The 57,228-nt window shown below is 72.8% G+C and carries 47 protein-coding genes (1 of these 47 running past the window's edge); 22 read left to right on the forward strand and 25 right to left on the reverse strand.

Translation table 11 applies throughout. The features are described from left to right. Positions 1–160: 160 nt before the first annotated feature. Positions 161–736: a DinB family protein gene (locus ACZ4VF_RS03330; RefSeq protein ID WP_467922843.1), complete on the forward strand. Its 576-nt coding sequence runs from the start codon at positions 161–163 to the stop codon at positions 734–736. Here ACZ4VF_RS03330 and ACZ4VF_RS03335 read toward each other — a convergent pair. Then, on the reverse strand, positions 733–2,373 hold the full coding sequence (locus ACZ4VF_RS03335; RefSeq protein ID WP_467922844.1) for an ABC-F family ATP-binding cassette domain-containing protein: 1,641 nt from the start codon (positions 2,371–2,373) through the stop codon (positions 733–735). The two genes, ACZ4VF_RS03330 and ACZ4VF_RS03335, sit on opposite strands and share 4 nt — an antisense overlap. An 89-nt stretch (positions 2,374–2,462) precedes the next feature. On the opposite strand from ACZ4VF_RS03335, the gene ACZ4VF_RS03340 reads away from it, so the two are divergent. Continuing rightward, the gene (locus ACZ4VF_RS03340; protein WP_467923761.1) at positions 2,463–3,377 is read left to right on the forward strand and encodes an FAD-dependent oxidoreductase; all 915 of its coding nucleotides are present in this window, start codon (positions 2,463–2,465) and stop codon (positions 3,375–3,377) included. Positions 3,378–3,528: 151 nt separating this feature from the next. On the opposite strand, the gene ACZ4VF_RS03345 is transcribed toward ACZ4VF_RS03340, so the two are convergent. Then, positions 3,529–5,544: a Xaa-Pro dipeptidyl-peptidase gene (locus ACZ4VF_RS03345; RefSeq protein WP_467922846.1), complete on the reverse strand. Its 2,016-nt coding sequence runs from the start codon at positions 5,542–5,544 to the stop codon at positions 3,529–3,531. Positions 5,545–5,721: 177 nt separating this feature from the next. Here ACZ4VF_RS03345 and ACZ4VF_RS03350 point away from each other — a divergent pair, with 177 nt between their 5' ends. Next, positions 5,722–7,209 carry a M1 family metallopeptidase gene (locus ACZ4VF_RS03350; protein ID WP_467922847.1) on the forward strand — a complete coding sequence of 496 codons (1,488 nt, stop codon included), beginning with the start codon at positions 5,722–5,724 and terminating at the stop codon, positions 7,207–7,209. Positions 7,210–7,279: 70 nt separating this feature from the next. On the opposite strand, the gene ACZ4VF_RS03355 is transcribed toward ACZ4VF_RS03350, so the two are convergent. Both ACZ4VF_RS03355 and ACZ4VF_RS03360 read right to left on the reverse strand, forming a co-directional pair. Continuing rightward, positions 7,280–8,197 (reverse strand): adenosine kinase, encoded by a 918-nt coding sequence (locus ACZ4VF_RS03355; RefSeq protein WP_467922848.1) that lies wholly within the window; start codon positions 8,195–8,197, stop codon positions 7,280–7,282. Positions 8,198–8,487: 290 nt separating this feature from the next. Then, entirely contained in the window at positions 8,488–9,954 is a 1,467-nt protein-coding gene (locus ACZ4VF_RS03360) for an amino acid permease (RefSeq protein ID WP_467922849.1), read from the reverse strand. A 220-nt stretch (positions 9,955–10,174) separates the two neighbouring features. Here ACZ4VF_RS03360 and ACZ4VF_RS03365 point away from each other — a divergent pair, with 220 nt between their 5' ends. Continuing rightward, positions 10,175–10,882 (forward strand): MerR family transcriptional regulator, encoded by a 708-nt coding sequence (locus ACZ4VF_RS03365; RefSeq protein WP_467922850.1) that lies wholly within the window; start codon positions 10,175–10,177, stop codon positions 10,880–10,882. Here ACZ4VF_RS03365 and ACZ4VF_RS03370 read toward each other — a convergent pair. Genes ACZ4VF_RS03370 through ACZ4VF_RS03380 form a run of 3 tightly spaced genes read right to left on the reverse strand, consistent with a single transcriptional unit; the run spans position 10,868 to position 15,543 of the window. After that, positions 10,868–13,069 carry a 3-hydroxyacyl-CoA dehydrogenase NAD-binding domain-containing protein gene (locus tag ACZ4VF_RS03370; RefSeq protein ID WP_467922851.1) on the reverse strand — a complete coding sequence of 734 codons (2,202 nt, stop codon included), beginning with the start codon at positions 13,067–13,069 and terminating at the stop codon, positions 10,868–10,870. The two genes, ACZ4VF_RS03365 and ACZ4VF_RS03370, sit on opposite strands and share 15 nt — an antisense overlap. 47 nt (positions 13,070–13,116) lie before the next feature. After that, on the reverse strand, positions 13,117–14,331 hold the full coding sequence (locus ACZ4VF_RS03375; protein WP_467922852.1) for an acetyl-CoA C-acetyltransferase: 1,215 nt from the start codon (positions 14,329–14,331) through the stop codon (positions 13,117–13,119). A 42-nt stretch (positions 14,332–14,373) separates the two neighbouring features. Beyond that, the gene (locus ACZ4VF_RS03380; protein WP_467922853.1) at positions 14,374–15,543 is read right to left on the reverse strand and encodes a CaiB/BaiF CoA transferase family protein; all 1,170 of its coding nucleotides are present in this window, start codon (positions 15,541–15,543) and stop codon (positions 14,374–14,376) included. 329 nt (positions 15,544–15,872) lie between these two features. Between ACZ4VF_RS03380 and ACZ4VF_RS03385 the strand changes: the two genes are divergently transcribed. Both ACZ4VF_RS03385 and ACZ4VF_RS03390 read left to right on the forward strand, forming a co-directional pair. Continuing rightward, a complete protein-coding gene (locus ACZ4VF_RS03385; RefSeq protein ID WP_467922854.1) occupies positions 15,873–17,051 on the forward strand; it encodes a saccharopine dehydrogenase family protein in 1,179 nt (392 codons plus the stop codon). 88 nt (positions 17,052–17,139) lie between these two features. After that, entirely contained in the window at positions 17,140–17,328 is a 189-nt protein-coding gene (locus ACZ4VF_RS03390; RefSeq protein WP_467922855.1) for a hypothetical protein, read from the forward strand. Here ACZ4VF_RS03390 and ACZ4VF_RS03395 read toward each other — a convergent pair. Further along, entirely contained in the window at positions 17,292–18,035 is a 744-nt protein-coding gene (locus ACZ4VF_RS03395) for an endonuclease V (RefSeq protein ID WP_467922856.1), read from the reverse strand. The genes ACZ4VF_RS03390 and ACZ4VF_RS03395 overlap by 37 nt on opposite strands. A 60-nt stretch (positions 18,036–18,095) precedes the next feature. Between ACZ4VF_RS03395 and ACZ4VF_RS03400 the strand changes: the two genes are divergently transcribed. Continuing rightward, positions 18,096–18,392, forward strand: coding sequence for a YciI family protein (locus tag ACZ4VF_RS03400; RefSeq protein WP_467922858.1), 297 nt, complete (start codon positions 18,096–18,098; stop codon positions 18,390–18,392). Between the two features lie 41 nt (positions 18,393–18,433). On the opposite strand, the gene ACZ4VF_RS03405 is transcribed toward ACZ4VF_RS03400, so the two are convergent. Next, on the reverse strand, positions 18,434–18,772 hold the full coding sequence (locus tag ACZ4VF_RS03405; RefSeq protein ID WP_467922859.1) for a plasmid stabilization protein: 339 nt from the start codon (positions 18,770–18,772) through the stop codon (positions 18,434–18,436). Between the two features lie 55 nt (positions 18,773–18,827). Next, entirely contained in the window at positions 18,828–19,964 is a 1,137-nt protein-coding gene (locus tag ACZ4VF_RS03410) for a WD40/YVTN/BNR-like repeat-containing protein (protein WP_467922860.1), read from the reverse strand. A 223-nt stretch (positions 19,965–20,187) separates the two neighbouring features. Here ACZ4VF_RS03410 and ssgD point away from each other — a divergent pair, with 223 nt between their 5' ends. From ssgD to ACZ4VF_RS03430, 4 genes are all read left to right on the forward strand, one after another. After that, complete coding sequence (ssgD, locus tag ACZ4VF_RS03415) at positions 20,188–20,604, forward strand: spore wall synthesis regulator SsgD (protein ID WP_467922862.1); 417 nt, start codon at positions 20,188–20,190, stop codon at positions 20,602–20,604. 320 nt (positions 20,605–20,924) lie between these two features. Beyond that, a complete protein-coding gene (locus ACZ4VF_RS03420; RefSeq protein WP_467922864.1) occupies positions 20,925–22,550 on the forward strand; it encodes an ABC-F family ATP-binding cassette domain-containing protein in 1,626 nt (541 codons plus the stop codon). 360 nt (positions 22,551–22,910) lie between these two features. Continuing rightward, entirely contained in the window at positions 22,911–23,687 is a 777-nt protein-coding gene (gene ddaH, locus ACZ4VF_RS03425; protein ID WP_467922865.1) for a dimethylargininase, read from the forward strand. A gap of 226 nt (positions 23,688–23,913) precedes the next feature. Next, positions 23,914–24,888 carry an acyl-ACP desaturase gene (locus ACZ4VF_RS03430; protein WP_467922866.1) on the forward strand — a complete coding sequence of 325 codons (975 nt, stop codon included), beginning with the start codon at positions 23,914–23,916 and terminating at the stop codon, positions 24,886–24,888. A gap of 31 nt (positions 24,889–24,919) precedes the next feature. Here ACZ4VF_RS03430 and ACZ4VF_RS03435 read toward each other — a convergent pair whose 3' ends face one another. Continuing rightward, positions 24,920–25,165, reverse strand: coding sequence for a WhiB family transcriptional regulator (locus ACZ4VF_RS03435; RefSeq protein WP_189303117.1), 246 nt, complete (start codon positions 25,163–25,165; stop codon positions 24,920–24,922). Positions 25,166–25,493: 328 nt separating this feature from the next. On the opposite strand from ACZ4VF_RS03435, the gene ACZ4VF_RS03440 reads away from it, so the two are divergent. From ACZ4VF_RS03440 to ACZ4VF_RS03450, 3 genes are read left to right on the forward strand one after another with little or no spacing between them, the layout of a single operon-like run. Then, the gene (locus tag ACZ4VF_RS03440) at positions 25,494–26,318 is read left to right on the forward strand and encodes a VOC family protein (RefSeq protein ID WP_467922867.1); all 825 of its coding nucleotides are present in this window, start codon (positions 25,494–25,496) and stop codon (positions 26,316–26,318) included. Beyond that, the gene (locus tag ACZ4VF_RS03445; protein WP_467922869.1) at positions 26,245–27,045 is read left to right on the forward strand and encodes a phosphatase PAP2 family protein; all 801 of its coding nucleotides are present in this window, start codon (positions 26,245–26,247) and stop codon (positions 27,043–27,045) included. Before ACZ4VF_RS03440 ends, ACZ4VF_RS03445 begins: the two co-directional genes overlap by 74 nt. Beyond that, positions 27,042–28,025, forward strand: coding sequence for a hypothetical protein (locus tag ACZ4VF_RS03450; protein ID WP_467922870.1), 984 nt, complete (start codon positions 27,042–27,044; stop codon positions 28,023–28,025). Before ACZ4VF_RS03445 ends, ACZ4VF_RS03450 begins: the two co-directional genes overlap by 4 nt. An 88-nt stretch (positions 28,026–28,113) precedes the next feature. On the opposite strand, the gene ACZ4VF_RS03455 is transcribed toward ACZ4VF_RS03450, so the two are convergent. Then, positions 28,114–28,959: an LURP-one-related family protein gene (locus ACZ4VF_RS03455; protein WP_467922871.1), complete on the reverse strand. Its 846-nt coding sequence runs from the start codon at positions 28,957–28,959 to the stop codon at positions 28,114–28,116. 66 nt (positions 28,960–29,025) lie between these two features. Beyond that, positions 29,026–31,074 (reverse strand): phosphocholine-specific phospholipase C, encoded by a 2,049-nt coding sequence (locus ACZ4VF_RS03460; protein WP_467922873.1) that lies wholly within the window; start codon positions 31,072–31,074, stop codon positions 29,026–29,028. 273 nt (positions 31,075–31,347) lie between these two features. Here ACZ4VF_RS03460 and ACZ4VF_RS03465 point away from each other — a divergent pair, with 273 nt between their 5' ends. The 4 genes from ACZ4VF_RS03465 to ACZ4VF_RS03480 are packed head-to-tail and all read left to right on the forward strand — an operon-like array spanning position 31,348 to position 38,671. Beyond that, entirely contained in the window at positions 31,348–32,667 is a 1,320-nt protein-coding gene (locus ACZ4VF_RS03465; protein ID WP_467922875.1) for a toll/interleukin-1 receptor domain-containing protein, read from the forward strand. Positions 32,668–32,709: 42 nt separating this feature from the next. Next, positions 32,710–33,732 (forward strand): AAA family ATPase, encoded by a 1,023-nt coding sequence (locus ACZ4VF_RS03470; protein WP_467922876.1) that lies wholly within the window; start codon positions 32,710–32,712, stop codon positions 33,730–33,732. Between the two features lie 2 nt (positions 33,733–33,734). After that, positions 33,735–34,724 (forward strand): hypothetical protein, encoded by a 990-nt coding sequence (locus ACZ4VF_RS03475; protein WP_467922878.1) that lies wholly within the window; start codon positions 33,735–33,737, stop codon positions 34,722–34,724. Positions 34,725–34,753: 29 nt separating this feature from the next. Next, on the forward strand, positions 34,754–38,671 hold the full coding sequence (locus ACZ4VF_RS03480; RefSeq protein WP_467922879.1) for a tetratricopeptide repeat protein: 3,918 nt from the start codon (positions 34,754–34,756) through the stop codon (positions 38,669–38,671). Here ACZ4VF_RS03480 and ACZ4VF_RS03485 read toward each other — a convergent pair. The 9 genes from ACZ4VF_RS03485 to ACZ4VF_RS03525 form a co-directional block, all read right to left on the reverse strand. After that, the gene (locus tag ACZ4VF_RS03485; RefSeq protein ID WP_467922881.1) at positions 38,663–39,103 is read right to left on the reverse strand and encodes a hypothetical protein; all 441 of its coding nucleotides are present in this window, start codon (positions 39,101–39,103) and stop codon (positions 38,663–38,665) included. The genes ACZ4VF_RS03480 and ACZ4VF_RS03485 overlap by 9 nt on opposite strands. Positions 39,104–39,205: 102 nt before the next feature. Next, positions 39,206–40,321 (reverse strand): hypothetical protein, encoded by a 1,116-nt coding sequence (locus tag ACZ4VF_RS03490; RefSeq protein WP_467922882.1) that lies wholly within the window; start codon positions 40,319–40,321, stop codon positions 39,206–39,208. 124 nt (positions 40,322–40,445) lie between these two features. After that, positions 40,446–42,623, reverse strand: coding sequence for a galactose-binding domain-containing protein (locus ACZ4VF_RS03495; protein WP_467922883.1), 2,178 nt, complete (start codon positions 42,621–42,623; stop codon positions 40,446–40,448). A gap of 57 nt (positions 42,624–42,680) precedes the next feature. Next, the gene (locus ACZ4VF_RS03500; RefSeq protein WP_467922884.1) at positions 42,681–44,288 is read right to left on the reverse strand and encodes a glycoside hydrolase family 13 protein; all 1,608 of its coding nucleotides are present in this window, start codon (positions 44,286–44,288) and stop codon (positions 42,681–42,683) included. A 51-nt stretch (positions 44,289–44,339) separates the two neighbouring features. Then, positions 44,340–45,215, reverse strand: coding sequence for a carbohydrate ABC transporter permease (locus ACZ4VF_RS03505; protein WP_467922886.1), 876 nt, complete (start codon positions 45,213–45,215; stop codon positions 44,340–44,342). Further along, the gene (locus tag ACZ4VF_RS03510) at positions 45,212–46,168 is read right to left on the reverse strand and encodes a carbohydrate ABC transporter permease (RefSeq protein WP_467922887.1); all 957 of its coding nucleotides are present in this window, start codon (positions 46,166–46,168) and stop codon (positions 45,212–45,214) included. Before ACZ4VF_RS03510 ends, ACZ4VF_RS03505 begins: the two co-directional genes overlap by 4 nt. A gap of 5 nt (positions 46,169–46,173) precedes the next feature. After that, positions 46,174–47,526: an ABC transporter substrate-binding protein gene (locus tag ACZ4VF_RS03515; protein ID WP_467922888.1), complete on the reverse strand. Its 1,353-nt coding sequence runs from the start codon at positions 47,524–47,526 to the stop codon at positions 46,174–46,176. Between the two features lie 129 nt (positions 47,527–47,655). Then, positions 47,656–48,654, reverse strand: a complete 999-nt coding sequence (locus ACZ4VF_RS03520) for a LacI family DNA-binding transcriptional regulator (RefSeq protein ID WP_467922890.1) — start codon at positions 48,652–48,654, stop codon at positions 47,656–47,658. 663 nt (positions 48,655–49,317) lie between these two features. Then, complete coding sequence (locus ACZ4VF_RS03525) at positions 49,318–49,989, reverse strand: MmyB family transcriptional regulator (RefSeq protein ID WP_467922891.1); 672 nt, start codon at positions 49,987–49,989, stop codon at positions 49,318–49,320. Positions 49,990–50,230: 241 nt separating this feature from the next. Between ACZ4VF_RS03525 and ACZ4VF_RS03530 the strand changes: the two genes are divergently transcribed. Further along, entirely contained in the window at positions 50,231–50,887 is a 657-nt protein-coding gene (locus ACZ4VF_RS03530; RefSeq protein WP_356153646.1) for a helix-turn-helix domain-containing protein, read from the forward strand. 178 nt (positions 50,888–51,065) lie between these two features. Then, positions 51,066–51,296, forward strand: coding sequence for a hypothetical protein (locus tag ACZ4VF_RS03535; protein ID WP_467922893.1), 231 nt, complete (start codon positions 51,066–51,068; stop codon positions 51,294–51,296). A 343-nt stretch (positions 51,297–51,639) separates the two neighbouring features. On the opposite strand, the gene ACZ4VF_RS03540 is transcribed toward ACZ4VF_RS03535, so the two are convergent. After that, a complete protein-coding gene (locus ACZ4VF_RS03540) occupies positions 51,640–52,320 on the reverse strand; it encodes a 4'-phosphopantetheinyl transferase family protein (RefSeq protein ID WP_467922895.1) in 681 nt (226 codons plus the stop codon). Continuing rightward, positions 52,268–53,173: a metallophosphoesterase family protein gene (locus ACZ4VF_RS03545; RefSeq protein WP_467923762.1), complete on the reverse strand. Its 906-nt coding sequence runs from the start codon at positions 53,171–53,173 to the stop codon at positions 52,268–52,270. Before ACZ4VF_RS03545 ends, ACZ4VF_RS03540 begins: the two co-directional genes overlap by 53 nt. A gap of 401 nt (positions 53,174–53,574) precedes the next feature. Between ACZ4VF_RS03545 and ACZ4VF_RS03550 the strand changes: the two genes are divergently transcribed. Continuing rightward, positions 53,575–54,687, forward strand: coding sequence for an ATP-grasp domain-containing protein (locus tag ACZ4VF_RS03550; RefSeq protein ID WP_467922896.1), 1,113 nt, complete (start codon positions 53,575–53,577; stop codon positions 54,685–54,687). A gap of 187 nt (positions 54,688–54,874) precedes the next feature. Here ACZ4VF_RS03550 and ACZ4VF_RS03555 read toward each other — a convergent pair whose 3' ends face one another. Continuing rightward, on the reverse strand, positions 54,875–56,212 hold the full coding sequence (locus ACZ4VF_RS03555; protein WP_467922897.1) for a 6-phospho-beta-glucosidase: 1,338 nt from the start codon (positions 56,210–56,212) through the stop codon (positions 54,875–54,877). A 389-nt stretch (positions 56,213–56,601) separates the two neighbouring features. Between ACZ4VF_RS03555 and ACZ4VF_RS03560 the strand changes: the two genes are divergently transcribed. Beyond that, positions 56,602–57,228, forward strand: partial view of a glycoside hydrolase family 16 protein gene (locus tag ACZ4VF_RS03560; protein WP_467922898.1) — the 5' portion only. Its footprint extends 780 nt past the window's final position; only the first 627 of its 1,407 coding nucleotides appear in the window; its start codon is at positions 56,602–56,604; its stop codon lies beyond the right edge, outside the window.

A 57,228-nucleotide genomic window follows, 5' to 3' on the forward strand; every position in this document is an offset into this window, starting at 1 on the left:
AGGGTGGGGGGGGGGGGGGGGGGGGGGGGGGGGTTGGGTGGGAGGGGGGAGGGGGGGGGGGGGGGGGGGGGGGGGGGGGGGGGGGGGCCCCCCCCCCCCCCCCCCCGCCGCCCCCGGAAAAACCGGTGGACACGCGCCGGTTGCCCGTCAGACTCGTCGCATGACCGGACCGGATCCCAGAGCCGACCTCCTGGTGTACCTCCAGGACGCCCGTGACGTGCTGCTGTGGAAGCTCGACGGCCTGCCGGAGTACGACATCCGGCGGCCCCTCACCCCCACGGGCACCAACCTGCTGGGCCTCGTGAAGCACCTCACCGGCGCCGAGGCGCTGTACTTCGGCCTGACGTTCGGCCGGCCGTTCCCCGGCACACCCCTGTGGATCACGGGCGACGCCGAACCGGACACGGACCTGTGGGCACGGGCCGACGAGACCCGCGAGGACATCGTCGGCCGGTACCGGCGGGCGTGCGCCCACGCGGACGAGACCATCGCCGCGCTCCCCCTCGACGCGGTCGGCCGGACACCCGGTGCGCCGGGTGACACGACGCTGCACCGGGTGCTGGTCCACATGGTCGCCGAGACCCAGCGGCACGCCGGGCACGCGGACATCGTGCGGGAACTCGTCGACGGTGCGGTGGGGCAGCGTCCCGACGGCCTCAACGTGGCGCCCCACGACCCGGAACACCTCGCCCGGGTCGAACGGGCGGCGAAGGAGGCCGCCGCGCGCCTCGGCTAACGCTCCGTCACCTTGCCGTCCGCCACCTCCAGGCGCCGGGTCACCCGGACCGCGTCCAGCATGCGCCGGTCGTGGGTGACCAGCAGCAGGGTGCCCGTGTAGGCGTCGAGGGCCGACTCCAGCTGTTCGATGGCCGGCAGGTCGAGGTGGTTCGTCGGCTCGTCCAGGACGAGGAGGTTGACGCCCCGGCCCTGGAGCAGGGCGAGCGCGGCGCGGGTGCGCTCGCCCGGGGAGAGGGTCGCCGCCGGCCGCAGCACATGGCCGGCCTTCAGACCGAACTTGGCCAGCAGCGTGCGGACCTCGGCCGGTTCGGTGTCCGGGACGGCCGCGCAGAAGGCGTCGAGCAGGGTCTCGGGGCCGTGGAACAGCCCGCGGGCCTGGTCGACCTCGCCGACGAGCACCCCGGAGCCGAGGGCCGCGTGACCGGAGTCCGGCGGGACCCGGCCCAGGAGCACGCCGAGCAGCGTGGACTTCCCGGCGCCGTTGGCCCCGGTGACGGCGATCCGGTCCGCCCAGTCGACCTGGAGCGACACCGGTCCGAGCCGGAAGCCGCCGCGCCGCACCTCGGCGTCCCGCAGCGTCGCCACGACCGCGCCGGACCGCGGGGCGGACGCGATCTCCATCCGCAGCTCCCACTCCTTGCGCGGCTCCTCGACCACGTCCAGGCGCTCGATCATGCGCTGGGTCTGCCGGGCCTTCGCGGCCTGCTTCTCGCTGGCCTCGCTGCGGAACTTGCGGCCGATCTTGTCGTTGTCGTTGCCGGCCTTGCGCCGGGCGTTCTTCACGCCCTTGTCCATCCAGGACCGCTGCATCTGGGCGCGGTCCTGGAGCGCGGCCCTCTTGTCGGCGTACTCCTCGTACTCCTCGCGGGCGTGCCGGCGGGCCACGTCCCGCTCCTCCAGGTAGCCCTCGTAGCCGCCGCCGTAGAGGTTGACCTGCCGCTGGGCGAGGTCGAGCTCGAGCACCTTGGTGACCGTGCGGGTGAGGAACTCGCGGTCGTGGCTGACGACGACCGTGCCGGCGCGCAGGCCGGTGACGAACCGCTCCAGCCGCTCCAGGCCGTCGAGGTCCAGGTCGTTGGTGGGCTCGTCCAGGAGGAAGACGTCGTAGCGGGACAGCAGCAGGGAGGCGAGGCCGGCCCGGGCCGCCTGGCCGCCGGACAGGGCGGTCATCGGGTGGTCCAGGCCGACGGCCAGGCCGAGGGAGTCGGCGACCTCCTCGGCCCGCTCGTCCAGGTCGGCGCCGCCCAGGCCGAGCCACCGCTCCAGGGCGGCGGCGTAGGCGTCGTCGGCGCCGGGCGCGCCGTCGACCAGCGCCTGGGTGGCCTCGTCCATGACCCGTTGGGCCTCGGCGACCCCGGTGCGGCGGGCCAGGAACTCCCGTACGGTCTCGCCCGGCCGGCGCTCCGGTTCCTGCGGGAGGTGGCCGACGGTCGCGGCCGGCGGGGAGAGGCGGAGCTCGCCCTGCTCGGGCGGGGTGAGGCCGGCGAGCATCCGCAGCAGGGTCGACTTGCCCGCGCCGTTGGCGCCGACCAGCCCGATCACGTCGCCGGGCGCGACGACCAGGTCGAGCCCGGAGAACAGGGCGCGGTCGCCGTGTCCGGCGGCGAGGTTCTTGGCAACGAGGGTGGCAGTCATCAGGACGTCGATCCTAGTGGCGACGGGCACGCGCCCGCGGACCGCGCAGGGCCTATCGTCCTGACGTGGACAGTGAGCCGAGAGACGAAGTGATCGTGGTCGGAGGCGGGATCGCGGGGCTGACGACGGCCGTACTGCTGGCCGAGTCGGGGCGGCGGGTGCGGGTGTGGGCGCGGGAACCGGCCGAGCGGACGACCTCGGCGGTCGCCGGCGGCCTGTGGTGGCCGTACCGCATCGAGCCGGAGCCCCTGGCGGGTGCGTGGGCGCTGGCCTCCCTCGGTGTCTACGCGGAGCTGGCGGACCGCCCGGAGGAGACGGGGGTGCGCCTGGTCGACGGCGTGCACCACGGGACCCGGCTGGACGGGCTGGGCGCGTGGGCGGGCCGGGTGCCGGGGCTGCGGGCGGTGGCCGAGGGGCTGGCGGCGCGGCTCCCGGTGATCGACATGCCGGTGCATCTGGCCTGGCTGCGGGAGCGGCTCGGCAAGGCGGGAGGCGCGGTGGAGGTCCGCGAGGTGGCCGACCTGGCCGCCGTGCCCGCCGCCGTGGTGGTCAACTGCACGGGCCTCGGTGCCCGCTCCCTGGTGCCGGACCCGGCGGTACGCCCGGTGCGCGGGCAGCTGGTCGTGGTGGAGAACCCCGGCGTCACCGCCTGGTACACCTCCGTCGACCACTCCTCGGCCGCCTCGACGTACTTCATCCCGCAGCCGGACCGGCTGCTGCTGGGCGGCACGGCCGAGGAGGACGACTGGTCCCTGGAGCCGGACCCGGCCACCGCCGCGGCGATCATCGCCCGCTGCGCGTCCGTCCGCCCCGAGATCGCCGGCGCGCGGGTGCTGGCCCACCGGGTGGGCCTGCGGCCCGCCCGCCAGGCGGTGCGCCTGGACCGGCAGCCGCTGCCGGACGGCCGCGTACTGGTCCACAACTACGGCCACGGCGGCGCCGGCATCACGGTGGCCTGGGGCTGCGCCGGAGAGGCGTCCGCCCTGGCGTTCCCCGCCTCCTGACCGTCCGCCCGGGGGTTCGGCGCCACGAGGAACCGGGCGCGGCCCCGCACCCCCCAGGGGGCGCGGGGCCGCGCCGGCAAGCGGCTCCGTCACGGGGACGCGGCCAGCCTCGCCGGGACGCCGTCGCCGGCTCCGTGAGGCACGCGGTGCTTCAGTCCGCCGGCACGTGCCGCAGCCGTGGAGCGGCGACGCCCTTCAGGACCGTCGGCTCGGGGGGCGCCGCGTGCCCGGCCGTGGCGCGGGTGAACGCCGCGGCGCCGCCCACCAGCGGGAGCCTCGCCGTCGTACGGGAGAGGTCGACGGTGAGCGTCGGCCGGGTGGACGGAGGGTCGATGAGGTCCTTGTCCGTGCCGGCGAGGATCAGTGCCAGTCGGTGCCCCGCGGGGACGACGTGGTCGGTGGCCGCGAGGTCCAGGGTGAGGGTGTACGCGCGGCCCGGGGTGAGCGGGCCACCGGCTGCCGGCCAGGCGTGGTGGCCGAGGTCGGCCCAGCCGCGGCTGACGACGGTGTAGCCGACGGCGGCCGTCTTCGCCCGGGTCTCCTTGAAGCAGGCGCTGTCCCCGGCCGTGCTCTCGCCCCAGCAGGTGCGGTCGGTGAGGGTGGTGATGCCCTCGGCCCGGTCGGCGTAGTCGCGGATGGTGTCCGGGCCGACGTCGACCAGGACGGCGGACAGGTGGGCGGAGGCGGTCGTCGGGGTCGCGGTGACCGTCACCGTGGAGGAGCCGGCCAGGCGCAGGCCGTGGGTGAGCGGGGCGGTCAGGAAGCCGGCCTTCTCCGGTGTGGACGTGGTGAGGCGCGCGGCCCAGTCGGTCTCGCTCAGCGCCGGGTCGTCCGTGAAGCTCTCGGTGCCCGCCGCCGGCCGCAGGCCGAGCGTGCCGACGCCGGCCCGGCTGCCGGAGGCCGGGTGCAGGACGGCGGTGCCGGTGCCGTGCGGGGGCCAGGCGGCCGAGGTGACCCACTGGTCGGGGTGGCGTTCGACGTCGGCCATCGGTTCGCGGTCGATCCCGTTGTCGTAGCCGAGGAGTTCGTGGTCGAACCAGCGGTGCAGCGTGTCGACCCAGGCGCCGCGCCGGTAGTCGAACGGGTCGACGTGACCGGTCTGGGACAGCCAGATCTTGCGCTCCACGCCGTTGCGGGCGAGCGCGTTCCACCACTGCCCGACGTGCCGGGTGCGGACGTTGAGGTCCTGCATGCCGTGCACCAGGAACACGCTGGCGCGTACCTTCGCCGCGTCCTTGACGTAGTCCCGTTCGGTCCACAGCGGTGTCCAGTCGCCGCTGCGCGGACTGCCCTCGGCGAGCCTGCGCTGGACGGCCGCGCAGTGGGCCTGCGCGTCGGTGCTCTCGACGTAGCCGGCCAGTTCGTCGGGGCCGCCCTCGTAGAGCGGGGCACCCTTGGCGAAGTAGTAGTCGTACCAGGAGGAGATGGCGCTGATCGGGACGATCGTCCGCAGTCCCCGGACGCCGGTGGCGGCGACGCCGTTGGCGATGGTGCCGTCCCAGCTCTTGCCGATCATGCCGGTGCGGCCGTTGGTCCAGCCGGCCTTCACCGCGGTGCCGCCGGTCCGGCTGGTGTACGCCCTGCCGCGGCCGTTCAGCCAGTCGACGACGGCTTTGGCGGACTGGACGTCGGAGCGGCCGCCGACGTCGACGCAGCCGTCGGAGCGGTTGGTGCCGGCGAGGTCGACGCCGACGAAGGCGTAGCCGCGGGGCACGAAGTAGTTGTCGTAGAAGAGCGGCATCTGGACGACACGGCCCTGCGCGTCGTACGTCTTGCGCTGGCTCTCGTTGCCGCGTCCGCAGCAGGAGTAGTAGGGGCTGGCGTCCATGATGACCGGCACCTTGCGGCCCTGCCGGGCCGGTTCAAAGGGGCGGACGATGTCGGCGGCGACGCGGTCGGTCCTGCCGTCGCCGTCCTCGTCGAGGCCGGTGTCCACCCATACGGACTCGCGGACGGCGTCGGCGTACGAGTAGACGGGTCTGCTCTCCCGCGGCGCGGCCCGGGTGGTGGATCCGGTCGCGGACCGGGTCGTGGAGGGGGGCGCGGCCTGGGCGGTGGCCCGGGGCGCGGCCTGGGTCGCGGCCGGGGTCATGAAGACGGCCGTCAGGGCGGCCGCGGCGGCGGTCACGAGCGTTCTCCGGATCGTGGAGCGCATGCGTTTCGGCATGCGCGGACGCTACAGCTGTCAAGTCCCCGACAGAAGAGGGCCTCGCGGGGCGCGTGTCGGCTGAATGGCGATCGTGTGACAGCAGTGGCCATGGACAGGTCAGGAGCCACAGGGACTGAATAGGCTCCGGACAGTGTTCTCCGAACGGACTTGCAGTCCTGACGACTTGGAGCTGACGTGCACCGCAGAATGATCGCGCCGGGCGCACTGGCGGCGGCCTCCGTCCTGCTGGCGATCCCGGCATCGGCCGCGAGCTACTCCCCCGGCACACCGGGCATCGGCGACCCCTACTACCCGTCCTACGGCAATGGCGGCTACGACGTCTCCCACTACGACCTGAGGCTGCAGTACCAGCCGAAGACGGACGAGTTGCAGGGCACCGCGACGATCCTGGCGACGACCACCCAGGACCTGTCCCGCTTCGACCTGGACTTCCTGCTGGACGTGAGCGAGGTCCGGGTCAACGGCGCCAAGGCGTCCTTCACCACGTCCGGCGAGCACGAACTGGTCATCACCCCGAAGACCCCGCTGGCCAAGGGCACCCGGATCACGGTGGTGGTCCGCTACAGCGGGGTGCCGTCGGCCAAGAGCGCCTACGGGTTCACCTCCTGGCACCGCACGCCCGACGGGGGCGTGGCGGCCAACGAGCCCGAGGCCGCCTGGTGGTGGTTCCCGAGCAACGACCACCCGACCGACAAGGCCACCTACGACGTGTCGGTGGCCGTGCCGGACGGCACCCAGGCCCTCTCCAACGGCACGCTCCAGTCGGCCACTTCGAAGCTGGGCTGGACCCGCTACAACTGGCGGCAGAACAAGCCGCAGGCCACCTACCTGGCCACGCTGGCGCTCGGCAGGTTCGACATCACCACCGGCACCTCCGAGGGCGGGGTGCCCGTCGTCAACGCCTACAGCAAGGACCTCGGTGACACCGACGGGGCCGCGCGGGCCAGCGTGGAGCGCACCGGGGAGATCGTGGACTGGCTGAGCGGCTACTTCGGGCCCTATCCGTTCAGCACCGCGGGCGGCTACGTGCCCAACACCAAGACCGGGTACGCCCTGGAGACGCAGACCCGGATCTACTACAGCCCGAGGCAGTTCGCGAACGGCTCCAACACCTCCGTGGTCGTGCACGAGCTGGCCCACCAGTGGTACGGCGACTACGTGTCGCTGAAGGGCTGGAAGGACATCTGGATCAACGAGGGTTTCGCCCGGTACGCGCAGTGGCTGTGGTCCGAGCACGAGGGCGAGGGCACCGCGCAGGAACTCGCCGACTACGTGTACGCCTCGCACCCGGCCGACGACGCCTTCTGGACCGTGAAGCCGGGTGACCCGGGTCCGGACGAGCAGTTCGGCAGCGCGGTCTACGACCGGGGTGCCCTCGCCATCCAGGCACTGCGCAACGAGATCGGCGACGACGCGTTCTTCGCGGTCCTGAAGGGCTGGCCGAAGGAGCACGCGTACGGCAACGCCTCGGTGGCCGACTTCCAGAAGTACGCCGAGCAGGTGTCCGGCAAGCCGCTGTCCGCGCTGTTCGACACCTGGCTGTTCCAGCCGGAGAAGCCGGCCGCGCCGTCGGTCCGCGCGCTGGTGAAGACGGGTACGGCGGTGGCACGGCCGAAGTCGTGGAAGAAGATCGAGGCGACGAACGGGGTGCACGGGCACTGACCGGCGAAGGCCGCTGACCTTCCGGGGGCACCGGCGTCGGGACGCCTCGGTGTCCCGGCGCCCCGGTGCCTCAGCGGTCGGCCACGGCCGCCCGTCGCAGCAGCTCGTCCCGGCCTATCGCGTCCGCGCGGGCGGCCGGGACGGTGCACGCGTACGCGCCCGCGACCGCGCCGTACCGGGCGCACCGCTCGGGCGGTTCGCCGCTGAGCCGGCCGTAGAGGAACGCGGCGGCGAAGGCGTCGCCCGCGCCGTTGGAGTCGACCACCGGCGCGGGCGGTTCCGCCGCCGGTATCCGGGTCAGCTCCCCGTCCGCGAGCAGATGGGCGCCCTCGGCCCCCGCGGTGGCGACGACGGTCCGCGCCCGGCCCCGCTCGGCGATGCGCCGCATGGTCCGCTCGGGGTCGGCGAGGGCGGCGGCCGACAGGAAGACGACGTCGGCCGCGTACGCGAACGGCTCGTGGTACGGGTTCTCGCCGTCCCAGTCGTGCAGGTCCGTGGAGAGCGGCACGCCGGTCTCCCGCAGGACGGGCAGGGCGTGGGCGCACGGCTGGGTGATCGTCACGTGCACGTGCCGGCTGGTGGCGGCCAGCGCGCGCAGCGTGGCCTCCGGGAAGCGGTCGCCGGGGTGGGCGCGGCTGGTGTCGTAGAGCGACAGGCGGCGGCCGTCCGGGCCGACGAGGTTGACCGCCCGCTTGGTCCCGGCGGGCTGCGGGAGCGCGGTGAGGGCGATGCCGTGCTCGTGGTGCAGGGCGCGGACGAGGTCGCCCTCGGGGTCGTCGCCGAGCAGGTCGAGGTGGTGGGTGCGCAGGCCGAGCGCGGCCAGCCCCAGGGCGACGAAGTCGCCGGTCTGCCCGGCGCGCGTGCGGATCCCGGAGTCGATCATGTAGCTGTCGGCGTAGGGCAGGGGCAGCTCGGGGACGTGGATGATCGTGTCCACGCCGGCCCCGCCCAGCACCAGCACCTCGGCCGCGTCCGCCCGCCCGCTCATCCGCCGTCCCCCTCGTGGTCGTACCGTCACGGCGATCCCCCGCCCGACGAGCCTCCCGGTGACGAACGGCTCCAGGCGGGACCACCTGCCACCCGCAAGACCGCAGCCTATGCGGGGCATGAGCACGGACGCGCCGAGTCCGGTCACTTCGCCGTCGAGGTCCCCGAGCCGCTCGTCACCGGCGGCCTACCGCGCCCGGCACCGCGACGCGCGGTGGCGTCATCCCGGAGATGTGTGATCTCCGGCATGACGCCACCGTGGGCGATGCCACCGACAGTGGCGCCGAGCCGCTACTTCGACAGCTCGGTCAGCTCCTGATCGGTGTTCTGCGACACCCGGCGGCGCACGCCGAACCAGCCGGCGACCAGCATGACGGCGATCACCGGGATCAGCAGGATGGTCCTCCGGCCGACCTCCGGGTCGTTCCACATCATGCCGAGGCAGACGAACAGGAACACGATCGTGGCGATCTCCGTGACCGGGCTGAACTTCAGCTGGAAGTGCGGCCGGGTCGCGAGGCCCGCGCGGGCCCGGCGGACGAAGATCATGTGGCAGATCATGATGATCACCCAGGTGCTGATGATGCCGAGGGAGGCGACGTTCAGCACGATCTCGAAGGCCTGGCTGGGCACCAGGTAGTTCAGGCCGACACCGAGCACGCAGACCGCGCAGGTCAGCAGTATGCCGCCGTAGGGCACCTGGCTGCGGTTCATGCGGGCGGTGAACTTCGGCGCCGAACCGGCCGTGGCCATCGAGCGCAGGATGCGGCCGGTGGAGTACAGGCCGGAGTTGAGCGAGGACATGGCGGCGGTCAGCACGACCAGGTTCATCACGTCGCCGGCCGCCGGCACACCGATCTTGGACAGCACGGTCACGAACGGGCTCTGGTCGGCGGAGTACACCGAGCCGGGCAGCAGCAGGGCGAGCAGCACGACCGAGCCGACGTAGAACAGGCCGACACGCCACATGATCGAGTTCACCGCGCGCGGGACGACCTTCTCCGGCTCGGCGGTCTCGCCGGCCGCGACACCGACCAGCTCCAGGGCGGCGTAGGCGAAGATCACGCCCTGCATGACCAGGACGACCGGCATGGCGCCGTGCGGGAAGAGTCCGCCGTGGTCGCTGATGACGCCGAGACCGGGGGTGTGGCCGCCGACCTTGTGCTGGGTGGCGAGCAGGAAGATGCTGATCAGCATGAAGCCGACGATGGTGGCGACCTTGATGATCGCGAACCAGAACTCCATCTCGCCGAAGAACTTCACCGAGACCAGGTTCACGGCCAGGACCACCGCCAGGGCGATCAGGGCGAGCACCCACTGGGGAATGCTGGTGAACATCGACCAGTAGTGCGTGTAGAGCGCGATCGCGGTGATGTCGGCGATGCCGGTGGTCGACCAGTTCAGGAAGTACATCCAGCCGGCGACGTAGGCGCCCTTCTCGCCGAGGAACTCGCGCGCGTACGACACGAAGGAGCCGGAGGACGGCCGGTACAGGACCAGCTCGCCCAGGGCCCGGACGACGAAGAAAGCGAAGACGCCGCAGACCAGGTAGGCCAGGGCGAGCGCCGGTCCGGCGTTGTGCAGGCGGCCGCCGGCGCCCAGGAGGAGTCCGGTGCCGATGGCGCCACCGATGGCGATCATGTTGACGTGGCGGGCCTTGAGGTCCTTGCTGTAACCGGCGTCGCCCGCGTCCGCGGGCGTCTGGGCCACCTGGGGGTGGGTGGTGGCCGGTGCCGATTCCACGGCTTCCTTGCTCACGGGTGGTTCCATTCCTGGTGCGCCCGGACCTCATGGGTCCGGGGTTCGTGCAGGTCTTGGCCCGCACCACCCTCGTGTTGCGGCACAGACCAAGGCAGCAGCTTCCCAGAGGGATCAGCCGGTACGCGGTGGTCCACGTCACAGAGCGGTTCTTCTCACATGGTCGCCGCGGCCTCCCGGCGGGTTTCACACTTTTGGTGAGACAGCGATACTGCTGCACATGAGCACCGGTACCGAGGAGACGCCCCTCACCATCGACGAGCTGGCCGCGCGGGCGGGCGTCACCGTCCGCACCGTCCGTTTCTACGGCAGCAAGGGGCTGCTCCCGCCGCCGGTGCTCGGTCCGCGCCGGGTGGGGCACTACGGCCCCGGGCACGTCGCCCGCCTGGCGCTCATCGAGGAGCTGCGGCAGCAGGGCATGACGCTGGCCGGGATCGAACGGTACCTGTGTCGGCTGCCGGCGGACCTCACCCCGCACGACCTGGCCATCCACCGCGCGGTGGTCGCCTCCTGGGCGCCGGACGCGGTGGAGACGGTGTCGCGCCGGGAGCTGGAGCGGCGGGCGGGCCGGCCGCTCGGCGAGGAGGACGTGGAGCGGCTCGCCGCGATGAACGTCGTCGTGCCCGCCGGCGGGGACGGCTTCCGGGTGGACGCCGGGCTGCTGCGGCTCGGCGTCCGGCTCCTGGACGTACCGCTGTCGCAGGAGGCGATCCTCGCGGCGCGCAAGGTGCTCGTGGAGCACTCGCGCGCCGCGGCCCACGAACTTTCCCGGCTCTTCCGCGGCGAGGTGGAGGAGCGGGACGCCAGGGACGTCAGGTCCCTGTCGGCGCACATGCACCCCCTGGTGGTGCAGGCGCTGCTGACCACCTTCCAGCGCTCGCTGCGGGAGGAGCTGGGCGAGTGGCTCGGCGGTTCAGGAGCGGACTGAGTCGCTGAACGGCTCTCCCCTCTCCCCCTTCTCCGTCTTCTCCGCCTTCGCCACGAGCAGGGCGGGCGGGGCGAACCGCTCGCCGTACCGCTCGGCCAGCTCGCGCGCGCGGGCCACGAATCCGGGCAGGCCCCCTTCGTAGCCGTTGATGTACTGGAGCACACCGCCGGTCCAGCCGGGGAAGCCGATGCCGAGGATCGAGCCGATGTTGGCGTCGGCGACGGAGGTGAGGACGCCCTCCTCCAGCAGGCGCACGGTGTCGAGCGCCTCGGCGAAGAGCATGCGCTCCTGCATGTCCCGGAACGGGATCTCGTACCCGGGCTTCGTGAAGTGCTCGCGCAGTCCCGGCCAGAGCCCGGCCCGCTTCCCGTCCTCGGTGTAGTCGTAGAAGCCGGCGCCGCCGCTGCGGCCGGTGCGGCCGAACTCGTCCACCATGCGGTCGATGACCGCCTCCGCCGGGTGCGCCGTCCAGGTGCCGCCGGACTCCTCCACGGCCCGCCTGGTCTCGTTCCGGATCTTGCGGGGCAGGGTGAGGGTCAGCTCGTCCATGAGGGAGAGCACCTTCGCCGGGTAGCCGGCCTGCGCGGCGGCCTGCTCGACGGAGGCGGGCTCGACGCCCTCGCCGACCATGGCGACGCCCTCGTTGATGAAGTGGCCGATCACCCGGGAGGTGAAGAAGCCGCGCGAGTCGTTGACGACGATCGGCGTCTTGTTGATCTGCCGGACCAGGTCGAAGGCGCGCGCGAGCGCCTCGTCTCCGGTGCGCTCGCCCCTGATGATCTCGACCAGCGGCATCTTGTCGACCGGCGAGAAGAAGTGCAGCCCGATGAAGTCGGTCTGGCGCTGCACGCCCTCGGCGAGCGTGGTGATGGGCAGCGTGGAGGTGTTGGAGCACAGCAGCGCGTCGGGGGCGACGACCTGCTCGATCTCCTGGAACACCTTGTGCTTGAGGGCGGTGTCCTCGAAGACGGCCTCGATGACCGCGTCACAGCCCGCGAGGTCGGCGGCCTCGGCCGTGGGGGTGATCCGGGCCAGCAGCGCGTCCGCCTTCTCCTGGCTGGTGCGGCCCCTGGCGACGGCCTTGGCGCACAGCTTCTCCGAGTAGCCCTTGCCCTTGACGGCCGCCTCCAGGGAGACGTCCTTGAGGACGACGTCGATGCCCGCGCGGGCGCACGCGTAGGCGATGCCGGCGCCCATCATCCCGGCGCCGAGGACGGCGACCCTGCGGACCTGGCGGGGCTCGACGCCCTTCGGGCGGTTGGCGCCGGAGTTGACCGCCTGGAGGTCGAAGAAGAACGCCTGGATCATGTTCTTCGAGGTCTGTCCGGCGGCCAGCTCCACGAAGTAGCGGGCCTCGATGACCTGGGCGGTCTCGAAGTCGACCTGGGAGCCCTCGACGGCGGCGGCGAGGATGTTGCGCGGCGCCGGGTAGGGGGCGCCGTTGGTCTGCTTGCGCAGGCTGGCCGGGAAGGCGGGCAGGTTCGCGGCGAACTTCGGGTTGGCCGGGGTGCCGCCGGGGATCCGGTAGCCCGGCTTGTCCCAGGGCTGCTGGGACTCGGGGTGGGCGTCGATGAACGCGCGGGCCTTGGCGAGGAGTTCCTCGGAGGTGGCGGCGACCTCGTGGACGAGGCCGTTCTCCCGGGCGCGCCGCGCGTTGTACTGCTGGCCCTGGAGAAGCACCTTCAGCAGGGCGTCCGCGATGCCCAGCAGCCGGACGGTGCGGACGACACCGCCGCCGCCGGGGAGCAGACCGAGGGTGACCTCGGGGCATCCGATCTTGGTGCCGGGGGTGTCCAGGGCGACCCGGTGGTGGCAGGCGAGGGCCAGTTCGAAACCGCCGCCGAGGGCCGCGCCGTTGATGGCGGCGACGACCGGCTTGCCGAGGGTCTCGATGCGGCGCAGGTTCCGCTTGATGGCGAGTCCGCCGTCGAGCAGCTCCTGTGCGGTCTCGGGCGTGACCCGGATCAGGTCGCGCAGGTCACCGCCGGCGAAGAAGGTCTTCTTCGCCGAGGTGAGGATGACACCGCGGATCGAGTCCCGCTCGGCCTCCAGCCGGTCGGTGATCACGGCGAGGGAGTCGCGGAACGCCTGGTTCATGGTGTTCGCGGACTGGTTCGGGTCGTCCAGGACGAGGGTGACGACACCGGTGTCGTCCTGCTCCCAGCGGATGGTGGTGCTCTCGGTCATGACAGTCGTCTCCGTTGAGGTCGGCGGTCGCTTGGTCCGCGGGGAGTTCAGATGCGCTCGACGATGGTGGCGATGCCCATGCCGCCGCCGACGCACAGCGTGGCGAGGCCGTAGCGCTTGTCCTGGCGCTCCAGCTCGTCGATGAGCGAGCCGAGGATCATGGCGCCGGTGGCGCCGAGCGGGTGGCCGAGGGCGATGGCGCCGCCGTTGACGTTGACCTTGTCCAGGCTGAGGCCCATGTCCTTCACGAAGCGCAGCACGACCGCCGCGAACGCCTCGTTGATCTCGACCAGGTCGATGTCGTCGATGGTGAGGCCGGCCTTCGCCAGGGCCTTGCGGGTGGCGGGGGCGGGGCCGGTCAGCATGATGGTCGGCTCGGAGCCGGAGACGGCCGCGGAGACGATCCGCGCGCGCGGGGTGAGTCCGTGGCGCTCGCCGACCTCCCTGGAGCCGATCGCGACGAGCGAGGCGCCGTCCACGATGCCGGAGGAGTTGCCCGCGTGGTGGACGTGGTCGATCTTCTCCACCCAGTGGTACTTCTGCAGCGCGACCGCGTCGAAGCCGCCCAGGTCGCCGATGTCCGCGAAGGACGGCTTCAGCTTGGCGAGGGAGTCGGCGGTGGTGCCGGGGCGCAGGTGCTCGTCGTGGTCGAGGACGACCAGGCCGTTGCGGTCCCTGACGGGGACCACCGAGCGGTCGAAGCGGCCCTCCTTCCAGGCGGTGGCGGCACGCTCCTGGGACAGGGCCGCGTACTCGTCCACGTCCCGGCGGGAGAATCCCTCGATGGTGGCGATCAGGTCGGCGCCGATGCCCTGCGGCACGAAGTTGACGGCGAGGTTGGTCATCGGGTCGTTGAACCAGGCGCCGCCGTCCGAGGCCATGGGGACGCGGGACATGGACTCGACACCGCCCGCGAGGACCAGGTCCTCCCAGCCCGAGCGCACCTTGGCGGCGGCCAGGTTGACGGCCTCCAGGCCGGAGGCACAGAAGCGGTTCTCCTGCACGCCCGCGACCGTGTCCGGCAGTCCGGCGGCGATGGCGGCGATCCGGGCGATGTCGGAGCCCTGGTCGCCGACGGGGCCGACGACACCGAGCACGATGTCGTCGATCGCGGCCGGGTCGAGGCCGGGAAAGCGGTCGCGGATCTCGTGGATGAGGCCGACGACCAGGTCGATGGGCTTCGTGCCGTGCAGGGCGCCGTTCGCCTTGCCGCGGCCGCGCGGGGTGCGGATCGCGTCGTACACGTACGCTTCGGTGCTCACTGGGGTGCCTTTCGGGAGGGTGGGCCGAGCGGGTGGGCGGGGTCAGCCGCCGTCGGTGACCAGGTCGTCGGGGTCGTCGGTCGGGTGCGCCGGTGTCCCCCAGTCCCGGGCGACCGCCGCCGTGTCCGCGCCGGGCAGGGCGGGGCCGGTGCGGATGGCGGTGGGGGTGACGGAGAAGCGGGGGGCGGGGGCGGGCTGGGTGATGCCGCCGTGGTCGGTGAAGGTGCCGCGGGCGGCCAGGTGCGGGTGGGCGGGGGCCTCCCGCAGGCTCAGCACGGGGGCCACGCAGGCGTCGGAGCCCTCGAAGACGGCCGTCCACTCGTCGCGGGTGCGGGACTTGAAGGCGGCGGCGATCCGGTCGCGCAGCTCGTCCCAGCGGGTCCAGTCCTTGCGGGCGGAGGCGAGGTCGTCCAGGCCGAGCAGGTGCAGGAACTCCGTGTAGAACTTGCCTTCCAGGGCGCCCACCGCCATGTGCCGGCCGTCGGCGGTCTCGTAGGTGCCGTAGTAGGGGCAGCCGCCGTCCAGGAGGTTGGCGGCGCGGCGGTCCTGCCAGCCGCCGGCGGCGAGCATGCCGTGGATCATCGTGGACAGGTGGGCGGTGCCGTCCACGATGGCCGCGTCGACCACCTGGCCGGTGCCGGTCGCGCGCGCGTGGTGCAGGGCGGCGAGGACGCCGACGACCAGGTAGAGGGAGCCGCCCGCGTAGTCCCCCAGGAGGTTGGCGGGGACCGCCGGGGGCTCGTCGGGGCGGCCGATCATGCCGAGGGTGCCGGTGAGCGCGATGTAGGCGACGTCGTGGCCGGCGCGCTGGGCGAGCGGGCCGTCCTGCCCCCAGCCGGTCATCCGGCCGTAGACCAGGCGGGGGTTGCGGGCGTGGCAGTCGGCGGGGCCGATGCCGAGCCGCTCGGCGACGCCCGGGCGGTAGCCCTCGACGAGGATGTCGGCGCGCTCGGCGAGGTCCAGGACGCGGGCGGGGCCGTCCGGTGCCTTCAGGTCGACCACGACCGAGCGTTTGTTGCGGTTGGTCACGTCCTGGGCCGGGGGGACGGCGAGGTCCGTGCCGCCCGGGCGGTCCACCCGGACCACGTCGGCCCCCAGGTCGGCCAGGAGCATGGCGGCGAACGGGCCCGGCCCGATGCCGGCCAGCTCGACCACGCGCACGCCCGAGAGCGGGCCGTCGCCCGGCGTCGGCGGTGTCCCTGCCGTTGTCATCGTCCAGCCCCCAGGCCTGTGTGACAGCACTGATGTAACACCGGTGATGCTAAGAACGCGTTCCACCGGACACAAGACCTGAACGAGCAAGCGCTTAGCCAAGTGCCCGGAGCGCCGAGTATCACCCGACCGAGTGATCCCCGGCCGCCGGCGCGGCGCGGACCGTGCGCCCCGCGTGTGCTTTCTCCCGCTTCCTCACGGCATTCCTGCCTACGGCCACCGCTGCCTCCGGGCTGGTCGTCGGGCCCCGCTCTCCTCACGCTAGCCTCGGCCACCCACAGCGGCGCGGCTGCGCGACGGGCCGCGCACCGCACGTACCAAGGGGTGTCATGAGCAGGATGAGCAGGACGGACCGTCCCTACGACCTCGTTCTCTTCGGGGCCACCGGCTTCGTCGGCACGCTCACGGCCCGTTATCTCGCCGCGCACGCGCCGCGGGACCTGCGCTGGGCGGTGGCCGGACGCGACCCCGGGCGGCTGGAACGGCTGCGCGAGAGCCTGCCCGGCGGCGCGGACGTCGGTGTGCTGCGCGCGGACGTGGCCGAACCGGCCACCCTGCGCGCCCTCGCCGAGCACGCGCGCGTGGTCGCCACGACCGTGGGGCCGTACGTGCGGTACGGCGAGGAACTCGTCGCCGCCTGCGCCGACACCGGGGCCGACTATCTGGACCTCACCGGCGAGCCGGAGTTCGTGGACCTGATGTACGTCCGGCACGACGCACGCGCGCGTGAGACGGGCGCCCGCCTGGTGCACGCCTGCGGTTTCGACTCCGTCCCGCACGACCTGGGCGTGTACTTCACGGTCGGGCAGCTCCCCGAGGGCGTGCCGCTGACCGTGGACGGCTACGTGACCGTCGACGCGGCGTTCTCCGGCGGCACCCTCGCCTCCGCGCTGACCCAGGTGGCCCGCGGACGGCGGATGCTGGCCGCCGCGCGCGAGCGGGCCCGGTACGAGCCGCGGCTGCCGGGCCGCCGCGTGCGGGCCGTGGCGGGCGGGCCGCGGTTCGCCGGGGAGGTCGGCGCGTGGGCGCTGCCGCTGCCCACCCTGGATCCGCAGATCGTGCGCCGTTCGGCGCGGGCGCTGGAGCGGTACGGCCCGGACTTCCGGTACCGGCACCACGCCGCCGTGCGCCGCCTGCCGGTCGCCCTCGGCGGGATCGCGGCGGTCGGCGCGGCGGCGGCCGCGGCCCAGCTGCCGCCCGCGCGGCGCTGGCTGTCGGACCGGCTCAAGCCGGGCGACGGACCGAGCGCGGAGAAGCGGGCGAGGAGCTGGTTCACCGTGCGTTTCGTCGGCGAGGGCGGCGGACGGCGGGTGTGCACCGAGGTCGCGGGCGGCGACCCGGGCTACGACGAGACGGCGAAGATGTTCGCCGAGGCGGCCCTGTGCCTGGCCTTCGACGACCTTCCGCCGACGGCCGGGCAGGTCACCACGGCGCAGGCGATGGGCGACGCCCTGACCGACCGGCTGCGCGCCGCGGGGATCACCTTCCGGGTGGCGGCGCGCCGCTGACCGGCGCCCGCCCGCTCCACGGCCCGGCCGGGAGTGCGCCTGAGACGATGGCGGCTCGTGCCCGACGAGGCGAGGAGGCGGAACGGACGTGAAGTTCGTACTCGAAGTGACCGTGGACGACGGCGCGGTGGCGCGGGACCGGGTGGCCGAGCTGGAGCGCATCCTGCGGTACTGGGGTGGCAACCTGCGCCATTACGCCCTCGAACCCGGTGAGGGTTCGGCCGTGTACGACTCGGCGTATCAGGAGGTCGGCGCCTGGCGCGTCGTGGAGTCCTGAGCCAGGTGACCGGCCAGGCCCTGTGCCGCGTCGCGGAGCGCGCGCCGGCACAGGGCGTCCGCCCGCCGCGTGGTCTCCGGCAGGCGGAACCGCGGGGTCAGTGCGAGGGTGTGCGCCAGCGCGTTGCCGAGGCTCACCCGGTGGCCGACCGAGACGAACACCGGCTTGACGCCGTCCCGGGTGCGCAGGGCGCGCCCGACCTCCTCGGCCCCGGCGAGCAGCGGCGCGGAACCGCCCCGGGCCGGCTCGGGGTCGTCGTAGGTGAACGTGAAGGGGTTCTTGGCGACGCCGACGGTGGGCAGGTCCATGAGGACGCCCAGGTGGCTCGCCAGGCCGAAACGGCGCGGGTGGGCCAGGCCGTAGCCGTCGCACACGACCAGGCCGGGCGGGCACGGCAGCCGGTCCAGGGCGGCGCGGACGGTCGGGATCTCGCGGAAGGCGAGGAGCCCGGGCACGTACGGGAAGGAGACCCGGCCGACGGCCGTCGCCTCGGCGACGACGTCCAGGGTGGCGGCGTCCAGCACGACGGCCGCCGCGGCGACCAGGTCCAGGCGGTCGTCGTAGGCGACGTCGACCCCGGTGACCAGGCCCGTCCCCGGCGGGGGCCCGGGCTCGTCCAGCACCACCCGCCCGCGCAGCTCGTCCTGGACGGCGCGGGCCTCCTCCTGGGTCGCGGGCCAGCCCGCGGGTACGCCGATGATCGTCATGCCGGGTGACTGTACGGGCCGGGCGCGGGCGGCCGGGCCGCCGGGGGTAGGGTTCTGATCATGTTCGTACTGGAGCTGAGCTACACCGCGCCGCTCGACGCCGTGGACGCCGTACTCCCGGCCCACGTCGTCTGGCTGGAGGAGCAGTACGAGAAGGGCTTCTTCCTGGCCTCGGGACGCAAGAACCCCCGCGACGGCGGGGTGATCCTCGCCGTCGCGGGGGACCGGGCCCGGATCGAGGAACTCGTCGCGACCGACCCGTTCGTCGTCGCCGGCGTGTGCGCCTACCGCGTCACCGAGTTCATCGCGACCAAGACGTCCCCCGAGCTGGCGCGTCACCGGCAGACCCTCGACTGAGCCGAGGGGGCCGGTCCTGTGGGGCGTCCGGCCTCCGGCCGTCAGCCCTTCTTAGCGTTCAGGGCGCGCTGCAGCTCGTCCTTGTTCATGTGCGAACGACCTTCGATGCCGCGCTGCTTCGCCTCGTTGTACAACTGGTCACGCGTCGGCCCGTGCGAGCCGGCCCGGTTGCCGGACCGCTGGCCGCCGCGCTTGCTCGACGACATGTCCTGCGTCGAGCTGCGACTGGCGGTCTTGGACTCGCCGGAGCGGGCGCGTTCCTTGTTCACCGTTCGCGCGGCGATCTCCTTGGCGCGCCCGGCGCTCTCGCCCCGGTCCTGCGCGCTCTCCTTGATGTGCTCGTACTGGCGCTCGCGCTTGGGGCTGGAACCGGCTGGCATGATCGCTCCCTTCCTTTGCGTCAGGGAACGAGTACCCGCCTCGCGGCGGGTTACGTCACCGTTCCAGCCGTGCCACGCGCCCCTGTTCGCCGGCCGCCCAGCAGCTCAGGTCGCGGGTGCAGGCCACCGTGTCGTACGAACCGGTGTCGAACGTCCGCCAGGTGCGGCCGCCGTCGGTGGTGAGGTCGGTACCGGTCGGGCCGACGGCCAGCGCGGCGGTGCGGCCGTGCGGGAGCCAGGCGGCGCCGGAGCGGTACGCGGGCGGCGCGGTGGCGGCGGGGCGCCAGGTGCGGCCGCCGTCGGCGGTGACCGCGGCGGCGCGGGGAGACGGCCGGCCGGGGCGGTAGTCGCCGCCGACCGCGATGCCGTGGGTGCGGTCGCGGAAGGCCAGCGCGAAGACGCCCTTCGCCGGGTCGCCCGCGGGGACCGGGGTGTCGGCGGCCGTCCAGGTGAGCCCGCGGTCGGCGGAGTGCAGCACGCGCGCGTGGGCGCCGCCGCCGGTGGCCAGCCAGACGTCCTTCGGGCCGGAGGCGACCAGGCACTGGCCGCTCGCGGCGAAGCCCGCCTCGCCCTCCAGCGCCGGCGGCATGCCGTCCGCGGGCAGCACGCGCCAGGACCGTCCGCCGTCGGCGGTGGACAGCAGGCGGAACCTCCCGTCCACGGGGTCGCTCAGGGCGAGGCCGTGGCGGTGGTCGAAGAAGGTGAGGCAGTCGTAGAACGCCTTCGGGTCGGTGTTGCGGAAGGACTCCGTCCAGGTCGTGCCGCCGTCGTCGGTGCGGTAGACGCGGGACGCCTCGCCCTCGCCGATGGCCAGCACCACCGCGCGGCGCGCGTCGAACGCCGTCACGTCCCGGAACTGCGCGTCGGCCGCACCCGGCGGAGAGACGTTCCGCCAGCTCGCGCCGCCGTCCGTCGTACGCAGCACCGTGCCGCCGGTGCCGGCCAGCCAGGCGGTGTGCCGGTCGACGGCCGCGAGGCCCCGGAAGCGGACCTGCGGGGTGCCGGTGTCCTTCGCCGCCCAGTGCACGCCGCCCCGGAGGGCGTCCCCCGGGCCGGCGCCGGCGCCCGGTGCGAACGGGCGTGCCTCGGCCGCCGGAACCGTCAGGGCGGCCAGTGCCGCCCCGCACGCCACTCCCGCCGCCAGCAGCCGGCCGGCCCGTCCCCTGCGTCGCGTGCTCCCCAAGCGCCTCATGGCGGGCGAAGCTAGCCGCACTCCCCCGGCGCCGTCCAGAGCGCCTCCCCTGCCGCGCCGAACGCACGGACGCACGGGAACGGCCGTGCGTTCCGGCGTGCATGAAGGCGGTGACCGAGGTCACTCGTCGAGGGTGTGCACGCATCGGCCGATTCCGTCGTCTCTTCCAGTGCCGGGGGTCGCACACCGGCGCGTCGTCCAGCCGTCACGAGGGAGCAAGGCGTTGTCCACCGTCATCGAGCAGCCCGTAGAGGCCCGTCTCGTCGCCGCAGCACCGCGCATGCCGAGCATTCCCGCCACACTGCGCTACGACCGGCGTGACCCGTTCGCCGTCCGCATGACGTTCCCGGCGCCGGCCACCCTGGAGGGCGTCGACGTGTGCTGGACCTTCTCCCGCGAACTGCTCACCGCCGGGTTGCGGGGCCCCGAGGGCCAGGGCGACGTCCGTGTCCGGCCGTACGGGTACGACCGCACGGTGCTGGAGTTCCACGCCCCGGAGGGCACCGCGATCGTGCACGTGCGCTCGGGCGAGATACGACGGTTCCTGGAGGCGGCCGACGCCCTGGTCCCCGTCGGTCTGGAACACCTCCAGCTCGACCTGGACCACGATCTGGCCGAGCTGATGCGGGACGCCTGCTGAGCGCCGCCGGCTGGACGCCACGCGCGCGGAGCGCCGCGCGTCAAATGCGTTGACAGCCCTTCCAGCCCCCTCGTACTGTCGACGACGGTTCTGTTGCCGTCGATTGGAGAAGGACGTTGCTCGTCTGAGGTCCTGAGACACCGCGTATGCACTGGTGAGCTATGCACCGGTGAGGTGTGCGCGGCGTGCGACCTCGGCGTCCGAGCCGTCCTCCGGCACAGGCCTTTTTTCGTGGCCTTCCTGCCCAGACCCTTCGGTTTCCGCCTCGCGGTGTCTCGACACGCGTCCACCGAACGCTCACACCCCCTCGCGAGGCGCCCATGTCTGCTTCCCTCACCTGTACCTCCCTGTCCTTCGCCTGGCCCGACGGCAGCACCGTCTTCGACGGGCTGGACATCGCCTTCGGCCCGGGCCGGACCGGTCTCGTCGGCGTCAACGGATCGGGCAAGTCCACCCTGCTCAAGCTGCTGGCCGGGGAACTCGTCCCGGCCGACGGGACGCTCAAGGCGGCCGGCGAGATCGGCTACCTCCCGCAGAACGTCACGCTCGACACCACGCTCCGCGTCGACCAGGCCCTCGGCATCGCCGAACGGCGGGCCGCCCTGCACGCCATCGAGGCGGGCGACGCCGCCGCGGAGCACTTCGAGACCGTCGGCGACGACTGGGACGTCGAGGAGCGGGCCCTGGCCACCCTCGGGGAACTCGGCCTCGGCCACATCGGCCTGGACCGGACCGTCGGGGAGGTGTCCGGCGGCGAGTCGGTGCTGCTGCGGCTCGCCGCGCTGCTGCTGCGCCGCCCCGACATCCTGCTGCTGGACGAGCCCACCAACAATCTCGACCTGTACGCCCGCCGGCGGCTGTACCAGGCCGTCGCCTCCTGGCCGGGCGTCCTGGTCGTTGTCAGCCACGACCGGGAACTGCTCGACCTGGTCGACCAGATCGCGGAGCTGCGCTCCGGGGAGGTCGCCTGGTACGGCGGCAACTTCTCGGCCTACGAGGAGGCCCTGGCCGTCGAGCAGGAGGCGGCCGAGCGCATGGTGCGCGTCGCCGAGGCCGATGTGCGCAAGCAGAAACGCGAACTGGCCGACGCCCAGGTGAAACTGGCCCGCCGCAAGCGGTACGGCCAGAAGATGTACGAGCAGAAGCGCGAGCCGAAGATCGTCATGGGGGCACGCAGGCGGGCCGCCCAGGAGTCCGCGGGCAAGCACCGCATCATGCACGAGGAGCGGCTCGCCGAGGCCAGGGAACGGCTGGACGAGGCGGTGGAGGCGGTCCGGGACGACGACGAGATCCGCGTCGAGCTGCCGTACACGGCCGTGCCGCCCGGCCGGCAGGTGCTCACCCTGGAGAACCTGGAAACGGCCTACCACGCGCGCGTGCAGGGCATCCTCGACCTGCGCGGCCCGGAGCGGATCGCGCTGGTCGGCCGCAACGGCGCCGGCAAGACGACGCTGCTGCGGACGATCGCCGGGGAGCTGGCACCCGTGTCGGGCACGGCGACGGCGCACGTCCCGCTGCGGTTCCTGCCCCAGCGGCTGGACGTGCTGGACGACGCCCTGTCGGTCGCCGAGAACGTGGCCCGGTTCGCGCCGGGCGCCACCAACAACCGGGTCCGGGCCCGGCTCGCGCGCTTCCTGTTCCGGGGCGCGCGGGCCGACCAGAAGGCGGCCACCCTGTCGGGCGGCGAGCGTTTCCGGGCGACCCTGGCCGCCTTGATGCTGGCCGAGCCCGCGCCCCAGCTGCTGCTGCTCGACGAACCGACCAACAACCTCGACATGGCCAGCGTCCGGCAGCTCACCTCGGCCCTGGAGTCGTACGAGGGCGCGCTGGTCGTGGCCAGCCACGACCTGCCGTTCCTGGAGTCGATCGGGATCACGCGGTGGCTGCTGATGGAGGGAGGGGAGCTGACGGACACGGAACCGGAGGCGCTCGCCGATCCGGCCTGACCCGCCCGGCCCGGCGCGGTGCGGCCGTCCGGACGGCCCGGCCCTCACCTGCTGCCGTGCTCCCGGCGCCGGCTGCCGCCGGGGCGCCGGGCGCGGTGCGGCCGTCCGGACGGGCAGGGGCCGGCAGGACGCGTCCGTACGCGTCGGGGGTGACAGGACGCCCCCGGCGGACCGGGGCGCCCGGACGGTCCGCCGGGACGGGGTGATCAGGGCGGTCCGACGGGACGGCATATCAGGACGGGCACAGCCTGACGACGAGGGTTTTGCCCTGGCCGGGGCGCCCTGCATGATGACGGACCGGCGCCGTGTGACCGGCGCCGGACACCGCACCATCGCACCAACCGATTCGAAAGGCCCCTCGTGCCCAGCAAGAAGGCCCTCGTCCGCCGCCCCGGCCCCCGCCTCGCCGACGGCCTGGTGACGCACATCGAGCGGGAGAAGGTCGACATCGGGCTCGCCGGCGAACAGTGGGAGGCCTATGTCGAGGCCCTCCGCGCGCACGGCTGGGAGACGATCGAGGTCGAACCGGCCGACGACTGTCCGGACTCGGTGTTCGTGGAGGACACCGTGGTCATGTACCGGAACGTGGCGTTGATCACCCGGCCCGGCGCCGAGTCCCGGCGGGCGGAGACCGCCGGCGTCGAGGAGGCGGTGGCCCGCCTCGGCTGCTCGGTGAACTGGATCTGGGAGCCGGGCACGCTGGACGGCGGTGACGTCCTGAAGGTCGGCGACACCGTGTACGTCGGCCGCGGCGGGCGGACCAACGCGGCCGGCGTGCAGCAGCTGCGGGCGGCCTTCGAGCCGCTCGGCGCCCGGGTGGTGGCCGTGCCCGTGAGCCGGGTGCTGCACCTGAAGTCGGCCGTGACCGCGCTGCCCGACGGCACGGTGATCGGGCACATACCGAAGATCGACCGGCCGTCGCTGTTCCCGGGCTTCCTGTCGGTGCCGGAGGAGTCCGGCGCCCATGTCGTGCTGCTCGGCGGCAGCACGCTGCTGATGGCGGCGAGCGCGCCGAAGACCGCGGAGCTGCTGACCGATCTCGGGCACACCGTGGTGACGGTCGACATCAGCGAGTTCGAGAAGCTGGAGGGCTGTGTGACGTGCCTCTCGGTGCGCCTGCGGGAGTTGTACGCCTGACCGGGTGAACCCCGCCCCCACGACGGCCCCGGACCTGCGGGTCCGGGGGCGGTCGGGCCTACCCGGAGGGTCCGTCGGGCGGGCTGATCAGCGGTTCCTTTACGACAGCCTTAACCTACGGCTTCGTAACCTACGGGTTCGTAGCCTACGATCTCGTAGGTTTCCGGCACCGCTCGCCGGGCCACTCTTTACCCTCCCCCTTGTTCGGCGTCCCCCTGGAGTTCCCGTGACGATCACTTCTCCCCACCTCGCCAGCCCGTCCGTGTGGACCGACGCCCGGCTGCTCCACGCACTGGAGGAAGTGGTCGAGAAGGAACTGAACCGGCATCTGCAGGTCGCCAAGGACTGGATGCCGCACGAGTACGTGCCGTGGAGCGACGGCCGCAACTTCCCGGGCCTGTTCGAGGACGGCGAGGCCTGGGACAAGGACCAGTCCAAGGTGACGGAGATCGGCCGGATCGCCCTCGTGGTCAACCTGCTGACCGAGGACAACCTGCCGAGCTACCACCACGAGATCGCCTCGCTGTTCGGCCGGGACGGCGCCTGGGGCACCTGGGTGCACCGCTGGACGGCCGAGGAGGGCCGGCACGGCATCGTGATGCGCGACTACCTGCTGACCTCCCGCGCGGTGGACCCGGACAAGCTGGAGCGCTTCCGCATGTCCCACATGAGCGAGGGCTTCGAGTCCGACAACCGGCACTCGATGCTGCACTCGGTCGCCTACGTCGCCTTCCAGGAGCTGGCCACACGGATCTCCCACCGCAACACCGGGCACCAGTCCGGGGACCCGGTCTGCGACCGCATGCTGGCCCGGATCGCGACCGACGAGAACCTGCACATGGTCTTCTACCGCAACCTTCTGAAGGCCGCCTTCGAACTGGCCCCCGACCTGACCATGCAGGCGGTCCGGGACGTCGTCGTGAACTTCCGCATGCCCGGCCACGGCATCCCCGGCTTCGAGCGGGCCGCCGCGCAGATGGCGATCGGCGAGGTCTACAACCTGCGGATCCACCACGACGACGTGCTGCAGCCGGTGCTGCGCTTCCTGAAGGTCATGGAGATCGACGGCCTCGGCCCCGAGGGGCGTCAGGCGCAGGAGGAACTCGGCCTGTTCCTGGGCGGGCTGGACGCGGAGGCCTCGAAGTTCGACGAGAGGCTGGCCGCGCGCAAGGCCCGGATGGCGGCGCGCGCCGGAGCCTGACGGCCGCGCGCGGGCGGTGCCGGCCGCGGCGTCAGGGGGCGGTACGGCGGAGGGCGAGACGTTCCTTCTCCGACAGGCCGCCCCAGACGCCGAACCGCTCGTCGTGGGCCAGCGCGTACTCCAGACAGGCGGGGCGCAGCTCGCACATGGCGCAGATGCGCTTCGCCTCGCGCACCGAGCTGCCGGGCTCGGGGAAGAAGAAGTCCGGCCCGGTCTGCGCGCACAGGGCCTGCGCCTGCCAGGTGTCGTCGGCCGGGGTGATCGTGTCGATGTGCATGGCCAGGAGCCTGCCCCACGCCGAAAAACGTTCGATCAACGCCGGCTCAACGCCGTTCGGTCGGCAGCGTGCGCGCCGGCGCTCCCGCGGCCGTAGACGCGCCCGGCCCACGGGTGCCGCGGGTCTGCGCTCGCCCCGATGATGCTCCTCCGGGCGCGGCGCGCGCACGGCGGCGCGCGGGGCCGGCGGGAAACCCGCAGGACGTGCGGCGTCACGCCGGGAGGGAGCGGGGTCGGTGCGGCGCGCCCGGTGTTCCGGCGGCGAGTGTCAGGGGGCGGTGCCAGACTCGGCAGTGCACAGGACGGGACCCCTTGCGAGGAGGGCCGAGATGCTCACCACCCGTTTCGTCAACGGCGCGCCCAACTGGATCGACGTCGCCAGCCCCGACATCGACGGCGCCGCGTCCTTCTACGGCACCCTTTTCGGCTGGCGGTTGGAGTCGGCGGGTCCGGACGCCGGCGGTTACGGCTTCTTCCAGCTGGACGGCAGGACCGTGGCGGGCGGTGTGCAGGCCGGCCCCGGGCAGGGAGCGCCGGCCTGGACGGTGTACTTCCGGAGCGAGGACGCCCAGGCCACCGCCGAGGCGGCCGAAGGAGCGCACGGCAGAGTGCTGTTCCCGCCGACGGACGTGATGGGGCAGGGCCACATGGCGGTCCTCGCCGACCAGGCGGGCGTGCGGTTCGGGATCTGGCAGCCGGGGCGGACCAAGGGCGTGGACGCGGCGGGCGAGCCGGGCTCGCTGTGCTGGGTCGAGCTGTACACGCCGGACGTCGCGGCGGCCGCCGCGTTCTACCGCCGGGTGCTCGGCCTGGAGACCTCCGGGGTGCCGTTCCCGGGCGGGACGTACACCTGCGTGAACCCCGACGGTGCCGGGGAGGAGGCGATGTTCGGCGGGATGGTGCCGCTGGCCGACGCGCCGGACGAGGTGGAGCCCGGTCCGTACTGGCTGCCGTACTTCGAGGTGGTCGACACCGACGCCACGGTGGCCCAGGCGGAGCGGCTCGAACGTATCGATGAGTCCCGGCGCCTCGCCGGGGCCCGCACGCACCACGCACCACCGTCAGCGAAGGGGCCGGGGGATGAATGCCCGAACCGAGCCTGCGGGGGCGAACGCGGAACGGGACACCCCGGTACGCCCGCCCCTGATACGTGAGTTCCTGCTGGTCGCCGGGCTCTTCCTGGTCTACAAGCTCGGCCGCCTGCTGGCCACCGGCCACACCGCGGACGCCTTCCGCAACGCGCGCCGGGTCTGGCACCTGGAGCGGGCCGTGGACCTCCCCCACGAGACCGCCGTGCAGTCCGCACTGCTGCACGGCGACACCCTCGTCCACCTGGCCAACACCTACTACGCGACCGTCCACTTCCCGGCCACGCTCGCCTTCCTGGTCTGGCTGTACGTGCGGCGGCCCGCGCACTACGTCTGGGCCCGCCGGGTCCTCGCGGCCGTCACCACGGCCGCCCTGGTGCTGCCGTTCACCTTCCCGCTGGCCCCGCCGCGCATGCTCGCGGGGACGGGCCTGGTGGACACCGCCCACGTCTACGGCCCGTCCGTGTACGGCCCGCCGTCCAGTGACCACCTGTCCAACCAGTTCGCGGCGATGCCCTCGCTGCACTTCGGCTGGGCGCTGATGGTGGCGGTCGGCCTGATCGCGGCCACCCGGTCCCGGTGGCGCGGGCTGTGGCTGCTGCACCCGCTGATCACCCTGCTGGTGATCGTGGGCACGGCGAACCACTACTGGCTCGACGCGATCGCCGCCACGGCCATGCTCGGCATCGCCCTCGCGGCCGTCCCGCCGCCGCGGCACACCTCCACCACCGCGGGGCACGGCGCCGGCCGGCCCGTCACCCGTGAGCCCGCCCTGGCGGGAGCGGGCCGATGAGCGCCGCCGCCCTGACCGCCCTCGGTCTGTCCCTGGTGTCGGCCGTCGCCTACGCACTGGCGGCCGTCGCCCAGGAACGCCTGGCCTCGCGCAGCGCCGGCACCGGTCTGCTGCGGCTGCTGGGCACCGGCGCCTGGTGGTCGGCGGTGGGGCTGAACGCCGCCGCCGCGCTGCTGCACGTCGTCGCCCTGAAGTACGGCCCGCTGACCGTCGTACAGCCGCTGGGCGCGCTCACCCTGGTCGCGGCCGTGCCGCTCGGAGCGCGGGCGTCCGGTCGGCGGGTCAGCGCGGCGGAGTGGCGTGGTACGGCGCTGACCCTGCTCGGGCTCGCCGCGCTCCTGGTCAGCGCCTCCGGTCCGGCGCCGGCGCGGGTGCTGTCGCTGACCGAGGCCCTGGTGGTCGCGGGGACGACCGCGGCCGCGATCGGTCTGCTGTCCTGGCCCGGCTCCCGCCCGGGCCTGCGGCACGCGACCGCGTCCGGTTTCGCCTCGGGCGTGGCCTCCGCGCTCACCCAGACGGTGACCGTGGCGGCCACGGACCGCTCGGGGCCGGCGCTGAGCGCCGAGGTGGTCGTGGTCGCGGTGCTCGTCGCCGCGTTCGCGGTCGGGGGGCTGCTGCTGTCCCAGACGGCCTACCGCGGGGGTCTCGGCGCGCCGCTGGCCGTGGTCACGCTCGCCAACCCGGTGGCCGCCGCGGTGATCGGCCTCACCCTGCTGGGGCAGGGGCTGCAGGGCGGCGCGGGCGGGGTGCTGCTGGCCCTGGCCGGCGCGGGGCTGGCCGCCCGGGGCGTGGTGCTGCTCACCCGGGCGGCACCCGGGGGCGGCCGGGACGCGGAGCGGGCGGCACCCGGCGGCGGCCGGGACGCGGACGAGGAGCACCCGGTGGCGGCCGTGCTGGCCCTGGAACCGGGCACGGCGACCGCGGAACCGGTGCTGCTGCCGCGGCAGCCGGACCAGCCCGGGCATCTCACGGCGCTGTGACCCGGGCCGCCCGGTGACCGCACACGGCGGCGGCCGGTGCGCGGACGTCGTCCGCGGACCGGCCGCCGTCGCCGTACCGCCGTGCCCGTCAGCCCCAGCCGCGGGCGTCCTGCTTGAGGGCGGTGTCCACGGTCAGCGCGGTGGCCACCACGAGGCTCAGGAGCGGCTCGGGCAGCTGGTAGTGGATCTGCAGGACGTAGTTGTCCGCGGTCGTGAAGAGCGTCTTGGCGAGGCCTTCCCAGGTCTTGGTGATCCGGGCGACCTCGTTGTCCGCGTGGTCCACGATCGCGAAGTTCCAGGCCCGCCAGTTCTCCGCCTTGATCGCGCCGACCTGCTGGCCGTTCGCCGTCATCGCGAAGTTGATCTTGCCGATCATGTTCTTCTGGACGATCTCGCCGACCGGCGAGCCGTCCGGGCGGGTCACGATCACCCGGGACTTGAAGATCTTCGCGGGCCGGGTCAGCAGCAGCTGCGGCTGGCCGTAGGCGTCCCGGATCTCCAGCTTGTGGGTGAGGAACTGGTCGAGGCTGGAGACGAAGCGCAGGATCTTGCGCAGGACGCCCTGGCCGACCTGGGTGACCGAGCCGATCTCCCGGCCGCTCTGATCCATGACCTTGTACTCGTTGGTCAGCTCGATCAGCTTGGCCTTCTGGTTCACGACCAGGACGGGCTCGGTGAACAGGGTGCCGCCGCCGGGGCCGCCGGCCGTGACGCCGGCCTGCTTCTGCACCTGCCGCTGCACCCTGGCGTCGCCGCCCTGCTGCTGCGGGAAGGCCTGCTGGGCGGGGGCCTGCTGCGGCGGAACCTGCCCGGCGGGCTGCTGGGCAGGGTTGGTGTGCTCGGTCCACTGCGAGCCGTCCCAGTAGCGGAGCGTCTGCGCCGCCCCGTGCGGGTCCGGGTACCAGCCTGCAGGAGTGTTCGATTGCGTGGTCACCGGGGCACACTACCCTGATATGACCGGTACCTGACCAGTCCGCACGGAGCGGTGCTCATCGCTCGTTCACCCCGTGATGATCGCCGGATCGCTGACGCCGGGCTGCCCGTTCTCCACGTGCCCGGCGAAGCCGCGCAGGAAGGCCGGGTCGGCGTCGCAGGTGACGGTCAGGTCGTACCAGCGCTTGCTCGCCGTGAGGCTCACGGTCTGCCGCACGGTCGCCCCGGGCCGCACCGTCACCGTGACCGGGGCCGCGCCGTAGCCGTCGGCCAGCTTCAGCCGCACCGTGCCGGAGCCCTTCTGGGTGAAGGTGAGCTCGACCGCGTCGCCCGCGTGCCGGGCGGTGACCTCGGGGCCCGCGACCTTGTTGCGGCCCCTGAAGACGCGCAGGAAGCCGTTGGGGCCGTGCACGGCGAGGTCGTAGTTCCCGCCGGAGTAGGCCGAGTTCCAGGTGTCCGAGAGCGTCTTGCCGGCCTCGGTGGTGTAGGTCCAGGGGCCGTCGGTACGGCTGTTGGAGGTGACGAGGAAGGCCGCGCCCGCGTACGCCCCCGAGGCGAACGTGAGCGTGAACCTCCCCGTCGCGGTGTCCGCCGAGCCGTCCACGACCGGGGCGTACTTCAGCGGACGGGTGGGCCGGCTGCCGGGCTCCTGCCGGGGCAGGGAGGGGTTGGCGGGCGGCTTGGGCACGTAGTCCGGGTGGCGGTTGTGGTCCTTGGGCAGGTAGCCGGCCGTGGAGGGCAGCACGGCCGGCGCGGTGTCCGGGCGGGAGAAGTCGAAGGCGCTGGTCAGATCGCCGCATATGGCGCGCCGCCAGGGCGAGATGTTCGGCTCCCGGACACCGAAACGTCGCTCGATGAACCGGATGATCGAGGTGTGGTCGAGGGTCTCGGAGCAGACGTAGCCGCCCTTGCTCCAGGGCGAGACGACCAGCATCGGCACCCGCTGGCCGAGGCCGTAGGGGCCGGCGACATGGCCGGCGTCGCCCTTGAACAGGTCCGGCGCGGCGTCGACCGTCGACCTGCCCTGGGCGGCGGAGGCCGGCGGGTAGGGCGGGATGACGTGGTCGAAGAAGCCGTCGTTCTCGTCGTAGGTGATGAGCAGCGCGGTCTTCGCCCACACGTCGGGGTTGGCGGTCAGCGCGTCCAGGACCTGCGAGATGTACCAGGCACCGTAGTTGGCCGGCCAGTTGGGGTGCTCGGTGAAGGCCTCGGGGGCGACGATCCAGGAGACCTGGGGCAGCCGGTCCGCCTGGACGTCCGCCGTCAGCCGGTCGAAGAAGCCCTCGCCCTTGCGGGCGTCGGTACCGGTGCGGGCCTTGTCGTACAGCGGGTCGCCGGGCCCCGCGGTGCGGTACCGGTTGAAGTAGAGGAGCGAGTTGTCGCCGTAGTTGCCGCGGTACGCGTCGTTGATCCAGCCCCAGGAGCCGTTCGCGTCGAGACCGTCGCCCACGTCCTGGTAGATCCGCCAGGAGACACCGGCCTGCTCCAGGCGCTCGGGGTACGTCGTCCAGCCGTAGCCCTTCTCGTCGTTGCCGAGGACCGGGCCGCCGCCCGTGCCGTCGTTGCCGGTGTACCCCGTCCACATGTAGTAGCGGTTGGGGTCGGTGGAGCCGATGAGCGAGCAGTGGTAGGCGTCGCAGACGGTGAAGGCGTCCGCGAGGGCGTAGTGGAAGGGGATGTCGTCGCGCGTCAGGTACGCCATCGTCGTCGCGGACTTCGCCGGCACCCACTTGTCGTACCTGCCGCCGTTGAACGCGGTGTGGCCGTCGTTCCAGCCGTGCGGGAGGTCCTGGATGAAGGCCAGGCCCAGGTCGTCGGCGTCGGGGTGGAACGGCAGGACGTCCTTGGTGCCGTCGGACTGCTTCCAGACGGACCTGCCGTTCTGGGTGACCGGGCGGGGGTCGCCGAAGCCGCGGACTCCTCGGAGCGAGCCGAAGTAGTGGTCGAAGGAGCGGTTCTCCTGCATCAGGACGACGATGTGCTCGACATCGTCCACCGATCCGGTGCGGTAGTGGGCGGGCAGGGCGGCCGCGCGCTGGATGCTGCCTGCCAGCGCCGAGAACGCCGTGGTGGCGCCGGCGAGTTGCAGGAAGCGCCGTCGGTTGACTTCGGGCATGAGTGAGGGTCCTCTCGTCCTGACGTTGCGGATGCCGTCAGATGACGGAATCTGCGCGGAGCGAGTGTTCCAAGAGCAGCAAACGTCAGGGAAGGGTCTGGTGGCGTCCGTATGAAGTCATGGACACGGGAGGGAGACCGGTGCCACCGCCTGCCGCCGGCCGCCGTTTCCCGGTTCGGCTGACTTTCGGCTGACGCTACGTCACAATCGCTGCTCTGGGGAGGAACGGGCAGCCTCGTGTTGTCCTGGGGCAGGGGCGTGGAGGCCGGGGGCATGGGTTTAAAGGTCTTCGTCAGTCATGGTGCCGGCAACGACGCTTGTGTGAAGGACGCCCTGGAACTTCTGGTTCCGGCGTTGCGGGCACGCGGCTACGAGGTCTTCGTGGACGTCGAGAACCTGCGCGGCGGCGACCGGTGGTCCGACGAACTGTACTTCGAGCTCTACACGTGCGACGCGGCGATCGTGCTGCTGGGGCCCAAGACCGTGGAGGAATCCGAATGGGTGCGGCGCGAGAGCGACATCCTCATGTCCCGGTACGCCATGAGGAGCCTCCCGCACGTCCTGCCGGTCCTGCTGGGCGGAGTGACCTCGCGCCAGGCCAGGACCAACGGGTTCGGCCCTCTGATGACCTTGCAGGCGCGCATCGAGGACCGCACCGCGAACCTCAACCCCGCGCCCGCGCGGGGCGCGGCCTCGGACGACGTCGTCGCATGGGCCCTGCGGGAGTTCTCGCACGTCGGTGACGTCACTCGCTGCACGGACACCGCCGAATGGGCCGGGCGCGTCGCCACCTACCTCGACCGCGCGAGCAAGCGGGATCCTGCCGCGGTCATGAGCGCCGCTGCGGACCTGCACATGAGCGGAATCGAGCTCGCGCAGCTCAGGGCGCGCGTCGGTTCCGATCTTCTGCTGGCCTACCGGCTCATGACCGCCGCTGCCAAGGGTGTCCTGCTCGCGCGGGCCCTCGGCCATCTGGTCCCCCTGCTCGACGGCGCTTCGATGAGGTTCCTGGTGGAGCAGTTGATGCCGGGGTGGGTGAACGCCACCGCGGCGAAGCGCTTCCTGCCGGCCGTGTCCGGGGACGAGGTGCGGGGCCGGACCATCGTCTTCGCCGCCCACAAGGGCTGGATGGCCGAACACCACGTACAGCGTGCGCTGTTCGTCCGTCCCGGCAGCTGGAGCATCGGCCTGCTCGACGAGGAGGGCGATCTCCCCGTGGACGACCGCCCTTTGACGGACGTCCTCAAGGAAGCCTGCGTGGAGCAGCTCTTCCAGGTCTTCAGGGTTCCCCCGGACTGGGGAACCCTGGACGACATGCAGCCCACGGACGGGGTCGCCGACTACCTTGTGGTCAGCCTGAAGGACTACCCGCTGGACGTCGTCGCCCAGGTCGTCCGCTCCCTGCGCGGCGACTTCCCGTGGCTCACCGTCGTCCTGCTGGCCCCACCCGGCCACGTTCCGCAGCCGAAGGATCTGGAGGCGGTCGACCTCGCGGACGCCGTGGCCGTCGAACCGGCCCCGAGCCGCAAGGACCAGCTCCAGGCACACAAGTTGAAAGAGACCATCGACGACCTGCTGGCCGGATGCGGATGAGCCGCCGGCGCCGTACGGGCCGAGAGGTGGGAGAGACAGAGGATGGACCAGGTGGTAACCGAAGCCGCGCAGGACATGCCCGACCGGCGCGACGGCCGGGTCTACGTCATGCCGGAGGACCTGAAGCTGGCCGTCGAGGTGGCCAAGGCGACCGGCAGGCCGCTGCTGCTCCGCGGCAATCCGGGCTCGGGGAAGTCGTCCCTCGGACCGTACGTCGCCCGGGAGGACGGATGGAGCTACTACGAATACGTGGTCACCTCCCAGACCCGGGCGACGGACCTGCTGTGGACGTTCGACGGCGTACGGCGACTGGCCGACGCGCAGATCGCCCCCCGCAACCGGACAGGCCGACGCCACACGGTGGACGAGGACCGCTACGTCGAGCCGGGCCCCCTGTGGTGGGCGTACGCTCCCAAGTCGGCCAACGAGGTGGCCCGGAAGGCGTACCAGGCGCGGGCGCGAAGCGGCGAACCGGTCGTGCCCGGCTCGGAACCGTGGGTCGAGCGCTGGAACCACGGGCGCAAGCCGGACCACGCCGTGGTGCTGATCGACGAGATCGACAAGGCCGACCCGGACGTGCCGAACGGCCTGCTGGTCCCGCTGGCCTCCCACGACTTCACCGTCACCGAGACGGGCCGGCGGGTCGTCGTGGAGCCGGCGACGCAACAGGCCTCCGACAACGGGCCCTTCTCCCGTCACCTCGTGATCATCACGACGAACGAGGAGCGGGAACTGCCCCAGGCGTTCCTGCGGCGCTGCGTCATCGCGACGGCCCCGGAACCGAAGACGTCGGACGAGCTGGTCGCCATCGCCCGGGAACACCTCAAGGCGCGGCTGAAGAGCGTGGAGGAGAGCGACATACGACTGGCCGAAGGGCTGGCCAAGGAGCTTCTCCACGTGCGTGGCGCAGCGTCGAAGGAGGGCATCCGTCCGCCGAGCACCGCCGAATACCTCGACGCCCTGTGGGCGTGCCGGGCTCTGGGAATCATCGTGGGGGACGACCGGTGGAGCGAGCTCAAGGGACTGACGCTGCTCAAGCCTCAGCACATGACCACGCAGGAGTGACGGTGGCCGGGACTTCGCCCGCGAGGCCCGGCCCGTCGGTGCCCTTGGAGGGCGAGAACTGGGTGGGCGGACTCGCCCGCGCGATGGCGGCGCTGCCCTCCCACGACCACGTCACCCTGGCCAAGGTCGCCGAGATGCTGGGGCTCAGACGGCTGCCCTCGGCCGGCACACCGGCCGACGCCCCGGCCGGCACGCCGGTGGCCGCGTCCTCCCCGGGCGGCGTCAGGGAACCGAAACCGGCGCCGCGGCCCGTCGCGGACGGACCGAGCGCTCCCGTGCACCGCGAGCCCGCCCCTCCCATGCCGCTCCTGATGCCCGTGGGCACCGAGTTCGCGGTGCAGCGCCTGTGGACCGAACCGGCCCTGGCGGAGACACCGGCTGCCCCCACCTCGCGCAGGCGCACCCACGAGCCGCTTCTGCCGCCACGCTCGCAGGCGGCCATCCTGCGCCTGCTGCTGTCCCGCGTCGTCCAGGAAGGCCCCATCGACACGGAACGCATGGTCACGGATCTGGCCCGGGGCGCCTACATCAGCGAGCTGCCCCGGCAGCCGGTCCGCACGCTCCGGTTCGGCGTGCAGATCCTGGTGGACATCGGCCCGGGCATGCAGCTGTTCGTCCGCGATCAGCAACAACTCCTCAACCGGATCACCGCGATCACCGGCCGGCACGCCTGTGACGTCCGGTATTTCTCGGGCAACCCGCTGCGGGCGGGGAGGGGAGCCGGCTGGACGTGGAAACCGCTGACGGCCCCGCCCCGGGGGACGCGTGTGCTGGTGCTCAGCGACTTCGGGCAGCACCACGCACGGGGCGAGACGGTGGACATCGGTTCCTGGCAGACGGCCACCACCGTCTTCCACCGCGGCGGATGCCTGCCGGTCGCCCTCACTCCCCTGCCCGCTCAGCGACAGCCGCCCTGGCTGCGCGCTCTCATGCCGGTCCTGACCTGGGACCGTAGGACGACGGCCGCCATGGCCCACGCGAGGCTCCGGTGAGCGGGGACGCCCTCCCGGGCCCTCGGCGGGTGAGCGCCTCCGGCATGGCCGCGGGCCCGCTGTCCCTGGGCACGGCGCTGTGTGCGGCGGTCCGCATCGAACCGCACCTCATCCGCACCGTCCGGCTGCGGATCCGCCCCGCCCTGGACGTCGGCGCGGAGTCGGACGTGTGGTACGGCCCGTGGGCGGTCCACCGTGGCCGCCAGTACATGGCGTTCCGGCAGCCCGTGCTCGGAGAACTGCGCGAACGGCTCGTCACGGAGCTGCGGGACAGCGCGCAGGACGCGCCCATCCGCCGGGTGGGGGCCATCGTCGAGGAAGCGCACGAGGACTCCTCGGTGCTCGCCGTGGAGGAACAGATCACCTGGGCCGCCCTCGTCGCGGAGGCCGGGCTGGACGCACAGGTCTCCCACCGCATCGACCAGCTCCTGCAGAGGACCCTGCGGACCGCCGTGGAGCAGCCGCACCGCAGGGACGGGCTGCGCCGCTGGTTCGCCCAGGCGTGGCAGCGGCTGCCCGAGCGCGCCCGTGAGGCCTCGGGCGCCCTGGACCTGTACGAACTGCTCGTCGCCCCCTCGGCCGGCCGCGTCGTCGGCTCCGGCTTCGGGCCGGAGTCCTCGCCCCGGGTGCCGGACGTCGTGCTGCCCGTCCGGCACGACGGGGACAGGCTCTCCTTCGGCGACCCGACCTGGCCGGCCGACGGCATCCTCGTGCCGGACACCCAGCCTCGCATCCTGCGCGTCTCCCACCATCCGCAGAACTGGGCGAGCGCGGCGGAGGTCCGGGTTCCGCGCGGTGGTTCCGCCCCCATCCCGGCGGGCCACGTCCCCATGTACGTGCGTACGTCTCGCGGACTCGTCTACCGGGTCGGCGCTCCCGGCGGGTCCGACTTCATCGACCGGCCGCCCGCGCGGAGTGCGCACGGCGGAGCGCTGCTGGGCAGCCGTGTCGTCGAGGTGGACGTCGACGACTACACGCGGTTCGGTATCGCGCCGCCCCTGGACCGAGTGTCGGAGGAGGCGTCGCCGCCACGCCTGGCGCCCCCGCGGCCGGACCGGTTCGACGACCGGCTCGGTCAGGCCATCGGCGGTGTCCTGGCCCGCCACAGCAGCGGCCTGATCGCCGTGGTGGCCCGCCGCGGCAGCGGTCGTACGCTCTCCGCCCTCCATGCGATGAGGTCCTCCGTACCTCGCTGGTGGGTGTGGGCTCCGCCGCTCATCGACCGCAATCAGGCCGTCCTGCAGGCGCTGAGCGACGACGGCATCGGTTCGCAGACAGTGCTGTGGCTCGACAACCTCGACACCTGCCTCACCGACGAACGGACCGGTGAGGCCCTGGCCGAGGCGCTGCTCGACCTGCTGGCGGACCCCAGCCGGCGTCCTGTTCTGGTCCTGGCGCGCGTGCAGGACGCGGATGCGAACGGTGGCCGGATGGGCCCGGCCGCCATGATGGTGCTGCGCGACGCCGTCACCGTCCGGGACGACACGGCCGCGATCGACCCCGACCGTGCCTACGCCCGTCCGTACCCGGTCAGCCGGCTCCCCGAGCGGGCCCCCGTGCTGGTCGGACGCCGCAGGGAGACGGAACAGGTGCTGTCGGCCCTGGACCGTGACGACGCCGCCCCCCGGTTCGTCGCACTCACCGGCATCACCGGTATCGGCAAGACCGCCCTGGCGCTGGAGGCGGCACACCAGGCGAAGGAACGCGGCTGGTTCAAGGGCGGGCTGCTCTACCTGTCCCTGCGGGACGCGGACGAGCCTCTCTGGACGGCGCTCCTGCGGGCCCTGGGCTCCCCCGTCGAAACCGCCCCGGACGAACCGGGAGCCGAGCGACTCCGTGCCCTGTGCAGGGCTCAGCTGCTGCTGGCCGGAGGGCCGGACCGTCCGGTCCTGCTCATCCTGGACGACGTCTCCGAGGAGCACGTGGCGGATGCCGCCGCCGTGGTCACCGACGGCTTCAGCGTGCTGTGCGTCTCCAGCGGCACCATCGCGCTGCCGTACTGCCGCAGTCTCTCCCTGGGGCCGCTGAGCGAGGACGCCACGACACTGCTCCTGCAGTGGCTGACGGAACAGGCGCCGCCCCTCCCGCAGCCCCTCACCCGGCAGGACATGACACGGGTCGCGCGGGCCTGCGGCGGCCATCCGTTGGCCGTGGTCCTCGCTCTCGCCTGGCTGACCCGTGGTGCGGGCCGGTCTTCCACGGAGCTGGTGGCCGGCCTCAGGACCGAGGTCGTTCTGGACCTGGCCGACAGGACGGGCACGTCCCTGCGGAGCCGGTTCGACCGTGTGGTCTCCGGGCTCGGACGGCAACAGCTCAAGTTCTTCTGCCTCCTGGCCCTGCTGCCGGGGGAGAGCTTCTCGGCCCACACACTGCGGACCATCCTGCCCCAGGTGGGCGATGTGGAATCGACGCTCGCCACCCTGACGCGGAACCACCTGATCCAGCCTGTGGCCACGTCCGACCGATGGCGCTTCCACCCCCTCGTGCAGGCCTACGGGCGAACCCTCGCGCATCAGGTGCTGACGGCACGGGAGACGCAGATCGCCAGGAAGCGGATCCTCGAGTTCTTCCGCACGCGGGCTGCCACCGCCCACAGGCTCCTGTACGGGCAGGAGAGCGCCGGCACGAAGGGTGACGCGGAGGACCAGCGCGCGGCCTTCACCTGGCTCAAGAACGAACGGCCGACCCTCGTGGCGCTGGCGTCGGAGTTCTTCGACCAGGACGAGAAGGACGACGCGGCGGCCATCGCCCTGGACATCGCGCAATTCCTCTACTCCCAGCAGCAGTTCGTCCCCCTCCTCACGCTCATGGAGCGCGTGTACGACTGGGCGGACGCGGGCGGGGACAGCGAGGCGAAGGCGGCAGCGCTGAACAACCTGGCGGTGGGGAGCGCCGAACTGGGTGACTTCCAGAAGGCGCGCACCGCACTGCTCAGGGCCGCCGCCCTGCCCTACGCCCAGCGGCAGCGCGCCGACTACCTGCTGATGCTGAGCAACCTGGGCGCCGTCCTGCTCCGCTCGCAGCAGGCCACCGAGGCCGTCGAACTGCTCACGGACGCCATCTCCCAGCACGACCGCAACCAGCCGGCGGCCCTCTTCTCCCTCCTGTGCAATCTCGGCGCCGCCCTGCACCAGACCGGTGACATCGCTCAGGCACGGCTCACCCTGGAGCAGGCGGAGCAACTGATGTCGCAGTACGCGATACCACCTGCCGACCGCGCCGCCCTGTTCCGGAACTTCGCGGAAGTCCTCAAGGACAGCGGGGACAGCCGCCGAGCCGTCTCCTCCTACCTTCACGCACTGGCGAGCCTCGAGGAGCTGGACCATCAGGAGGGACAGGCCGTCATCCACAGGGAGGTGGCGCGCCTGTACGGCGAGACGAACCAGGTCGACAAGGCGATCGAGCACCTCGCACACGCCCGGCGGCTCCACCGCGTGCTGGGCGGCACCGCGGCCGAGGCGGACTGTTGCAGTGCCCTCGGCTCACTCCACCTCGCCAGGGGCGATCTGCACGACGCCCTCGAGTCGGTGATGGAGGCCAGGAACCTCTACCAGCTCAACCACAACGAGCGGGAAGCCGCCCTGGCGCTGCACAACATCGGCAACATCCTGCTGCGGCTTCGGCTCTACTCGGAGGCGATCCCCGCTCTGCGCAACGCCACCGCCCACCTTGAGGCTCTGGGCGAGCAGCACAGCCAGGCGCAGGCTCTGCACAAGCTCGGGCGGGCCCTGCAGGAGACGGACGAACCACTCCAAGCGGTGCAGTGCCTCACGCGGAGCGCGTCCCTCTACGAGGGTCTGAGCCGGGAGCGGGACGACCTGTCGGACGAGGTGCGTTCACTCAGGGACGACCTGCTCACCCTGAGCCACTTCCTCACCAGCGAGGGTCAGGACGCCGCGGCCGGCGACGCGCTGGCCACCGCGGTCGTCCTGTCACGGTCACTGTGAGGTGAACATACGCGAGGCCTCGCCCTCGACGGAGCCGCGTGAGCCGCCGTAGACGACGAAGTGCGCTTCGACGGCCGGCTGGGGTCGTGCCGCCGGGTCGATCGTGATGACATCCGGCGAGAGGGCGTCGTGCGTCGGCACCGGACGCAGCTCCAGGGCGTCACGTGCCCAGTGGTCCAGCTCGGCCCGCAGCCGGGCGTCCGACCGCGCGCGGTCGGCGAGCCTGCGGACGAAGGCCTCGGCGCTCTCCAGCTGGAGAGGCGAGTGGAACACGGCCTCCAGCGCCTCGGGGTCCAACTGGTTCTGTGCTCCGTGCGGTGCGGACGACCGCTTGACGATCGTCCTCAGATCCTCCCGCAGGGCCGACCCCGGGCCACTGGCCTCCAGGGCCACTTTCACCAGTAATGCCGTGGATACGGTGTTCGCCCTCATTCGGTCCCCCCATCGCTCGACGCGGCTCACCATGGTGACCGCGCGATCACGCACTGTTTCTACCCATGACAACGCTCACGGAAGCCCCCGGTGAGCCCGGACTCACCCCTGACGTTCCCCGGTTCCCCCGGACGGAGTAGGAGACGTCAGCAGCTCGGACCCCGGAGGGGGTGCCCCCGCAGCGCCAGACCGTAGCCGTTCGTAGACGAGATCGAAGGTGAATCCCGCAGAGAAACCCAGCGGGATGGTGATGAAGAGCAGCCTGCGCGCATCCAGTCTGTTCATCAGCTCCGGAACGCTGAGCAGCTGTGAGGCCACGTAGAGGAGAACAGTGACCAGCCCCGCCCCCAGGCCCCGGACGGCGGCGCGTGGCCAGTCCGACTCGGAGACGAAGGAATTGCGCACGACGGCCCCGGACACGGCGGTCAGCAGCGGGGCGGTCACGAGAACGGTGAGGTTCCCGGTGTCCGCGGGACGGGGCTTCCCCACGAGCACGAGGCCCGCGACCGACGCCGCGATGCACAGCAGCGCCACGAGCCAGCCGGCGAGTGAGCCCCACGCCGCCATGCGCCCGCGCCGGACCTCCGCCCCCTCGCGCGCCGTCTTCCGCTCACGCTGCCGTAACAGGCACGCCGTCAGCCGCGCCGCCGAGTCCGGCCCCCAGTCGCTTCCCAGCAGGGCGATGTCCTCGTCGTCCGTGTCGTTGCGCACCTTGTCGAGGTTCACCCACACCTGCCCGGCACCGCCGCCGAAGGCCGCCACCGGGATCACGGGAACCTGCTGGGACAGTGCGAGGATCCCGGCGATACGGGTGGACTGGCCTCCGCCGACCAGGACGAGTCCGTCGCAGGCCAGGATGGTGCGGTAGTACGCGACTTCCCATTCCCCGCTCGTGTCACGGACGACGCGTAGCTCGGCGTGACCGCCCTCCCCCAGTCCGAAGTCGACCGTGCGCTGGCGGGGCGGGTAGGCCAGAACGCGCCCCGGTGCCTCCGCCGTGCACGCCGCGGCGTAGCCGTGGACGACGTCCGCTTCGATGTATTTCCCGCTGCTGGAGAAGACGGCCAGGTCACAGCCGGCCAGTGCCAGCTCTCGCCCCAGCTCGCGGCAGGCCTGGGAGGCGTGCTCCACGGCTGTCAACGGCGGCGTGAACGTGCGGTTCGCGTCCACGCTGCCGACGATGGCGACCAAGGGGCGCCCGGGTTGGGTCGAAGACATGGCGCAGTCTGGCACGGACCTGGATCTGATCGCCGGGCTTTCGGGCTTTCCGTCCCGGCGTGCGAGGGCGCCCCGGCCTGTCGTGGTGCCGGGGCGCCCGGTACGGTCGCGCGGGGCGGGCGGGTCAGGAGGTCAGGTAGGCCTCCACCTCGCTGAACTGCCCGGCCGGCCAGCCGGTGTTGGCACTGACGGCGAGCCGCAGGTAGCGCAGGTTCGTGCCGCTGGGCAGGGACACCGTCGCGGTGTTGCCGGTGGCGGGGTCGAAGCGGTAGCCCTGGGCGCCGACGACGGTCGAGTAGCCGGAGCCGTCGGTGCTGCCGAGCACCGTGACGGTCTGGGTGCGGGCGCCCCAGGCGGCCGACGGCGGCAGCTTCAGCACCAGGCGGCGCACGGCGTAGGAGGAGCCGAGGTCGACCGTCCAGGACTGCGGGAAGGCGTTGTTGGCGGACTCCCAGTAGGAGTTCGCGTCGCCGTCGACGGCCTTGCCCGGTGTGTAGACGTCCTGGGAGCCGGTCGCGGTGGCCGGGCGGCCCTTGGCGAGGTTGCGGTTCGGGTCGGGATCGGGGTTGCCCTGCCCGGGCCGCGGCCAGGTCGAGCAGTCCGACCAGGTGCTGGACCAGCCGGAGTTGCCGCCGCCGTCAGTGAGGGTGAAGGCGCCGGAGCCGGCCGGATAGGGGCAGTTGTAGACGCCGGCCGCGCCGACCTGGGTGGCGGTGACGTTCCTGAAGGTGGCCGCGCCCTGTGCCTCGGCCTGGACCACGACCGTACCGGTGTTCCTCACGGTCGCCCCGGTGACGTTGACGTTCTTCACCGGGTACCCCTGCCCGCCGCCGGAGACGAACTCGAAGGCGCTGTACGGGCTGTCGGTGATCGTCGTGTTGGTGATGTCGACGGTGGCGTTGACGGCGCTGTCGTAGGAGTCGACGCGCAGGGCGCCCATCGGGTGGTTCCAGTTCGGGTTCATCGCGCCGGTGCGCACCAGCGTGTTGCCGTCGACCGTGATCGTGCCGGCGAGCGGGTGGAAGGGGTCCAGGAACTTCTGGTTGGAGATGGCGATGCCGCTGCCGAGGGCGTTGGTGTCGGAGACCAGGTTGTTGCGTACGGCGATGTCGGTGCCGCCGTAGATGGCTATGCCGTTGGCGAGGTTGGGCTGCGAGATGGTGTTGTTCTCGAAGCTGGAGTCGGTGTCCGGGGCGTACAGCGACCACATGGCGAGTGCGTCGTCGCCCTGGTTGCGCAGGAAGTTGTTGCGGACGCGGACGCCTTTGGCCGTGCCGTTGAGGTTGAGGCCGTCGGCGGTGGTGTCGAGGACGCGGTTGTTCTCCACCACCAGGTTGTCGTTGTCGCCCGTCAGCCAGAGGCCGACCTTCAGGTGCTGGATCCACATGCCGGAGACGGACGAGTTCGGGCCCAGGGAGCCGTTGACGAAGTTGTCGGGGCTGGAGTCGACGCGTTCGGTGACCTCGCCGACGACCGCGAAGTCCTTGATGCGGACGTTGCCCGCCGAGCCGGACTGGTCGATGAAGCGGGAGGTGTGCACGACCGAGTACCAGCCGCCGGCGCCCTGGAGGGTGACGTTCTGCACGCCGTTGAGGGAGGACGTGACGCGGTAGTCCCCGGGCGGGATCCACACCGTGCCGCCCCGGGCGGCGGCGATGGCGTCCCGGAAGGCCTGGGTGGAGTCGCCGGCACCGCTGGGGTCGGCGCCCTTGGCGACGACGGACACCGAGCCGGCGGGCTGGGCCGCGGCCGGGGCGACCTGCTCGAAGTCGGCGACGTCCACGGTGACCTGGACGCCGGTCGCCTCGACGGCCACCTTGTCCCCGGCCTGGACGTTCTGCCCGAGCAGCAGCCGCGTGTCGTCGAAGAAGTGGTGCGTCTTCGCGCCGGGGATCCAGCCGGTGTCGATGTAGGAGTACTTGGAGGTCACCGGCAGGGTCCTGGTGAGCCTGGTGCCGTTGACGTACACGTTCAGGGTCCCGGACTGGCCGTCCGGGACGCTGTAGGCGAGGTTCAGCGCGTTGGCGGCGCGCGGCACGGTGAACTCCACGCGCTGCCCGGCCGAGAGCCTCACGGCCTGCCGGCCGGAGGCCTCCGAGGCGAGGCTGCCCTGCGTGTAGTCGGGGCCGATCCTCGTGCCGTTGCCGGCCGCGGCCTCGGCCTCCACGGAGGTGAAGGGCAGGGTGGCGCCCGCGGCCGCGTGGGCGGCGGGGGCGAGGGTGACGAGCATGCCGGCGGCGAGGGCGACGACCGCGCCGACGGCCGGCAAGCGCCCGGCGTGCCTGGGGGTGCTGATGTGCATGGGCTGATCCCTTCGTGGTGGGGGTGTGCGGGACAGCGGGGTGCGTACGGGTGCGGTTCAGGTGTGCAGCCAGACCGCCGTGTCCCGCGGCAGTCGGCCCCCGCCGTCCAGCGGGCCGCTGCCGAGCAGGAGCCGGGCGTGGGCGGGGAGGTCGGCGGGCGTGTCCGCGAGGTTGACCACGCACAGCACGCCGTCCGCGCGGGAGAAGGCGAGCACGCCGTCGGGGGCGGGCAGCCAGGTCAGCGGGCCGTCGCCGAACCGTGGGCGCAGGGCGATGGCCGTGCGGTACAGGGAGAGCATGGAGCCGGGGTCGCGCTGCTGCCGGTCGGCGGCGTACGACGCCCAGCCGGCCGGCTGCGGCAGCCACGGCTCCTCCCGCGAGCCGAAGCCCGCGTGCGGCAGGCCGGCGGCCCAGGGAAGCGGCACCCGGCAGCCGTCGCGGCCGGGGGCGGCGCCGCCCGAGCGGAAGTACATCGGGTCCTGGACGCGGTCGGCCGGGATGTCGGCCTCCGGCAGGCCCAGTTCCTCCCCCTGGTAGAGGTAGACCGAGCCGGGCAGCGCGAGGGACAGCAGGGCGGCGGCCCGGGCGCGCCGGGTGCCGAGCGCGAGGTCCGTCGGGGTGCCGAAGGCCTTGGTGGCGAAGTCGAAGGCGGTGTCCTCGCGGCCGTACCGGGTGACGGTGCGGGTGACGTCGTGGTTGCACAGCACCCAGGTGGCGGGGGCGCCGACGGGGGCGTGCTCGGCGAGGGTGGTGTCGATGGAGGCGCGCAGCCGGCCGGCGTCCCAGGGGCAGGACAGGAAGGAGAAGTTGAAGGCGGTGTGGAGTTCGCCGGGGCGCAGGTAGCGGGCGAAGCGTTCGGGGTCGGGGAGCCAGACCTCGCCGACGAAGACGCCGCCGTACTCGTCGGCCACCCGACGCCAGGAGCGGTAGATGTCGTGGAGTTCGTCGCGGTCGAGGAAGGGGTGCGGCTCCGGGCGGGCGGCGAGGTCGGGGAGGGCCGGGTCCTTGGCGAGCAGGGCGGCCGAGTCGATGCGGACGCCGGCCACGCCCCGCTCCAGCCAGAAGCGGAGGATGTCCTCGTGCTCCAGGCGGACGGCGGGGTGCGCCCAGTTGAGGTCGGGCTGCTCGGGGGTGAACAGGTGCAGGTACCAGTCGCCGTCGGGCAGGCGGGTCCACACCGGTTCGGTGGAGCCGGCGAACTGGGACGGCCAGTCGTTCGGCGGGAGTTCACCGTGCGGGCCGCGTCCCCGGCGGAAGTGGAACAGCTCGCGCTCGGGGCTGCCGGGGCCGGCGGCCAGCGCGGCCCGGAACCAGGGGTGCTGGTCGGAGACGTGGTTGGGCACGATGTCGACGAGGGTGCGGATGCCCAGCTGGGCGGCCTCGGCGATGAGTTTCTCCGCCTCGGCGAGGGTGCCGAAGGCCGGATCGACGGCCCGGTAGTCGGCGACGTCGTACCCGCCGTCCTTCAGCGGCGACACGTACCACGGCGTGAACCACAGGGCGTCCACGCCGAGTTCGGCGAGGTACGGCAGCCGGGCGCGGACGCCCGCGAGGTCGCCGGTGCCGTCGCCGTCGCCGTCCGCGAAGCTGCGGACGTACACCTGGTAGATGACGGCCGAGCGCCACCAGTCGGCATCGGTGCGGGCATGGCTGGGCTGTCCCACTGAGCTTGCCTTTCTGTGGAGGGGGCGGCTCTTCGGAGGGGGCGCGCGGTGTCAGCCCTTGGTGCTGCCCGCGCTGATCCCGGCGATGACGTGCCGCTGGAAGACGAGGAACAGCGCCACCATCGGAATGCTGGCGATCACCATCGCGGCGATGAGCACGGTGAGCTGGATGTTCTGCGACAGCTGGACCAGGGCCACGCTGATCGGCTGTTTCGCGGTGTCGGAGAAGACCATCAGCGGCCACAGGAAGTCCTGCCAGACGGCGACCAGCGCGAAGATCGACACCACGCCGAGCACCGGTCGGGACATGGGCAGCACGACGGACCACAGGGTCCGGAGCCGGCCGGCGCCGTCGATCTCGGCGGCCTCCAGCACCTCGCGCGGCAGCTGGTCGAAGAACCGTTTGAGCAGGTAGAGGTTGAAGGCGTTGGCGGCCGCCGGGAGCCAGACCGCGAGGGGGTCGTTGAGCAGGCTGGTGTGGATCAGGGGCAGGTCGGCGACGGTCAGGTACTTGGGGACGACCAGGGCCTGCGCCGGCACCATGAGGGTGGCGAGGATGCCGCCGAGGACCACCTTGCCGAAGGCCGGTCTCAGCTGGGACAGGGAGTAGGCGGCGGCCGTGCAGAGCACCAGCTGGAAGGCCCAGGCGCCGGCCGCCTGGACGAGCGTGTTCTCCAGGTGCCGCGGGAGCTGCATGAGGTCCCAGGCGTCGGTGTAGGCGCCGGCGTGCCAGTGCTCGGGCACGAGCGTCGGCGGGGTGCGGGCCACCTCGTCCGGGGACTTCAGCGCGCCGGTCACCATCCAGTACACGGGGAAGAGGAACGCGAGCGCGAAGAGGACGAGGACGGCCGTGAACACCGTCCAGTAGACGGCCTTCCCGCGTGGGCGAGCGAGGGCGGCCGGGGAGACCAGGGTGCGGGTGCTCACGCGGTGGCCTCCTCACCGCGGGTGAGCCGCAGATAGAGGGCGGAGAAGGCGCCGAGCAGCAGCAGGAGCATCACGCTGAGGGCGCAGGCGCCGCCGAAGTCGTTGTAGAGGAAGGCGTACTTGTAGATGAGGTAGAGGACGGTGACGGTGGCGTTCTCGGGGCCGCCGCCGGTGATGACGAACGGCTCGGTGAACACCTGCATGGTGGCGATGATCTGGAGGAGCATCAGCATCAGGATCACGAACCGGGTCTGCGGGACCGTGACGTGCCGGACGCGCTGGAGGAGGTTCGCGCCGTCCAGTTCGGCGGCCTCGTACAGCTCGCCGGGGATGGACTGGAGCGCGGCCAGGTAGATGAGGACGGTGCCGCCCATGGTGGCCCAGGTGGCGACGACGACCAGCGAGACCAGGGCGGTGTCGGTGCCGTTGGACCAGGTGGAGGTGGGCAGGTGCAGGAAGCGCAGCGTCTCGTTGGCGAGGCCGGCCCCGGGGTCGTAGAACCACTTCCACAGCAGGGCGCTGACCACCGGCGGGATCATCACCGGCAGGTAGACCACGACCCGGAAGAAGGCCTTGGCGTGCCGCAGTTCGTTGAGGACGAGGGCGAGGACGAAGGGGATCGCGAAGCCGATGAGCAGGGCCAGCAGGGTGAAGGTGAGGGTGTTGCGCCAGGCGGCGGCGAACTCGGGGTCGTGCAGGACCCGGGTGAAGTTGGCGGTGCCGGCCCACTCGGGCGGGGAGCCCGGGGTGTACGTCTGGAAGGCGATGACGACCGCGCGGATCGCCGGGTACCAGGAGAACAGGGCGAAGCAGACCAGGCCGCCGAGGAGGAAGCCGTAGGCCCGGGCCTGGTCGATCAGGCGGCGGCGCCCGCGCTCCGCCGCGCGTGGCGGCGCCGGGGCCGGATGGGCGGTGGCCCGCGCCGGGGGCCGTCGTTCGGCCGTCTTCGTCATGGCGGTCAGCTCCGGGCCAGAATGCCGTCGATCTTCCCGGACGCCTCCTCGAGGAGCCGGTCGATGTCGGCGTCCTCCTCGGTCAGGACTGCGGAGACGACGGAGTCGAGGACGGAGTAGATCTGCTGGGCGTGCGGTGGCTCGATCCTCAGCCGCAGCCTGTGGTTGCCGTCGAGGAACGCCTGGTAGTTCCCCACCGGGACGTTGGCGTTGGCTTTCTTGGCCCGCTGGTCGGTGGCGTCGGCGGCGCCGGTGAACAGGCGCGGCTCGGGCAGGCCGACGGGGGCGTCGTGCTTCCTGGCGCGCGCGTAGTCGCCGAGGAAGCCCTTGCCGGGGGTGAGGAACATGTGGTCGAGCCACTTGAGGCCGGCGCGGATCTGGGCGGGCGTGTCGTGCCGGGCGAACATGTAGCCGTCGCCGCCGATGAGGGTGCCCTCGCCGCCCGGCATGGGGGCCAGGGCGAGGTCCTTGTAGCTGCCGCCCTTCTCCTTGACCAGGATCGGGATGTTGTCGGGGGCGGCGAGGTACATGCCGAGCCTGCCCGAACCCATCATCTGCTGCACGTCGTTGATGACGAGGAGCTGCTTGCTGCCCATCGAGTCGTCGGTCCACCGCATGTCGTGCAGGTTCCGCAGGACGGCGTGGCCCTCGGGGGTGTCGATGGTGGCCTTCTCGCCGTCCGCGCTGACGACGTCGCCGCCCTGGGAGTACAGCTCGGCGGTGAAGTGCCAGCCGCCCTGGTTCTGCGCGCTGTAGTCGGCGTAGCCCACGGTGCCGTCGCCGAGGGCGGCGATCCTCTTCGCGGCGGCGCGGACCTCCTCCCAGGTGGCGGGCGGCCTGTCGGGGTCCAGGCCGGCCTTCCGGAAGAGGGCGCGGTTGTAGATCAGCCCCATGGAGTAGCCGGTGCGCGGGATGCCGTAGACCTTGCCGTCCACGGTGTAGATGTCCCGCAACTGCTTCTGGATGCTGTCGTAGTGCCTCAGTTCCTTGAGGTACGGGGTGAGGTCGGCGGCCTGGTGGATGTCGACGACGTGCCGCGCGTCGGTGAAGTACGTGTAGAAGACGTCCTCCATCTGGCCGCCGGCGAGCTTGGCGTCGAAGGTCTTGGGGTCCTGGCAGGGGAAGGCGTCGTGCGCGACGACGTCGATGTCCGGGTGGGCGTCCTCGAACGCGGCGACGTCCTCCTCGAAGAAGGCGCGGTCCACTCGGGCGCTCTTCGGCGGCTCGCAGTTGACGGTGATGCGCGTCCTGCCGGCCGCCGAGCCGCCGTCACCGGACCCGCAGGCGGTGGCGGCGAGGGCGAGCGAGGAACAGACGCCGATCGCGACGACGGTACGGCGGAACCCGGTGCTTCTCATCGGTGGACCCCTCATGGCACTCGTGGGCAGCAGCGGTGGGCGCCGCACACTCAAGCACCGCCGACAACGGTCCGCAAGATGTCGCGCAGAATCTGCAATTACTGGACAGTTGGCTGGATCTTCCGGAAGTCAGCCGCGCGGGGCTTGCCCGGTCGAGCCGCGCACCACCAGCTCGGGTTCGAACAGCAGCTCCTCGGCGGGTACGGCGGTGCCGCCGATCCGCGCGTTGAGCAGCTCCACGGCCGCGCGCCCCATGGCCTCGATGGGCTGGCGGACGGTGGTCAGCGGGGGCTCGGTGCAGTTCATGAACGCCGAGTCGTCGTAGCCGACGACCGAGATCCGGCCCGGGACGTCGTATCCCTTGCGGCGCGCGGCCCGTACGGCGCCGAGCGCCAGCGGGTCGGAGGCGCAGACGATGCCGGTGACACCCCGGTCGATCAGCCGGGAGGCGGCGGCGTGACCGCCTTCGAGGGAGAAGATGGCGCGCGCGACGAACTCGTCCGGCAGGTCGCCGGCGATCGCCCGGGCGGCGGCCAGTTTGCGGGCCGAGGGCACGTGGTCGCCGGGGCCGAGCACCAGGCCGATGCGCTCGTGGCCGAGGGAGGCCAGGTGCCGCCAGGCCTGTTCGACGGCCACGGCGTCGTCGCAGGATACCCCGGGGAAGCCGAGGTCCTCGATGGCCGCGTTGACCAGCACCACCGGGATGTTCCGCTCGGCCAGCAGCCGGTAGTGGTCGTGCGGCGCGTCGGCCTGGGCGTACAGACCGCCCGCGAACACGACCCCGGAGACCTGCTGCTGGAGCAGCAGCTCGACGTAGTCCGCTTCCGACACCCCGCCCTTGGTCTGCGTGCACAGCACCGGGGTCAGCCCCAGCTGGGCGAGGGCACCGCCGATGACCTCGGCGAACGCCGGGAAGATGGGGTTTTGCAGCTCGGGCAGGACGAGGCCGACCAGCCGGGCGCGTTCACCACGCAGCTGGGTCGGGCGCTCGTAGCCGAGGACGTCGAGGGCGGTGAGCACCGCCTGCCGGGTGGCTTCGGAGACCCCGGGCTTGCCGTTGAGCACCCGGCTGACGGTGGCCTCGCTGACCCCGACCTTCTTCGCCACTTCCGCAAGTCGTCGCGTCATGCGCGCAAGCGTAGCGCAAGCCATGCAAGTGACTTGCGTACGGAGGAGCGGGGCGCCGGAGGAGCGTGTCAGGTGGGTGGGGGGCAGTGGGTGGGGGGCAGTGGGTGGGGGGCAGTGGGTGGGGGGGGCAGGGCGACTGGGAGGCGGGGGCGGACCGAGTGAGGGCCGGGGGCGGCCCGGCTGACGGCCGGGGGCGGGGCGACTGACGGCCGGGGGCGGCCCGGCTGACGGCCGGGGGCGGGGCGACTGACGGCCGGGGGCGGCCCGGCTGACGGCCGGGGGCGGCCCGGCTGACGGCCGGGGGCGGGGCGGCTGACGGCCGGGGGCGGGGCGGCTGACGGCCGGGGGCGGACCGGCTGACGGCCGGGGGCGGACCGGCTGAAGGCCCGGGGCGGGGCGACTGAGGGCCGGGGGCGGGGCGACTGAGGGCCGGGGGCGGGGCGACTAACGGCTGGCGGCGAACCCGCTGAAGGCCCGGGGCGAACCGACTGAAGGCCCGGGGCGAACCGACTGAAGGCCCGGGGCGAACCGACTGAAGGCCCGGGGCGAACCGGCTGAAGGCCCGGGGCGGACCGGCTGAGGGCCGGGGGCGGGCCGGCTGAAGGGGGGCGGCCGGTGAGCCTGCCCGGCGCCGTCGGCGACCTGAACGCCGACGGTGCCGGGTCAGTTCCCGGGGGACGGGACGACCGTCAGGTGGGAGGCCGCGCCCCGCGGGCGGCGCTGCCGGCGCACCGGGGCGGCCGACCGGCGGGGGTCGCGCAGGATCATCGTCAGACGCCGGTAGCCCAGCTCCAGCAAGGGCTGCGACGTCTCCTCCACGATGCGGCACTCGGTGCGCCCGCGGCGCGGGTCCGGGTGGTGCAGGAGGCGCACGGCGCCGTCGAGACGGGTCGCGGCCTCGCCGACGGCCCGGATCCAGTGCGGCAGGCCCTGCCGGTAGGCGGCCTCCATGATCGGGTCCTGGGCGATTTCCCGGCGCAGCGCCTGGAGTTCGTGGTCGTGGGCGTGCGTCTCCAGGGCGGACCGGACCTGGGCCAGCATGGGCAGGCACCAGCCGGGCTCGTGCTCGCCGAGGATCTCACCCGCGTCGGGGTGGAACAGGACGAACCTGAGGAAGTTATCGCCCGGCATGGCCGTCGGATGGGGGCGCACGCCCCGGAAAAGTGTCTCGAACGCGCTGTTGGCCATGACCACGTTCCAGTGGCGGTCCACGACCAGCGACGGACAGGCGAGGTACTCCAGCAGCGCTCCGTAGTCCTGAAGGTAAGCCTGGGTCTCGCAGGTCTCGGGGACGGGCCGCGGTGCCGGCCGCTGCCCTCCTGCCTGATGTGCCATCGGGAGGTCACCCCTCTTGCCTCTGCGGCCTTTCTCGCGGCGATGCGATCCTGCTGCCCCGGCAAGAGGCGTGTCAACTATCGTGGCATTTCATGCCGGTTGACGGCTGAAATTCGCCACAGTTGTGGCGACACCTGGATGTGAGTTCGAGACACCGGCTACTCTCCGGGAAGTTCACGGCGATCGCTCGTGAGAAGCACGGCCGCATCTGAAGCCCTCTAGAGACGTAGGAGTTCTGTCGGTGACGGATGGCTACGAGGATCCGGGCGCCTCGGCGACCGCCCAGCTGCCGGCCGTCGTCGCCCGCGTCACCGCGCTCGCCGACCGCCTCGGTGTGCCGCACGCCGAGGTCTTCGACGTCGGGCGGCTCTCCACCGCCTGCGGGGTGCCGGAGCCGGTGGTCAGAGCCCTGCTGAGCGGTCGGCCCGCGGGCGAGCCGGACGTCCAGGCCCGCTTCCTGCAGCGCCTGGACCTGCTGCGCCGCACCCGGCTGAAACCGAACGGCCGCAAGTACACCCAGCAGGAGATCGCCGACGGGGCGGGCATGTCCCGCCAGCAGGCCGGCGCCCTGATCAACGGCGACCGGCGGCCCACCATGGAGCACTGCGACGCGTTGCAGCGGTTCTTCCGGGTGCACGCCGGGTTCCTCACTGCGGAGGACCCCGAGGCGCTGGCGGGTGCGCTGCAGCGGACCGAGCAGGAGTTGCTGCAGAAGCTCGCGGACCGGGAGCGGGCCGCCGCCGAGACCGCGGAGGATCCGCTGGAGCGGCTGCTGCAGGACCACGGCGTGCGCGGAATCGCCTGGCGGGCCGCGCAGTTGCCCACGGACCAGCACCGGGACAAGGTCGCCGAATGGCTGGACATGCTCCTGGAGAGCGTGAAGCGGCCCGAGTCGTGACGCGGGGGCCGGCACGGGGCCGGTCGGTTCCGGGGCGGACGGTTCCGGAACGTTTCCGCCTCGGCTAAGCGGGCTAACGGTCGCGGAGCCAGACGGCGTTGTCAGTGGTGGGCGGCAAGCTGGGGGGTGTGCGCCGCAGGGCGCGTGACCGTGACGCCTACTCGGGGAGAGCCGACCGATGCCCACCGCCGTACTGACCGACCGTGAGCGTACCGCCGTCCAGGCCTACCTGCGGCTGCTGCACACGGTGCGGGCCGCCTTCGACGGGCCACCGCACGAGGCGCGCCCCGCCGTCGTCCCGCCCACCGTCCTCGCCGAGGCGGAACGGGCCCTGGCCCGCGCGGGCCTGGCGGGCAACGAGGAGGCGTTCTTCCGGCTCCTTCGCGACTGGTGCCCCCCGCCGGCGTGAGGCTCCGGCGGGTCCGGCACCGCCGCCCCGGCCCGCCGACACGTCCGCCCTGATCCCGCTCCGGGACCGCACCGGCCTTGTCCGCGTCCGGCGCGGACACCCCGCCCCGGCTCCGTCCCGGGGCGTGCCGGCCCCGCGCGTGTCCCGGAGACACACCGGCGCCGGACCCCGCCCACCGCGCCCCGGACACACCCGCCCCGCGTCCCGGGGACGCACCCGTCCCGGAACGCCCGGGTGAGTGCTGCCCGGGGCGGGCCAGGCCGCCGGCCCGGGTGCGCCGGTGATGCGGTGCCGGGGCGGAGGCGGTGGTGCCGGCAGGCGGTGCCGGGGCGGGGCTGGTCGGTCAGGTGTGGGGTATGACCACCGACGTGGCCACCACGCCCTCCCGTACCGCCCAGCGGCCCTCGAAGGTCTGGAGGCGGTGGCCATCGATCACGGGACCGGGGACGAGGAGTTCGGCCTGCAGGGTGCCGTACTGGTCGCCGTCCGCGTCCGGACGCAGGGTGATGTCGGCCTCGGAGAAGTCCAGCCACTTGCGGGTGAGGGGGAACCACGCCTTGTAGACGGACTCCTTGGCGCTGAACAGCAGGCGGTCCCAGTGCACGGCGGGCCAGCGCGCGGCCAGCCCGTCGAGCCGGGTCGCCTCGGCGGGCAGGAAGACCGTGGCGCCGACGCCCTCCGGCAGCGGCCCGTGCGGTTCGGCGTCGATACCGAGGGAGACGAGGTCGGCGGCGCGGACCAGCGCGGCGGCGCAGTACCCGTCGCAGTGGGTCATGCTGCCGACGAGCCCGTCGGGCCAGCGCGGAGCTCCCCGCTCGCCGCTGAGCACCGGCTGCGGCGGCACGCCGAGCTTCTCCATCGCGCGCCGGGCACACCCGCGCACGGCCGCGAACTCACGCCGCCGCTTCTCCACCGAGCGGGCGACCAGCGCCTCCTCCGCCGGGTAGAGCGGGGTCTCCCACAGCGGATCGTCAGCCCGTGCCTCCACGGCCACGACCGACTCCGGGAGCAGCTCCTCGATCACCTGCTTCGACCTCCATCGGCAGAACGCGGCGCAGCCTCCCCGGGGGGTCCGGGCGCTTGCGCCACTCGCGCGGGTATCCGACGGAGGCCTCCAGGAAGCGGACTCCGTCTTGCCAGGTGGTGCGGGGGATGTGCAGATGGCCGTAGACCATGGTGGCGACGCGGAACCGCAGGTGCCAGTCGGCGGTCAGCGTGGTGCCGCACCACATGGCGAACTCGGGGTGCCACAGGACCTCGGTGGGGTGCCGGTGCAGCGGCCAGTGGCCGGCCAGCACCGTCGGCAGGTCCGCGGGCAGCTCGGCGAGCCTGCGCTCGGTCTCGGCGACCCGCGCCCGGCACCAGGCCTCACGCGTCGGGTAGGGGTCGGGGTGCAGCAGGTACTCGTCGTTGCAGACGATGCCCGTGCTCTCCGCGTAGGCCAGGCCCTCCGCCTTGGTGGTGGAGCCGGCCGGCAGGTACGAGTAGTCGTACAGCAGGAAGAGCGGGGCGACGGCGACCGGGCCGCCGGGGCCGTGCCACACCGGGTAGGGGTCCTCGGGGGTGACGACGCCCAGCTCGCGGCAGACCTCGACGAGGTGCTCGTAGCGGGCGACACCGCGCAGGGTGACCGGGTCGCTCGGGTGGGTCCACAGCTCGTGGTTGCCCGGTGCCCACAGCACCTTGCGGAAGCGGCTCGCGAGCGTGCCGAGGGCCCAGCGGACGTCGGCCACGGTCTCCGCCACGTCACCGGCCACGATCAGCCAGTCCTCGTCGCTCTGCGGACGCATGCCCTCGATCAGCGCGCGGTTGTCGGGATAGCTGATGTGCAGGTCGCTGATGGCCAGCAGCTGTCCGGCCCCGGCCGTCGACTCCACCCGCGCACCCCTTCCGATCATCCGATGACACAACGAGAACACATCGACCGGTCCCGGGACAAGGGGATCCTGTCCGCGTGTCAGCGTCGTGTCAGCGTCCGGCGGACCGGCACGGGCTGCCGGGCCGTCCCGCGACGCCCCCGCCGGGCGACGGCCGCGTGCACGACCTCGCCGACGGCTTCGTCCATGGCCTTGCCCGGACCGCGGCCATGTCCGTGATCGGCGGGGCCGGAAAACCGTAACACTCGCGTTGCACGAGGGACCTCGGGAAAGCCGTATGATCGCCCCGACACCAGCGCCCTCAACTCCCCTTCCGGCGGGGCCGTTTGGTGACCCTTCCTCCCACCTGCCCGGGCACGGGCCGCTCCGCCCTGCCCGCACACCCCCGAAAGGCGGCCTGCATGCTCTCTCGCGTACGCGTCTGGCTCAACCGCACGTACGCGGAGAACGTGTTCTTCATGGATCAGCTGCGGAGGAATCCCAGCGATCGCGCGGTCGAGATCCACGCCACGCACGGCGACCCCGACTCGCCCGTGCTGGCCGCCGCCGACACCGCCGACCTGGAGCCGGAGGGCCTGTCCCCGGCCGCGTACGTCGAGTACGCCCTCGACCAGTGCGTCCGGCGCGGCATCGACGTGTTCGTGCCCCGGCTGCACCAGGCCGCGATCGTGGCGCACCGCGCCGACTTCGCGGCGGCCGGTACGGCGCTGCTGGCGCCGACGCCCCAGGCTGTCGCCGTCTTCGAGGACAAGGCGACCGCGTACGAGGCGGTGCGTTCGGTGGGCGTTCCCGTCCCGCCGTGGCACCGGGTCCGGACGGCGGACGAACTCCTGGCGGCCGTCGAGGAGTTGGAGGATGGCGGCCACCGGGCGTGCTTCAAGCCCGCCGCCGGTGCGGGCGGGGTGGGCTTCCGGGTGATCACCCGGTCCCCCTTCTCGCTCACGCACCTGACCGGCTTCCCGGGCCCCCACGTCCAGCTGGACCTGGTCCTCGACGCGCTGCGGCGGGCCGAGGCGCCCGTGGACTGGCTGGTGATGCCCCGGCTGGAGCAGCCGGAGGTGTCCGTCGACTGCCTGACCGGGACGGACAACCGGGTACGGCTCGCGGTGGGCCGCACCAAGAACGGCCGCCGACGGGGCTTCACCCTGGACGAGCGGTGGCTGGCGCCGGCCCGTCTGATCGCGGAGGGCTTCGGCCTGCACCACCTGTCCAACATCCAGTTCCGCATGCTCGGCGACCGCCCGGTGCTGCTGGACGTCAACACGAGGCCCGCGGGCGGGCTGCACCAGCTGTCGCTCTGCGGGGTGAACGCCCCGTGGGCGGCGGTGCGGCTGGCACTGGGCGAGGACCCCGGGGTGATCGAGCCGCCGTTCCTGGGCCAGGACTACACGGTGGTGTCGGGGCCGCGCCCGCTCTCGCCCGCGCCGCTTCCGCGGCAGCGGGGGGAGTCGCCCGGCGTTCTGCTGCCGGCCGTGCCGGCGCCTGTGCAGGCGGCCCAGGTGCTGCCGCTCTAGGTGCCGCGCCGGGCGCGGGTCAGCCGTGGCCGCCAGCGTGTGGTGGCTCGCGGTCGTGCGGCGGATCCGCGCATCGGCCGGAGTCCCGCCCCCTGCGCGGCGTCCCCGTCCGGCGGTACGGACCCGTCCTGTCGGACGGGCCGCCCCGCGGCACCTCGCGCGGCTCGTACGGGTCGGTCCTCCGTCCTCATCCCAGGTACGCCAGGCCCGGGTGGACCTCGGTGTAACGCTCGACCAGCCGACGGGCCACCGTGACCGAGTCGACCAGCGGATGCAGGGCGAAGGCCTTCACGGCGGTCGTCCGGGAACCGGACTCGGCGGCGGCCAGCACCTCGCGCTCGACGGCCTTGACCGAGCACACCAGGCCGGTGGCGTGCGCGGGCAGCGGGTCGGCGGCGAGCGGGTGGGCGCCGCCCGCGTCGACCAGGCACGGGACCTCGACGACCGCCTCGGCGTCCAGGACGGGCAGGGTGGAGCGGTTGCGGACGTTGAGGATCAGGGTGGCACGCTCGTCGCGGGCGATGGCCCGCATCAACGCCAGGGCGACCTTCTCGTACCCGCCGGACAGGTCCTCGGCCTCGCGTTCGCCCGCGCCGGCACTCTCCCGGTTCTCGGCCATGTACGTGGCCTCGCGCTCGGCGCGGGTGCGGTCCCAGGCGCGCAGGGCGGAGCGGCCGGGGTCGGCCGCCTCCTCGTAGAACCGGGCCTGCTGGTCGCGCAGGAAGGCGCCCCGGGTCCGCTCGGCCTCCTGGTAGGCGCGGACGGTCTCCCGGTTGAAGTAGTAGTAGTGCAGGTACTCGTTGGGGATCGCGCCGAGGGAGCGCAGCCAGTCGGCGCCGAACAGCCTGCCCTCCTCGAAGGAGCCGAGCAGCGCGGGGTCGCCCAGCAGGCGCGGCAGTTCGTCACGTCCGGCGACCCGGAGGCCGCGCACCCAGCCGAGGTGGTTGAGGCCGACGTAGTCGACGAAGGCCTCGTTCGGGTCGGCGCCGAGGACGCGGGCGATCCGGCGGCCCAGGCCCACCGGAGAGTCGCAGATCCCGATGACGCGGTCGCCCAGGTGTCGGGACATGGCCTCGGTGACCAGGCCTGCCGGGTTGGTGAAGTTGATGACCCAGGCGTCCGGGGCGAGGCGGGCCACGCGCCGGGCGATGTCGACGGCGACGGGGACGGTGCGCAGCCCGTAGGCGATCCCGCCGGCGCCGACGGTCTCCTGGCCCAGCACCCCCTCCGCGAGCGCGACCCGTTCGTCCTCCGCCCTTCCCGCCAGGCCGCCGACCCGGATCGCGGAGAAGACGAAGCCGGCGCCGCGCAGGGCCTCGTCCAGGTCGGTGGTGGCGGTCACCGTGGGCGCGTCGGGGATCCCGGCGGCCTGCTCGGCCAGGACCCGGCTCACCGCACGCAGCCGGCGCTCGTCCAGGTCGTGCAGCACCACCTCGGTGACCCGCCCCTCGGCACGGTCGGTCAACAGCGCGCCGTACACCAGGGGAACCCGGAATCCGCCGCCGCCCAGAATCGTCAGCCTCACGCCCGCACCTTTCTCCACGCCTGCACCCTAGTAGCAGACCCGCGCCGGGCACGGCGCGCCGGCACGGCGTCCACACGCCGACGGGCCCCGGCGCCCGCACAGCGCACAACCGCCGGCCGCCCCCGCCCCCCGCACCCGCACCCGCACCCGCACTCCACCGCCCCCGTCCTCATCCCCGTGACGGACGCCCGCCGGAGCGCGCGGTCTGAGCGGATACGGGCGGCTTCACCGTCTGAACTCCGCGTTCCCACACGGAGTTTCCTTGTTTCAAGGGTTGACGGTCACCGGGGCGGGGAGCACATTGGCGGCACTGTTGAGAGCGCTCTCAGCACATCATGGGAGCGCTCTCACAGCCTCCCCGCACACCTCCCGTACCCGAGAGGCTCCCCATGAGCGCACCCTCCGGCATCCCCAGACCCCGCCCGTCGCACCGCCCGCTGCGCCGCGCGTTCGGCGCCGTCGCCGCCGCCCTCGGCCTCGCGGCGGCCCTCGCCACGGCCGCCACCGCGCCCGCCGACGCCTCCGCGCCCACCCCGCCCCCGGGCTGGACGCAGGTCTTCGCGGACGACTTCAACGGCGCGGCCGGCTCCGGTGTGAACACCGCGAACTGGCAGTACGACACGGGGACGTCGTACCCCGGCGGGGCCGCCAACTGGGGCACCGGCGAGGTCGAGACGATGACGTCGAGCACGAGCAACGTCTCCCTGGACGGCAACGGCAACCTGCTCATCACCCCGCGCCGCGACTCCTCCGGCCACTGGACCTCCGGCCGGATCGAGACCACCCGCACCGACTTCCAGCCCCCGGCGGGCGGAAAGCTGCGCGTGCAGGCGCGGATCCAGATGCCCGACGTCACCGGCGCGGCGGCGAAGGGCTACTGGCCGGCGTTCTGGATGCTCGGCGCGCCGTTCCGCGGCAACTACTGGAACTGGCCGGGCGTCGGCGAGCTGGACATCATGGAGAACGTCCAGGGCCTGAACACCGACTGGGCCACCATGCACTGCGGCACCAACCCG

It is taken from the genome of Streptomyces sp. NPDC029151 (assembly GCF_055564315.1).

Coding starts and splice junctions, on each gene's coding strand:
- ACZ4VF_RS03330 (WP_467922843.1), top strand. CDS start 161: ATGACCGGACCGGATCCCAGAGCCGACCTCCTGGTGTACCTCCAGGAC.
- ACZ4VF_RS03335 (WP_467922844.1), bottom strand. CDS start 2,373: ATGACTGCCACCCTCGTTGCCAAGAACCTCGCCGCCGGACACGGCGAC.
- ACZ4VF_RS03345 (WP_467922846.1), bottom strand. CDS start 5,544: ATGCCGAAACGCATGCGCTCCACGATCCGGAGAACGCTCGTGACCGCC.
- ACZ4VF_RS03355 (WP_467922848.1), bottom strand. CDS start 8,197: ATGAGCGGGCGGGCGGACGCGGCCGAGGTGCTGGTGCTGGGCGGGGCC.
- ACZ4VF_RS03365 (WP_467922850.1), top strand. CDS start 10,175: ATGAGCACCGGTACCGAGGAGACGCCCCTCACCATCGACGAGCTGGCC.
- ACZ4VF_RS03370 (WP_467922851.1), bottom strand. CDS start 13,069: ATGACCGAGAGCACCACCATCCGCTGGGAGCAGGACGACACCGGTGTC.
- ACZ4VF_RS03380 (WP_467922853.1), bottom strand. CDS start 15,543: ATGACAACGGCAGGGACACCGCCGACGCCGGGCGACGGCCCGCTCTCG.
- ACZ4VF_RS03385 (WP_467922854.1), top strand. CDS start 15,873: ATGAGCAGGATGAGCAGGACGGACCGTCCCTACGACCTCGTTCTCTTC.
- ACZ4VF_RS03395 (WP_467922856.1), bottom strand. CDS start 18,035: ATGACGATCATCGGCGTACCCGCGGGCTGGCCCGCGACCCAGGAGGAG.
- ACZ4VF_RS03400 (WP_467922858.1), top strand. CDS start 18,096: ATGTTCGTACTGGAGCTGAGCTACACCGCGCCGCTCGACGCCGTGGAC.
- ACZ4VF_RS03405 (WP_467922859.1), bottom strand. CDS start 18,772: ATGCCAGCCGGTTCCAGCCCCAAGCGCGAGCGCCAGTACGAGCACATC.
- ACZ4VF_RS03410 (WP_467922860.1), bottom strand. CDS start 19,964: ATGAGGCGCTTGGGGAGCACGCGACGCAGGGGACGGGCCGGCCGGCTG.
- ACZ4VF_RS03420 (WP_467922864.1), top strand. CDS start 20,925: ATGTCTGCTTCCCTCACCTGTACCTCCCTGTCCTTCGCCTGGCCCGAC.
- ACZ4VF_RS03435 (WP_189303117.1), bottom strand. CDS start 25,165: ATGCACATCGACACGATCACCCCGGCCGACGACACCTGGCAGGCGCAG.
- ACZ4VF_RS03440 (WP_467922867.1), top strand. CDS start 25,494: ATGCTCACCACCCGTTTCGTCAACGGCGCGCCCAACTGGATCGACGTC.
- ACZ4VF_RS03445 (WP_467922869.1), top strand. CDS start 26,245: ATGAATGCCCGAACCGAGCCTGCGGGGGCGAACGCGGAACGGGACACC.
- ACZ4VF_RS03450 (WP_467922870.1), top strand. CDS start 27,042: ATGAGCGCCGCCGCCCTGACCGCCCTCGGTCTGTCCCTGGTGTCGGCC.
- ACZ4VF_RS03460 (WP_467922873.1), bottom strand. CDS start 31,074: ATGCCCGAAGTCAACCGACGGCGCTTCCTGCAACTCGCCGGCGCCACC.
- ACZ4VF_RS03465 (WP_467922875.1), top strand. CDS start 31,348: ATGGGTTTAAAGGTCTTCGTCAGTCATGGTGCCGGCAACGACGCTTGT.
- ACZ4VF_RS03470 (WP_467922876.1), top strand. CDS start 32,710: ATGGACCAGGTGGTAACCGAAGCCGCGCAGGACATGCCCGACCGGCGC.
- ACZ4VF_RS03485 (WP_467922881.1), bottom strand. CDS start 39,103: ATGAGGGCGAACACCGTATCCACGGCATTACTGGTGAAAGTGGCCCTG.
- ACZ4VF_RS03490 (WP_467922882.1), bottom strand. CDS start 40,321: ATGTCTTCGACCCAACCCGGGCGCCCCTTGGTCGCCATCGTCGGCAGC.
- ACZ4VF_RS03495 (WP_467922883.1), bottom strand. CDS start 42,623: ATGCACATCAGCACCCCCAGGCACGCCGGGCGCTTGCCGGCCGTCGGC.
- ACZ4VF_RS03510 (WP_467922887.1), bottom strand. CDS start 46,168: ATGACGAAGACGGCCGAACGACGGCCCCCGGCGCGGGCCACCGCCCAT.
- ACZ4VF_RS03515 (WP_467922888.1), bottom strand. CDS start 47,526: ATGAGAAGCACCGGGTTCCGCCGTACCGTCGTCGCGATCGGCGTCTGT.
- ACZ4VF_RS03520 (WP_467922890.1), bottom strand. CDS start 48,654: ATGACGCGACGACTTGCGGAAGTGGCGAAGAAGGTCGGGGTCAGCGAG.
- ACZ4VF_RS03525 (WP_467922891.1), bottom strand. CDS start 49,989: ATGGCACATCAGGCAGGAGGGCAGCGGCCGGCACCGCGGCCCGTCCCC.
- ACZ4VF_RS03535 (WP_467922893.1), top strand. CDS start 51,066: ATGCCCACCGCCGTACTGACCGACCGTGAGCGTACCGCCGTCCAGGCC.
- ACZ4VF_RS03550 (WP_467922896.1), top strand. CDS start 53,575: ATGCTCTCTCGCGTACGCGTCTGGCTCAACCGCACGTACGCGGAGAAC.